Source organism: Marinomonas balearica (assembly GCF_004362145.1).
Taxonomy (GTDB): Bacteria; Pseudomonadota; Gammaproteobacteria; order Pseudomonadales; family Marinomonadaceae; genus Marinomonas; species Marinomonas balearica.
This window is the reverse complement of record NZ_SNXC01000017.1, coordinates 60,693-110,719: the sequence shown is the minus strand read 5'-3', so window position 1 is coordinate 110,719 and position 50,027 is coordinate 60,693. Positions and strand designations below refer to the sequence as shown.

Annotated in this window: 46 protein-coding genes and 2 pseudogenes (1 of these 48 only partly in view); 18 read left to right on the top strand and 30 right to left on the bottom strand. The window is 41.7% G+C overall.

The features are described from left to right. Window positions 1–471: transposase (locus DFP79_RS17840; RefSeq protein ID WP_133505295.1), on the top strand; the 471-nt coding region annotated here is incomplete at its 5' end. A gap of 283 nt (window positions 472–754) precedes the next feature. Here the strand turns inward: DFP79_RS17840 and DFP79_RS17835 are convergent. The 6 genes and pseudogenes from DFP79_RS17835 to DFP79_RS17810 all read right to left on the bottom strand — a co-directional run bounded on the left by DFP79_RS17835 (window position 755) and on the right by DFP79_RS17810 (window position 4,357). Continuing rightward, window positions 755–1,141: a DUF1842 domain-containing protein gene (locus tag DFP79_RS17835; RefSeq protein WP_133505294.1), complete on the bottom strand. Its 387-nt coding sequence runs from the start codon at window positions 1,139–1,141 to the stop codon at window positions 755–757. 248 nt (window positions 1,142–1,389) lie between these two features. Beyond that, window positions 1,390–1,554 (bottom strand): annotated as a pseudogene (locus tag DFP79_RS18130) (VOC family protein); the annotation flags it as partial. Between the two features lie 298 nt (window positions 1,555–1,852). Further along, on the bottom strand, window positions 1,853–2,491 hold the full coding sequence (locus DFP79_RS17825; protein ID WP_133505293.1) for a LysE family translocator: 639 nt from the start codon (window positions 2,489–2,491) through the stop codon (window positions 1,853–1,855). Window positions 2,492–2,780: 289 nt separating this feature from the next. Beyond that, window positions 2,781–3,206, bottom strand: coding sequence for an organic hydroperoxide resistance protein (locus DFP79_RS17820; RefSeq protein WP_133505292.1), 426 nt, complete (start codon window positions 3,204–3,206; stop codon window positions 2,781–2,783). A gap of 133 nt (window positions 3,207–3,339) precedes the next feature. After that, window positions 3,340–3,801: a MarR family winged helix-turn-helix transcriptional regulator gene (locus DFP79_RS17815; RefSeq protein ID WP_133505291.1), complete on the bottom strand. Its 462-nt coding sequence runs from the start codon at window positions 3,799–3,801 to the stop codon at window positions 3,340–3,342. A 157-nt stretch (window positions 3,802–3,958) separates the two neighbouring features. Then, entirely contained in the window at window positions 3,959–4,357 is a 399-nt protein-coding gene (locus DFP79_RS17810; RefSeq protein ID WP_243730312.1) for an NAD(P)-dependent oxidoreductase, read from the bottom strand. A 265-nt stretch (window positions 4,358–4,622) separates the two neighbouring features. On the opposite strand from DFP79_RS17810, the gene DFP79_RS17805 reads away from it, so the two are divergent. Both DFP79_RS17805 and DFP79_RS17800 read left to right on the top strand, forming a co-directional pair. Further along, on the top strand, window positions 4,623–5,018 hold the full coding sequence (locus DFP79_RS17805) for a hypothetical protein (RefSeq protein WP_133505290.1): 396 nt from the start codon (window positions 4,623–4,625) through the stop codon (window positions 5,016–5,018). Between the two features lie 23 nt (window positions 5,019–5,041). Continuing rightward, window positions 5,042–7,633 carry a DUF4132 domain-containing protein gene (locus DFP79_RS17800; RefSeq protein ID WP_133505289.1) on the top strand — a complete coding sequence of 864 codons (2,592 nt, stop codon included), beginning with the start codon at window positions 5,042–5,044 and terminating at the stop codon, window positions 7,631–7,633. Window positions 7,634–8,041: 408 nt separating this feature from the next. Here DFP79_RS17800 and DFP79_RS17795 read toward each other — a convergent pair whose 3' ends face one another. Together DFP79_RS17795 and DFP79_RS17790 are read right to left on the bottom strand one after the other, a co-directional pair. Beyond that, entirely contained in the window at window positions 8,042–8,542 is a 501-nt protein-coding gene (locus DFP79_RS17795; RefSeq protein ID WP_133505288.1) for a GNAT family N-acetyltransferase, read from the bottom strand. Window positions 8,543–8,638: 96 nt separating this feature from the next. After that, complete coding sequence (locus DFP79_RS17790) at window positions 8,639–8,995, bottom strand: winged helix-turn-helix transcriptional regulator (RefSeq protein ID WP_133505287.1); 357 nt, start codon at window positions 8,993–8,995, stop codon at window positions 8,639–8,641. Window positions 8,996–9,101: 106 nt separating this feature from the next. Between DFP79_RS17790 and DFP79_RS17785 the strand changes: the two genes are divergently transcribed. From DFP79_RS17785 to DFP79_RS17765, 5 genes and pseudogenes are all read left to right on the top strand, one after another. Further along, entirely contained in the window at window positions 9,102–9,875 is a 774-nt protein-coding gene (locus DFP79_RS17785) for an SDR family NAD(P)-dependent oxidoreductase (RefSeq protein ID WP_133505286.1), read from the top strand. A gap of 239 nt (window positions 9,876–10,114) precedes the next feature. Beyond that, window positions 10,115–10,777 (top strand): cupin domain-containing protein, encoded by a 663-nt coding sequence (locus tag DFP79_RS17780; protein WP_133505285.1) that lies wholly within the window; start codon window positions 10,115–10,117, stop codon window positions 10,775–10,777. A gap of 511 nt (window positions 10,778–11,288) precedes the next feature. Then, window positions 11,289–11,381, top strand: a pseudogene (locus DFP79_RS18270) (hypothetical protein); the annotation flags it as partial. Between the two features lie 109 nt (window positions 11,382–11,490). Then, the gene (locus tag DFP79_RS17770; protein ID WP_133505284.1) at window positions 11,491–11,754 is read left to right on the top strand and encodes an aldo-keto reductase family protein; all 264 of its coding nucleotides are present in this window, start codon (window positions 11,491–11,493) and stop codon (window positions 11,752–11,754) included. A gap of 120 nt (window positions 11,755–11,874) precedes the next feature. Continuing rightward, window positions 11,875–13,038, top strand: coding sequence for an NAD(P)-dependent oxidoreductase (locus tag DFP79_RS17765; RefSeq protein WP_133505283.1), 1,164 nt, complete (start codon window positions 11,875–11,877; stop codon window positions 13,036–13,038). Between the two features lie 160 nt (window positions 13,039–13,198). Here DFP79_RS17765 and DFP79_RS17760 read toward each other — a convergent pair whose 3' ends face one another. The 9 genes from DFP79_RS17760 to DFP79_RS17720 all read right to left on the bottom strand — a co-directional run bounded on the left by DFP79_RS17760 (window position 13,199) and on the right by DFP79_RS17720 (window position 19,178). Then, window positions 13,199–13,369: a hypothetical protein gene (locus tag DFP79_RS17760; protein ID WP_243730311.1), complete on the bottom strand. Its 171-nt coding sequence runs from the start codon at window positions 13,367–13,369 to the stop codon at window positions 13,199–13,201. 213 nt (window positions 13,370–13,582) lie between these two features. Then, the gene (locus DFP79_RS17755) at window positions 13,583–13,786 is read right to left on the bottom strand and encodes a hypothetical protein (protein ID WP_133505282.1); all 204 of its coding nucleotides are present in this window, start codon (window positions 13,784–13,786) and stop codon (window positions 13,583–13,585) included. A gap of 122 nt (window positions 13,787–13,908) precedes the next feature. Continuing rightward, window positions 13,909–14,274, bottom strand: a complete 366-nt coding sequence (locus DFP79_RS17750) for a hypothetical protein (RefSeq protein WP_133505281.1) — start codon at window positions 14,272–14,274, stop codon at window positions 13,909–13,911. Between the two features lie 677 nt (window positions 14,275–14,951). Beyond that, window positions 14,952–15,920 carry a transposase gene (locus DFP79_RS17745; RefSeq protein ID WP_133505280.1) on the bottom strand — a complete coding sequence of 323 codons (969 nt, stop codon included), beginning with the start codon at window positions 15,918–15,920 and terminating at the stop codon, window positions 14,952–14,954. Between the two features lie 98 nt (window positions 15,921–16,018). Then, entirely contained in the window at window positions 16,019–16,588 is a 570-nt protein-coding gene (locus tag DFP79_RS17740) for an SEL1-like repeat protein (RefSeq protein WP_133505279.1), read from the bottom strand. Window positions 16,589–16,669: 81 nt separating this feature from the next. Next, window positions 16,670–16,990 carry a hypothetical protein gene (locus DFP79_RS17735; RefSeq protein WP_133505278.1) on the bottom strand — a complete coding sequence of 107 codons (321 nt, stop codon included), beginning with the start codon at window positions 16,988–16,990 and terminating at the stop codon, window positions 16,670–16,672. 33 nt (window positions 16,991–17,023) lie between these two features. Continuing rightward, window positions 17,024–17,740, bottom strand: a complete 717-nt coding sequence (locus DFP79_RS17730; RefSeq protein ID WP_133505277.1) for a helix-turn-helix transcriptional regulator — start codon at window positions 17,738–17,740, stop codon at window positions 17,024–17,026. 121 nt (window positions 17,741–17,861) lie between these two features. After that, window positions 17,862–18,191, bottom strand: a complete 330-nt coding sequence (locus DFP79_RS17725) for a hypothetical protein (protein WP_133505276.1) — start codon at window positions 18,189–18,191, stop codon at window positions 17,862–17,864. Window positions 18,192–18,659: 468 nt separating this feature from the next. Next, the gene (locus DFP79_RS17720) at window positions 18,660–19,178 is read right to left on the bottom strand and encodes a hypothetical protein (RefSeq protein WP_133505275.1); all 519 of its coding nucleotides are present in this window, start codon (window positions 19,176–19,178) and stop codon (window positions 18,660–18,662) included. A 335-nt stretch (window positions 19,179–19,513) separates the two neighbouring features. Here DFP79_RS17720 and DFP79_RS17715 point away from each other — a divergent pair, with 335 nt between their 5' ends. Next, window positions 19,514–20,476 carry an integron integrase gene (locus DFP79_RS17715; protein ID WP_133505274.1) on the top strand — a complete coding sequence of 321 codons (963 nt, stop codon included), beginning with the start codon at window positions 19,514–19,516 and terminating at the stop codon, window positions 20,474–20,476. Between the two features lie 156 nt (window positions 20,477–20,632). Here the strand turns inward: DFP79_RS17715 and modF are convergent, their stop codons facing one another. Next, entirely contained in the window at window positions 20,633–22,093 is a 1,461-nt protein-coding gene (gene modF, locus DFP79_RS17710; RefSeq protein ID WP_133505273.1) for a molybdate ABC transporter ATP-binding protein ModF, read from the bottom strand. 99 nt (window positions 22,094–22,192) lie between these two features. Then, window positions 22,193–23,665: a ketol-acid reductoisomerase gene (gene ilvC, locus DFP79_RS17705; protein ID WP_133505272.1), complete on the bottom strand. Its 1,473-nt coding sequence runs from the start codon at window positions 23,663–23,665 to the stop codon at window positions 22,193–22,195. A 192-nt stretch (window positions 23,666–23,857) separates the two neighbouring features. On the opposite strand from ilvC, the gene ilvY reads away from it, so the two are divergent. Beyond that, a complete protein-coding gene (ilvY, locus tag DFP79_RS17700; RefSeq protein WP_133505271.1) occupies window positions 23,858–24,745 on the top strand; it encodes an HTH-type transcriptional activator IlvY in 888 nt (295 codons plus the stop codon). 133 nt (window positions 24,746–24,878) lie between these two features. On the opposite strand, the gene DFP79_RS17695 is transcribed toward ilvY, so the two are convergent. Both DFP79_RS17695 and DFP79_RS17690 read right to left on the bottom strand, forming a co-directional pair. Further along, window positions 24,879–26,492 carry a methyl-accepting chemotaxis protein gene (locus DFP79_RS17695; protein WP_133505270.1) on the bottom strand — a complete coding sequence of 538 codons (1,614 nt, stop codon included), beginning with the start codon at window positions 26,490–26,492 and terminating at the stop codon, window positions 24,879–24,881. Window positions 26,493–26,807: 315 nt separating this feature from the next. Next, entirely contained in the window at window positions 26,808–27,710 is a 903-nt protein-coding gene (locus DFP79_RS17690; protein ID WP_133505269.1) for a LysR family transcriptional regulator, read from the bottom strand. A gap of 146 nt (window positions 27,711–27,856) precedes the next feature. Here DFP79_RS17690 and speB point away from each other — a divergent pair, with 146 nt between their 5' ends. From speB to DFP79_RS17655, 7 genes are all read left to right on the top strand, one after another. Then, on the top strand, window positions 27,857–28,822 hold the full coding sequence (gene speB / locus DFP79_RS17685; RefSeq protein WP_243730310.1) for an agmatinase: 966 nt from the start codon (window positions 27,857–27,859) through the stop codon (window positions 28,820–28,822). A gap of 27 nt (window positions 28,823–28,849) precedes the next feature. After that, window positions 28,850–29,698, top strand: coding sequence for a sugar phosphate isomerase/epimerase family protein (locus DFP79_RS17680; protein WP_133505268.1), 849 nt, complete (start codon window positions 28,850–28,852; stop codon window positions 29,696–29,698). 57 nt (window positions 29,699–29,755) lie between these two features. Next, complete coding sequence (locus DFP79_RS17675; RefSeq protein ID WP_133505267.1) at window positions 29,756–30,802, top strand: isopenicillin N synthase family dioxygenase; 1,047 nt, start codon at window positions 29,756–29,758, stop codon at window positions 30,800–30,802. A 61-nt stretch (window positions 30,803–30,863) separates the two neighbouring features. Further along, the gene (locus DFP79_RS17670) at window positions 30,864–31,658 is read left to right on the top strand and encodes an ABC transporter substrate-binding protein (RefSeq protein ID WP_133505266.1); all 795 of its coding nucleotides are present in this window, start codon (window positions 30,864–30,866) and stop codon (window positions 31,656–31,658) included. Window positions 31,659–31,830: 172 nt separating this feature from the next. After that, complete coding sequence (locus tag DFP79_RS18190) at window positions 31,831–33,357, top strand: amino acid ABC transporter permease/ATP-binding protein (protein WP_133505265.1); 1,527 nt, start codon at window positions 31,831–31,833, stop codon at window positions 33,355–33,357. 31 nt (window positions 33,358–33,388) lie between these two features. Further along, entirely contained in the window at window positions 33,389–34,129 is a 741-nt protein-coding gene (locus DFP79_RS17660; RefSeq protein WP_133505264.1) for a class II aldolase/adducin family protein, read from the top strand. A 3-nt stretch (window positions 34,130–34,132) separates the two neighbouring features. Further along, window positions 34,133–35,074 (top strand): 2-hydroxyacid dehydrogenase, encoded by a 942-nt coding sequence (locus DFP79_RS17655; RefSeq protein WP_133505263.1) that lies wholly within the window; start codon window positions 34,133–34,135, stop codon window positions 35,072–35,074. A gap of 218 nt (window positions 35,075–35,292) precedes the next feature. Here the strand turns inward: DFP79_RS17655 and DFP79_RS17650 are convergent, their stop codons facing one another. Next, window positions 35,293–35,697: a DUF1801 domain-containing protein gene (locus DFP79_RS17650; RefSeq protein ID WP_133505262.1), complete on the bottom strand. Its 405-nt coding sequence runs from the start codon at window positions 35,695–35,697 to the stop codon at window positions 35,293–35,295. 111 nt (window positions 35,698–35,808) lie between these two features. On the opposite strand from DFP79_RS17650, the gene DFP79_RS17645 reads away from it, so the two are divergent. Further along, window positions 35,809–36,675, top strand: a complete 867-nt coding sequence (locus DFP79_RS17645) for a hypothetical protein (RefSeq protein ID WP_133505261.1) — start codon at window positions 35,809–35,811, stop codon at window positions 36,673–36,675. 446 nt (window positions 36,676–37,121) lie between these two features. Here the strand turns inward: DFP79_RS17645 and DFP79_RS17640 are convergent, their stop codons facing one another. The 8 genes from DFP79_RS17640 to DFP79_RS17605 all read right to left on the bottom strand — a co-directional run. After that, window positions 37,122–38,927, bottom strand: coding sequence for a diguanylate cyclase domain-containing protein (locus tag DFP79_RS17640; protein WP_133505260.1), 1,806 nt, complete (start codon window positions 38,925–38,927; stop codon window positions 37,122–37,124). A gap of 161 nt (window positions 38,928–39,088) precedes the next feature. After that, window positions 39,089–39,451 (bottom strand): FlxA-like family protein, encoded by a 363-nt coding sequence (locus DFP79_RS17635; protein ID WP_133505259.1) that lies wholly within the window; start codon window positions 39,449–39,451, stop codon window positions 39,089–39,091. Between the two features lie 336 nt (window positions 39,452–39,787). Beyond that, window positions 39,788–41,719: a methyl-accepting chemotaxis protein gene (locus DFP79_RS17630; protein ID WP_133505258.1), complete on the bottom strand. Its 1,932-nt coding sequence runs from the start codon at window positions 41,717–41,719 to the stop codon at window positions 39,788–39,790. Between the two features lie 560 nt (window positions 41,720–42,279). Further along, complete coding sequence (locus tag DFP79_RS17625) at window positions 42,280–44,202, bottom strand: methyl-accepting chemotaxis protein (protein WP_133505257.1); 1,923 nt, start codon at window positions 44,200–44,202, stop codon at window positions 42,280–42,282. Between the two features lie 677 nt (window positions 44,203–44,879). Continuing rightward, window positions 44,880–45,521 carry an aminomethyltransferase family protein gene (locus tag DFP79_RS17620; RefSeq protein WP_133505256.1) on the bottom strand — a complete coding sequence of 214 codons (642 nt, stop codon included), beginning with the start codon at window positions 45,519–45,521 and terminating at the stop codon, window positions 44,880–44,882. Between the two features lie 3 nt (window positions 45,522–45,524). Further along, complete coding sequence (locus DFP79_RS17615; protein ID WP_133505255.1) at window positions 45,525–48,470, bottom strand: 2Fe-2S iron-sulfur cluster-binding protein; 2,946 nt, start codon at window positions 48,468–48,470, stop codon at window positions 45,525–45,527. Beyond that, window positions 48,467–48,793: a sarcosine oxidase subunit delta gene (locus DFP79_RS17610; RefSeq protein ID WP_133505254.1), complete on the bottom strand. Its 327-nt coding sequence runs from the start codon at window positions 48,791–48,793 to the stop codon at window positions 48,467–48,469. Before DFP79_RS17610 ends, DFP79_RS17615 begins: the two co-directional genes overlap by 4 nt. 28 nt (window positions 48,794–48,821) lie before the next feature. Next, window positions 48,822–50,027, bottom strand: partial view of an FAD-dependent oxidoreductase gene (locus DFP79_RS17605; protein WP_133505253.1) — the 3' portion only. 42 nt of this gene lie beyond the right edge of the window; only the last 1,206 of its 1,248 coding nucleotides appear in the window; its start codon lies beyond the right edge, outside the window — the gene reads right to left on this strand; it ends in the stop codon at window positions 48,822–48,824.

Here is a 50,027-nt window from a genome sequence, read left to right as displayed (position 1 = left end):
GGAAATCAATGGTTCTTTGGACTAAAAGCACATATTGGTGTCGATGCAAAACGCGGCTTAGTGCATAGCTTTACTACTACACCCGCCAATGATCATGATCTAAACCAAATCCATGAACTCATACATGGCGACGAGTCATTTGTCTCAGCCGACTCAGGCTACCATGGTGTAGAAAAACGAGAGGAAACTAAAGGAAAGAAACTGGATTGGCTGATTGCTGAAATGCCCAGTAAGATACGGGCTTGGAAGAAACGTCCTCGTATAAATAAGAACCCCATCCGAACAGAGTATTTAAAGGCCAGTATCAGAGCCAAAGCCGAGAACCCGTTTAGAATACTAAAATGCCAGTTTGGCTTCCGAAAAGTCGTCTACAAAGGCTTGTCGAAGAATGACAAGAAGCTTACCGTCTTATTATTTGCGCTTGGAAACTTACTGCGAGCCGACCAAATGATACGATCTGCACGGGATTAGTCCGTCTAGCGCCCCAAAAAATGGGAGTAACAATCCCAAAATGGCGTTAAAAGCGCTCGAAATTTATGTTTATAGAGCGCAAATGCAAAACTTCAACGCTGAGCGACTAATAGACTGAGTTATTCGCAGGCTCCCTAGTAACTCTCTAATAACGACCTCATACTCTCGCGCTAAATTGCGCTAGCGAGAAAAGGCGATCAATAAAATAGCATTCACTCGATTGATCACGGTAAGAGCTATCACATGAACCCCGTATTTAGTGAAGACTTAATGCATTAATAGACTAGTTAACTTTCTTAACCACTGAATTATAAACCTGCTCACCAATACGAAATTGTCCCTCTCCCATCCAATCGGAATCAACCCCGAAACTAGCAGAAAAAGGCGCTAAATAAGTACCTATAGCTGGAGCGGCAACAGAAACAGCACCTTCACCAGTAACCGCACCGACTTTAACGATAGAGCCGAACCCAGTGCTATGCATCGAACCCGAGACAGCAGCAGTAAAGCTTTGAGGGTGCTGCGTTCCCTCCAAAATAGTCCCATGCGCCTGACCGTGCAATGCACCAGTTGAAGCATTGACTGTTAAAGCAAGCGACATTCTGCCTGCGCCAACAACGCCGTCTGCTGGAACAAAACTAAGTTCTAGTAGGTAAAGTCCTTCTTTCATTGTAATATCTCCAAGTTTTGAATGTTGAGTAAAAAACACCGTTTCAGTCGGTGCGCAATGAAGATTAGGCGCAAAAAAAGAACCTGTCGATTACACGGGATTACACTTAACAGGGAGAGCTAATGCTTAAAATGCTGGCTAAAGTTGATGGCCTAGCAACCACGTACTCATAAGGGATTTTGGCTATCGAGCTATCAAGTGCTCTCTGAATTTAGGGTAGTGCTGGCATCAAAGTAATTCAAAGCCAGTCACAACCACACCAACCCCGAATAACGCGCTTCTTTGAGGCTTTCTAAACGACTCATGAGGTTGCCGGAATGAATCTCTAGTTTGTGCCCATCGGGGTCAAGAAAGTATACGGAATCGCCTTCGCTCGAATTTACTTTCCACTCGAAGGTACCCGCCTCTCTTAATTAGACGAGTAGCATAACAACTTACACAAAATTAAACTCATACATCTGCCGATTTAGCTGCGAGCAAATTCAAAATGACGTAGACGGGGCAGTAGGCTTTGTTACTTCAATGATTGCCTATCATTTCTACTGCGTACTAATTCTAACTTGATCTGACGGTTACCCATAGCACCACCTTGACTTAATCGCTGTTGAGGTAGTGTTTTTTTGTTTGCCCTCTAATCGCAAAACCTAGATGCTTAACGCTACAAATCATCTAAACAATGCTCAACGGCGTGAGTTACTGTTACGAGAAGCGTTAGCTGTTTTTCATCAACGCGAGTTTCGAGCCAAAAGCAATAAAAATCACACCCGTGATTGAGTTCAACCATCTTTTGAATTTAGCATTGTTTGTGGCGCTTTTAACTCTTGATAGTATAACAACCATAACCGAAAACCATACGAGGTTAACCACAGAATGCGCTGAAACTAAAGCATACGCATTTATTGAACTATCGTGGGCAGGCAAAAACTGTGGAAAAGCCGCCAAATAGAACATCGACACTTTTGGATTCAGCACATTGGTAATAAAGCCTTCCATGAACGCTGAGCGCATTGAAACAGTTAGCTCGACTTTTTCTTTAACATTTTTACTGGCAGGTTTACTGCTTTTAAAAGCGCTGACTAACGCTTTAACACCAATCCAGATTAAATAGAACGCACCCAACATTTTAAAGACAAAAAACGCTTGAGAGGATTGAACTAGAAGAATGGATATGCCAAAAATAGACAATGTACCATGAACGTAAAAAGCAGCGACAAAGCCCCATACATTCGAGAAACCAGCTTTTTGGCCTGAAACAGGAACCGTTTTAGCAATAAGAAAACCATTCGGTCCTGGTGAAATCACCAGTAAAGTCGCTACTGCGATAAACGCCATAACGTTGCTGATGTCCATTTTATTCTCCTACTATAAAAATGAATCCGGTGAGACTGCGTGCTTAGTTGATAGCAAGATAGTCAACTAACTTAAACATTATACCTTAAACACAGCAATTGAAGAGAGAACTAAATCACCGTCTTACGCTCTGCATTTTTTGTATGCGAGTGGCTAGGTCGACCTTAGGGAATCATTTGGTTTTGAGGAGGGTTTGGTCTGGAGTTCAAGAAAAGAACGGACGCCTGCAACTGTGCCAAATATAACAATGGCACATGAAACAGGCGTTCAAAGCACTACGAGGTTAAAACTATACGATAGTCAACGTTACGTCGATGTTGCCGCGTGTTGCATTAGAGTATGGGCAAACTTCATGTGCTGTTTCTACAAGCTGCTCAACTAATGCCTTATCAAGACCGGGTACAGAGATCTTCAATTCAACTTCGATACCAAATGCTTGACCTACTGGGCCGATACCAACGAAACCTTCAATGCTTGTCTCAGCTGGGATTTTAACTTGTTGCTTTGAAGCAACCAATTTCAATGCACCCATGAAGCAAGCGGAATATCCAGCTGCAAAAAGTTGCTCAGGGTTTGTACCGTTACCACCAGCACCACCTAATTCTTTTGGTGTTGTTAATGTTAAATCGATCGCTGCGTCATTTGCTGTTGCTTGACCTTCACGTCCGCCTGTTACATTAGCTTGCGCTGTATATAGAACTGTATCTAAAGACATTTTCTTCTCCTAATATTTGAACAAAAATATAAACAATCGAACAATAATTAGATAACTATTAAATAGCGCACTACTTATTTGCCGTTAAAAAAGGGACGAATTCCCTTTTATTTACTCACCGCCATTTTGCACTCTACAATCGAGACAATATATTACTGCGCAATGATTCCAAATTTTCTTTCATCTCTAACAAGGTCTCTTTATCGCAATTCGTATGACAAAGAACATCGTAAGGAATTTCGTTAGCCTTCTCTTTAAGCGCTTTGCCTTCAAGGCTTAAAGAAATAATAACGTGTCGCTCGTCATGTTCGCTTCGACGGCGTTCAATCAAATTTGCGCTTTCCATTCGCTTAAGCAAAGGTGTTAACGTTGCCGAATCCAAAAATAGCTTTTCTCCGATATCGGTTACTGATAACTCATCTTGCTTCCACAATATAAGCAATACTAAATACTGCGAATATGTGATACCAAGCGGCTTTAAGATTTTCCGATAAAGCTTATTCATTGCTAACGAGGCAGAATACAAAGCAAAGCACAACTGATTATCCAAGTCGAGGAGCCCTTCTTTTATTGGCATGTCTACTAACTTGTCCATTTGGTCTGTCACTTTACTTAACCACGATGAGTCATTTCGATAAAGCAGATATTACATAGCGCGCTACTTAATAGCAAGATATATTTTCATATTTTTTCAGAGACCAAACCCATACACGAATATTTGGAGGCTCGGTGGTAACTTTTATTCGCGTTTTTTAAGGAGAGTTTTTCAGGATATTTTCGAACGCCACACTGAAATACAACTCGTAACTGTTGCGCTCAACATAACCAATATGAGGAGAACATAAGACATTTGGCAAACCAAGTAATGGCTCATTTGCTAGATTTGCAGGTTCGGTGTCATACAGATCGATAACGGCACGCTTGGTTGGGTTAGACGCCAATGCGGCATACAAGGCACCCTCTTCTATCAATTCTGCACGACTGATATTCACAAGTAGAGAGTCCGACTTCATCGCTTCTAAATCCGAGCACTTAACACACCCACGAGTCACGTCATTTAGCCTCAAGTTCAATGAAACGATATCGACTTTTTGGAAAAATGCTTGTTTCATTTCTGACGCTGTAAACCCCATTGGTAAACACAATGACATCGTGATCCTTCAACAACGCAAAATAGTCGAGGTTCGTTGCAATGTCTGTCTTGCCTAATCATGTTGGAAGATTTTGTGGGGGGCGTGATCAGTATAAACACCCATGCAGCATAGCATGAGCATTTTATGCCGACTTTTTCGTTGCAGAAATTTTTGATCGAGTTATGCTAGGGCGGACTGATTAGACGCTTTTTTAGTGATACTCATTGTAATCGATATCTTGTTTTACTGAGCTGTTTTAAGAAAATCTAAAGGAATAAACCTTATGGGATTCGCACTTAATATCCAAGATGAAACCACTTCTGGTGACGTCATCAATTCCACCATTATCCAATTCCCCGCCGAAATCGTTTCAGTCCGAACTTTGATAGAGACCCGAGTCGCTGCAGAAGTTGAAAAATATCGGGAACAAAAGCAAGAAGAATTTTTTGGCCTGGTTCGACCAAAAGATGCAGAGGAAGAATTGAATGGTTTCCGCCTCAAGAAAGTGAAAACTATCAACCTCGAAGAACAAAAAAAAGTAGCCCTTCAAGCATTTCAAACAAATGGTTTTTTTCTCTTGGTAAACGATAAGCAACTCATTGAGCTTGATGACGAAATCGTTATCACCCCCAAATCGAGAGTTGTATTTCTAAAACTAATTCCACTTGTCGGTGGGTAATCCCAAACAAGGACGTATTTTTAGTGAATCTTTTTAGTAATATTTTGAAGTTCGTTTCAAAAACTTCTACAGAGCCATCCATTCAACGTGTTTCTAAAACAGACATTGATTTATCACAGTTAATTGACAAAGTAATTTGTGAATTGAAATCTAAAAAACGCCTCTATGATATTTCTCTATCATATCTAGAGAGTGGTAAGGAAGTTATGGCTCTTACTCCAGAAGAATCCCTGGATATATTAATGGTTGCGCTAGTACGCTTAGGAAATAGAAGGCATAAACAAGCTGATAACTGGGGAATTGATAGATATGAGTTTGCAGGGGAAGAAGCCATTATTAGGGGGATGCTAAAACGTAGTTTACCTTACACTCGTGATCACATTCTATTGATGTTGAAAGTCTTGGCTGAAGCTAAAACTCTTAGTACCTATCAATTTCCAATAGCACCAATCGTAAAAGCTACAGAAATTTTTTATTCTGATAGCAATGAAGATATGGAAGCAAAAAAATTACTTGAAAAAATCGCCGAGAACATTCATAAAACGAGCGAAGGCAGAGCTGATGAAAGGCGCCTGGCAGACCGTGTGTTAAGAATACTGAGTTCAGATGGTAACGCTGTTATTCCCATAAGTATGGGAGAAGCGTGGGGTGACCAAGCTGTTAAGGATATTCAATCATTTGACGAAAGTATTCAGCTCGCGTGGAGTGATTTATTTAAGACTTGCCAAAATACCAAGCCATCTAAACCGTCAAAAAAATGGATTAAAGAAGCGCAGACTTCGCTTGATAAAATTGGGAGGGAGAACTTTGTCAAATACACAACCACATGGTTTAGCCTGTTGGATAAGCCTCGGACGATTACGCTGACGAGGCGAAACGAATTTAAGACGGACCTTAATTTAGTATTTAATGATAGCAATGCAGACCTGATAAAAGGTTTGGTTTGGTGTTGTTCGATTGAAGAGAGCAGTGAGATTGCGAGCGCTCTTACAAAAGTCGGTATTATTTCATTTAAAAAAATACCGGGGGTAGGAGCAAAATCCACGCGCATTGGTAACGCAGTTATTTACGCGTTATCTGTAATGCCTGGAAGGTCGGGCCTTTATCAGCTTGCTGTACTCAAAATTAAAGTAAAATATCGTCACGCTATTAGCCTTCTTGAAAAGTCTCTAGCAGCGGCGGCTGAGCGCGAGGGATTCTCAGTAGATGAGTTAGCTGAAATGGGAGTGCCTAGCTTTGGTTTAGATGATGTAGGCCTTGGTGAAGAGGTTTTAGGCGATTTCACTGCATTGCTGACTGTTAGTGGGTTTAATAGTGTTGATCTAACTTGGCGAAAAGAAGATGGAAAAATTCAAAAAACTGTCCCTTCTTTAGTGAAAGAGAATTTTGGAGCTGAGCTAAAAGAATTAAAGGGAAATATTAAAGATATCAAATCCATGCTTTCCATACAAAAAGAGCGTTTGGAGAGTCTGTTTCTAATCGCTAACAGCTGGGATTTTGATACGTGGAAAGATCGCTACATTAATCATCCACTCGTGGGGGTGTTTGCTAGAAAATTAATTTGGATGTTTGAGTATGGCGATAACAAATGCCTTGCGATATTCGAAGACGATTTATTTAAAAATGTTTCAGGTGATGATGTCTCCGAAATAGTAAAAGAGAGCAAGGTATCGCTTTGGCATCCCATCTCCTCCTCTGTTGAAGAAATTCGTGCTTGGCGGGAGCGACTGTATACACTGGAATTAACACAACCCTTCAAGCAAGCACACAGAGAAGTGTATTTACTCACAGATGCAGAGAGAACAACAAATACGTATAGTAACCGGTTTGCCTCACATGTTCTTAAGCAGCATCAATTTAACGCTTTAGCATCAACACGGGGCTGGCATTACACTCTTCAGGGAGCATGGGATGGCGGCTATGATGACATCTGTAGTATCCGGTTGGATCAATATAATTTATATGCCCAGTTTTGGGTGAATACCATTGGTGAATATGGAAATGATACGTCGGAGTCAGGCATCTTTTTATATGTCAGCTCAGATCAAGTACGTTTTTATGAAGTTAGACCAGATATGAATGGTTTAAATGACGCAAATATCAATCGCGATCAACCCATACCATTAGAACAAGTACCAGCTTTGGTATTTAGTGAGATATTTAGAGATGTCGATTTGTTTGTTGGTATCTGTTCTGTGGGTAATGACCCAGAGTGGTCTGATGGTGGACCGGATGGCCGATATAGCAACTACTGGCATGAATTCAGTTTTGGTGATTTATCTGCTAGCGCGCAAACAAGAAAAGAAATTTTTAAGTACCTTGTACCTAAATTAAAAATTGGGCCGCAATGTAAATTTATCGATAAGTTTTTGGTGGTAGAAGGTAAGCGTCGAATCTATAAAATTCACTTAGGTTCTGGAAATATTTTGATGGAACCGAATAACCAGTATTTATGTATTGTTACTGATTCGAAAAAACACACAATGGACAAAGGTGTATTCTTGCCGTTTGAAGGCGATAAAACACTTTCAATGATTTTATCTAAGGCCGTATTGCTAGCTGCAGATGACAAAATCAAGGATCCTATAATCAATGCACAAATTGATCATAGGTAAATTAGGAGATAGCCTAAGCAATGCTCCGACTACATGAACTAGAGTAGTACCGCCCAGCCCCAAGATCGAATCCATAGATTTAAAACCGGAAATTAGTATGTCAATCTTGGAAGCTCACAGCGAACTGGAAACTATTCTCTGTTTTCACACGATACACAGCCTCTTTACTGCGCACATTGTATGATCTTAGATCCGTGCACGAATAGCCTTGTACCGCTTCTGTTTGACCACTAGAGAGTGAATATTCTTTTTAACTCATTTCCGCTCCTACAACACTGTTTGAGTTTAATTCGAACCGCGTTGCACTCGTTATCCAGTTTTTGTGAAAAAACAACTCTCTGTTAAAGGGGCGAGAGTGATAAATCGATTTATCCCCTTTTATCTTCGCAAACAAGATGAGTTCTACGCCTACAAAAACTTCTCAATTAGGATTTCGTCTAAGTACTCCCCACGAACTTTTGCGTGCTTCTTCGCAGTACCCACGACTTCAAAACCTTGTCTAAGATAGGCTGCCAAAGCTCGCTCATTATCGCTGCGAACATACGCAAATAGTTTTTCATAGCCCTTTTGCTTTGCGACTTCGAATGTTGAGTTGAAAAGCTCTTTTGAAACACCTTTACCACGAGCATTTTCACTGACAAACGTACCAATGATGCCTACATGATCAAAAGCTTTTGTGTATTGTGCAAATGGCTCGATATTTTGAAAACCAATGACATTTGAGTCACTTTCGGACAAAGCAACGGTAAACACACCGCGCTCTGGAAAATGAGCAATAAACTCTTTTTCTTCTTCAGCCGTAAAAGTAGTGTCTAATACAGTGTATAAGCCTTCAACAATGATTGGGTTGAGGACATTTGTAATGTCTTCAGCATCATCTAAAGCTACCTGACGCACAACTAAATTCATGTAACTTAACTCCTTTTATAATGAGATTTACTTTGTATATGAGTTCAAGATTTTCGACAACAACACCCGCGAAGTGGACGCGGGCTTTCAAACGTCCTAATTGACATGTTTGTTATCTTGATTGTCAATTTCACTTTGTAGCTTCTCAAGCTCTTCAAGAATTTTCATAAATTTGGCACCAAAGTCACTGACCTTATACTCCACCCTTGGAGGCACCTCATTGTAAGAAATCCGTTCCAAGATCCCAAATTCGGTATTTTTACGCAGACACTGGTTCAGAACTTTAGTGGTTAAACCGTCGATACTGCGCACCATTTCACCCGGCCGATTGATACCGTCTGCCAATAGCTGATAAACCGTAAGAGACCATTTACAACCATAAATGGTCTCTACCATCTTTGCACTTTCGCTAGGCGCAGTTTTTCTCAAGTATTTTTTTTCTTTGTTTTTCATAAAGATATACCCAAAAGTACGTACCTTACCAATATGTACTTACTTTTTAACGCTACGGTGATTCGATAGATTACCTACGAATCTTAACATGTATCGGAGAAAACTTATGACAACTTCAAACATAGCTTTCATCATTGGTGGCTCTAGTGGTATGGGGCTGGCAACAGCAAAACAGCTCGTTACTCAAGGCACCAGTGTTATTATCTTAGGCAACAACACTACAAAACTGGAATCGGCTAAATCTGAGCTAACTGCAATTGCGACTGATGGTATTAAGGTTGAGACATTACAAGCAAATCTTTACGAGCAACAAGATGTCGACAGAGTAATTCAATTAGTGAATTCGGATAAAAGACATATCCAATACCTTGTTAATGCAGCCGGTTATTTTAACCCTAAGCCATATTTAGAACACGGTTTGGAGGATTATGATGCTCATGCTGCTCTCAATCGGGCTACTTTTTTTATTAGCCAAGCCGTATCCCAAAATATGAGTAACAATGGAGCAGGTTCGATTGTTCATATTGGCTCTATGTGGGCTAAGCAAGCAATCAAAGCGACTCCGTCTTCCGCATACTCCATGGCCAAAGCGGGTCTACACGCTTTAACGCAACATATGGCAATGGAATTAGCGGATCACCACATTAGGGTAAATGCAGTATCACCTGCAGTAGTTAAAACCCCGATATATGAAACCTTTATCGATCCGGCAGAAATGGACGAGACCCTCGCTGGTTTTGATGATTTTCATCCCATTGGTCGTATCGGCAGACCTGACGACATCGCTAATACGATCGTCTTTCTTCTCCAAGATAATTCAAGCTGGGTAACCGGTGCGATTTGGGACGTGGACGGCGGTGTTATTGCAGGTAGAAACTAGGGAAGGTACGAATAAATCTTATGAACTTCAGTCTTATCAGAGAAGCAAACTATTAAGGCGAGAGTGTGCGGGAATGTTAATACCTTTCAATCACTCTTAACGAAAATAGGCTGTTTCTCTGAAAGACCCAAAGGGCGTGAGCGAAACTTGCCGCGAATAAAGAAGAGTTATCCACGCCCTGAAGCCAGTGGACTTGTTCACTCCTTCCTTAGAGGAATAATTTTTATTGGAAGAACGATATGACAACTTTAATCAATACTAATTTCGAGCAGCGTGTAGTGATTCAACCCTCCGACTATCAGTGGGTTGAATCTCCGATGCCCGGCGTTGAGCGGATGATGCTTGATCGCGTTGGCGATGAGGTCGCAAGAGCGACCTCTATCGTTCGTTATGCGCCTCACAGTGAGTTCTCGCCACACACTCATAGTGGGGGGGAGGAATTCTTAGTACTAGAGGGCACTTTTGCAGACGAGCATCAAAACTATTCAAAGGGGAGTTATGCGCGCAATCCAATTGGTACTTCTCACACACCCAAAATAGGCAAAGAAGGTGCGACGATATTTGTAAAGCTCCATCAATTTAATCAAGACGATAGAGAGCAAAAAATAATAGACACACAAAACAGCCTCTGGAATCTAGGGCTTGTAGATGGGTTAACGGTGATGCCGCTCCATGAGTTTAAAGGGGAGCATGTAGCCTTAGTGAATTGGGCACCTCATACACAATTCCAACGGCACAACCATTGGGGCGGGGAGGAAATTCTTGTTTTGGAAGGCACGTTTTATGATGAGCATGGTCGATACCCCAAAGGCACTTGGATTCGTAGCCCTCACATGAGCCAACATGCACCTTTTACGAAAGAGGATGGAGCTCTGATTTATGTGAAGGTGGGGCATTTATAAATATAACGCCAGATATACGGCAAGCGTTGCAGGAGCGAGGCCAGTCCTTGTCTTTTTCGGCGATTTTAATGTGCTTGTTATAACTCATTGTGCTCCATAACCTCGGCAAAGGTCTCAGAGCCAGCACGTTTTAGCTGCTCAGTAACTTTCAAACGATTATGGGATGACCGATTTTGGCAGAATTTATACTTACATTGAATTTCATCGTTTGTAACTTCAACACCAAATGCCCTATTATCTTCGATTAATCCTCTGCCCTTGAAACCAGCTGACCGAAAGCACTTTCTTTAACAAAAGAAAATGCTTCATTTTTGTAAGTCACCACAAAACTTTTAGGTATAAACACGACTTTCCCTTGAGTGAAAACGTTAAGCGAAATGGACGGAAAAGCCGCTCGGTTTTTGTTCTCATTTTGAGCGCCTAGGAAACTACGGGCGCTTCCCCCTTGAATCGAGTTGCAGGGAACAACCTACAGTGTGAATCTGTATAGTCTGATCGAAGCGCCAAAACGAACAATGTAGAACCGTACAATTACATGAAGGGGGTATTTGAATTACTGCCCAGAGCGGAAAGGTTGGACAATGTTGAAGTGTTATTACCGTAAAGTGTAACAACGCGAGACGGGTATGCTTGAGCGCTCACAAAAAACTTGCGCCAATTTCTCTTAGGTATAGTATAGAGTGCCATTTTTTATATGGTAAGTAGAAATAAATATGCTCTCAATGAAGTTAAATAATGGTATAAATTCACCAAAAGTAAGCTTTTTAACCGCTACTATTGGTTCTTTCCAGCGTTGTGATGAATATGCAGTTGATACATTATCTAACGCTATTAAAATTGGTTACAGAAGTTCTTATAATTCATCTTTTTATAAAAATAAATCTTCTTCTCAAGCTATATCAAAGTGGAATTCACTTATAAACAGGTTAGCTACCCCTAAATCAAAACCTTATTTAACATATAAAATAACTTCTTGATAGAAGAATTGAAACTAAAAAAATGAACTGCAATCTATAGACATCCTACATAAAAGTTAGGTTTTATAGATACGGCAGATGATATGACAAAAAAGATTAACAATATAAGTAAGTTATCGAATGGATCATTACATACTTTCTCTTAAAAAACAATCAAGTTTCTTTAACAACTCCGCTAGACAAGTAAAAACTCAAAGAAAAGTAGCTTTTATATTAGTCTATCATTTAATACCTAACATGACTTTAATTATTGATGGTTTAAAAAATATAGGACGTGTTGCTGCCATAGTACCTAAGGGTGACAGAACTAAAGATTTAAGTTTTTTAGGAAAAGATCATAAACTTGTTTCATCCTTGGGAAAAGAAGACATACATAATAACCCAAAAATTGCCATAGAGTTTCTAAAGAAAAAAATTCTTCCCGATGAAGAAATTATTCTTATGGATCATGGAGGATATTTTGCTAAATGTCTTGATATTTTTCACGAAGACATTTTTATACAGAAAAAAATTATAGGAATTTTAGAAACTACCGAAAACGGGCACCAAAAATATGAAAGATCATTACAAGACCTAAACATACAGAATAAGTTTAATATTATTTCATTGGCGCGCAGCTATTTAAAATCAATGTGCGACGAATATATTGCTAAAAAGATCGTTAAAACTACAGACACTATATTAGCAGATAACCTTAGCATTCATATCGAGAGAAAAAAGGTTATAGGGATAATTGGTTTTGGAAAAATTGGTAAAGGAATTGCTCGAAGTCTTGACTCTCTGCCGGGGCCACAAAAAGTTTTGGTATACGATAAGGATGAGATAAGAAACATGGAAGCCTATATAAACTATGATATCGCTACAAGTCTTGAAGAGTTATTAGAAAAGAGTGATGTTATTTTTAGCTCTACAGGTTCCGGTGCTATTTCCAATTCTAATATCCATCTTCTTAAAGACTCAGTGTGTATCGTATCATGCACATCGTTTGATGATGAGTTTGGTAATTTAAGTCTTTTACGTAAAGAAAAAAACTCTCATGAGATAGCTGAATATAACGAACATGGTAAAAATATTTTCTTTGTATGTAATGGAAACTCTGTTAATTTTTCTAGAAATGTTGCTGGAGACCCATTCTTATATTGTTGGCTTGCGTCCAAATTTTTTGCTATTAAAGAGTTATTAGACAAAGAAGAGGATAGCCATAAAGAGATTTCTTGTATATCCGAATTTTCAGAAAGGGAGGTTTTGTCTCTATGGAAGACACATTTTAAGGCTGAAAATTAATCGCCAACTCCATTACATGCGTTAATAGATTCAAATCTGTAAGTGTAATTTTTAGACAGGTGATTAGCTCAAAATCAAGGAGTCAGACTCCTTGATTTTTCTAGTGCGTTGCCCAAAACATCATAGAGAGACTAAGGTTTTAATATCTTATTATCTGAGTTTAGCGGTCTACTCTTTGTAAAATCGGTGACAAAGATAGATCAATCGACCCTCTTTTTCCCTCTCGAACAACTCGTCCGCTGAGATCAACCAAATCAAGGTACTCTTTAAGCTTAAAAGCAATTTCAATAGGTCGATTTCCTCTTTCATTTCCTAAAAACGGAATCAACACTTTCGGTTGCTCCGCCCTCTTCGCTGACTTAACTCATTTAATTGCGTTGTCGCAAACGGCGTCGTCACTTTGGGCCACTAGACTAGTATCAATCTCTATAAACTCAAGACCGACTCCTAAACAGTATTAACTCATTGGAAAAAAACTCGTTATTTTAGAGCTCTCTTCGACGGAAAGGGCAGTTCCGCTATAGGAATCAATATTTTGAGCCACTCAAAACAACTCTACTCCAGCTTTAAATGTACCGGTATTTCCGTCAATAAAATAACCAACAGCAACATTTGGCGTAATGCTATTATTCACATCTAGATCATAAGAAATTCCGCCAGAGTTCAAACTTGAGTTCGACGAATAATTGGCATTTGCATGAACGGAAGCAAACCATCCATCCGCACTAGTAGACGTTGATATGCTCACCAAAAGACCCGCAAAAATTCTACTAAAATGCTTCGTCAATATACCCTCGCTCCAATATTTATCCCTCCCGCACACTGGCAGAAACTGCGGAGCGCGTTTGTTATGCGCGACTATGAGCAAATTTAATCTTGCTCACCAGTACCAACAAAACCTACCATACGGGACACTAGATCTCCGTCGTTTTCAATAAAATACTGACCGAGTTGGATTTGTTCAGAGCCATCAGGCCCCGCTCCTCCGAAAGCAACGGTGGCACGAGTGACACCAGCGACCGTATCAGTCTTAATAACTTTTGCTGACCAACCGGGAGCATTTGCGCTAAACATGCCTAAATAGTTATTTAATGCTGCGATACCATTTACTGTTTCTGGTGTACGTGGATCGTCGTACTGGATACTTTCTGTCAAAGAGCTATTTAATTTAGCAAGTCGAGCTTCAGCTTCCTGAATTTGCCACGCTTCGAAAAAGATAGTGATGCAATCGGCCATATTCCTCTCCCAATCTTAGTTTTTAAGTAACTTCGACGCTTAGCGCCTTATTCAGATGACGCGTTAACGGTCGGCTGGATTTTCTTGTTATAAGCCATTTTTACGGCTGTTGTAAATAAGTAAACCAACACTGCTGTTTGGAGTTATTTCAATATTTGGTAACACTTCATCATTTGTAGATGGCAAGCCGTCTGAGCAACTCCCCAATAATTCAATAATGATTATCATTTTTAAATAATGATAGTAGTAATGGGGTTCACAACCCACAGGAATATCCGTTGGATCACGGACCAGTACCATAGAATTTTCAGGTAATGATTTTTTTGGTATTTCTAGTGACTCTTTCTATTTCCCGTTTTGCGTTTTATAAAACTCAGAAAACACGCAAGAAGAAAACACGCAAGACACCCACTACATAGAATCGCGAAACACTTTCCAGCTCCACAATCAAATCTATCGATCTAAAACCAGCTGAAAACACGCAAGACACCCACTACATAGAATCGCGACACTCTTTCCAGCTCCACAATCAAATCTATCGATCTAAAACCAGCGGTTAAACCGCCCATCTTAGAAGTTCAAGATGAACAAGGGGATTAGTCTCAATTTTCACGCAAGAAATGACCTCATACCACTCAAATTACATGATCTTAGATCCGCTTAGGAATGGGGTTAAACTACGCGAGTAGCCTTGTGCACCTGCGGTTTGGTCTGGCTTTAGGATTAGAGTACGAATATTCCTTTAAGCTCGCTTCCGCTCCTACGATACTGCTTGAGTTTGATTCGAACTGAGTTGCAATCGTTATCCAGTTTTCGTGAGAAATGCCCACTCTTTGTAAAATAGGCGAAAGTGATAGATCAATTGACCCTCTTTTATCCTCCCGAACAACGCGTCCGGTGAGGTCAACAAGATCAAGGTAGTCTTTAAGCTTAAAGGCAATTCCAGTCGATTGATTTTCTCTTTCATTGCCTATAAATGGCATCAACTCTTTTGGTTGCTCTGCCCTCTTTGTTGATTTAACTCGTTTCTTTACGCTGGTAAATTGAGAGGTTTCAGGCCTATCTGCAATATTCGCTCTGAGTGGGTTGAGATCGACATAAGCCATGCAGGCAATTAACGCAGCTTCATCCAGCAGTGCCTGAGACTTGAAGCGCCCTTCCCAGAACCGGCCTGTACAATTATCTTCAAAATTTGCTTGTCTTGCTATTGGCTCACTTAGATCCCTCATGAACCAGCTAATATCCATAAGCCGTTGACGATAAGTCTCGGCCGTCACTTCCAACATCTCCATCACAGCCTTTGGCAACTCTTCACCCCGAATGTACTTCTGAGTGAGCAATGTCCCCTTATGGAGTTTATGCCAACGTTCGATCACTTCACGAGTTGTCCAGTCCTTGGCATCTTGCTCATTCACATGTAAAACAACATGAATGTGGTTACTCATCACAGCATAAGCACACACATCGATTGCAAATATTTGAGCTAGAAACAAGAGACGGTTTTCGATCCAACCACGACGATGTTCAAAGCTTTTGCCCGTGACGACATCTTCTCCACAAAGAAAAGCACGGCGAACACATCTCGAAATACAATGGTAGTAAGGGGTGTCAGACAAACTGACTTGTTGACTTCTCGGACGAGGCATACGGAAATTCCTTTTTCCAAACAAAACATACTGTTTATTTATACAGTTAAATGTATGTGCCGTCAAATCGAATGGGTGTCTTGCGTAACCATGCTGCACTATAAAGTTGACTTAGCAAAACTTATTGCAGCTTCTTTTTGTTTAGAAGACAAACTATTCCTTAACTTTTCAGCTCCATCAATTGCATCTTGGTACACACCTAAGTCAGACTCGTCGACTTCATCTTTGTTAGGATGTAATAGAAAAATAGATTCATACCAACCTAATGCTTTTATAGGATCTTTGTTCTTAAACTTTTCATCTGAATAAGCAAAGCCTAAATGCCTTCTTGCTTCAAGATCCCCTTTACTTACTGCATCTATCCAGTTTTTTACGGCTTTATTCCTATCTTGTTTTAAACCTAGCCCTTGATAGGTTAGAAAAGTCTTAGTGCTTAAAGCCATAGCTTTAATCACTTCTTCTCCTTCATATTTTAAAGGTGAATTGATAACGTAATTCCAATGAGCTGCAGCAACAGAATATACTTTATTTCTATATGCAGCAGTGCCCATATAAAACTGACATTCAATATCTGTGTAATCTAATTCTTCTAAGTATTTAACTTTACATTCTTCAGCAATTACTGAAGAACAAAAGATTAAGCTAAATATTAATATTATTCGTGACATCAACACCGAGTTCCCTTTGCTGCGTAACGCCGTGCTAAAAGGTGCGCGTAGCGCATCCTTTGCAGCACGTTGTGTGTGCTTTTAGTTGATTCGTTGCCAAAATGTCATATTTACAGATTCTTTTTCAATAACCTCTAAATATTCGAGTGCAACTTCATTATGTAGCCATTGCTGACAATATTCTTCAGCTTTCTCTTGCGAACTGGCGATAGCAACATCAGCATAAACGCCATCTGCGCCACGCACTAAAAAGTGAAGAACTAGCTCCTCTTGCTGACTAAGAAACCTTTCTTCAACCTTAATAGAAAGTTTTATCAAATCATCTTCTGTTACACAATTTTTTAGCCTGAACGTGGCGAACTCCAAGCCTCCAATATTTTCAATGTTGCCATTTTTTATCACGTTAATACCTCGAATGTTGGTTAAAACCCAACTTTAAGGCTCTGCTACTGACAACATTGTGTCAGTAGGCTTTCTACTTTTTAGTTCAATGTATGCTGAAAGGGTTACATGCTCAGGCAAGATACTTTTATGTTCGCTCGGCGTCAATTTTATTATGCGGTCAACTCTGAGGTCTCTGTAATCGCTGCGAAGCTCGCACCAACAACCTAGTGTCCATTTACCTCCCCAATAGAACAACCCTAATGGAAATACAGTTCTGACCGTCAAAACATCCGAAAGCGATTTGTAATCTATGCTCAGCCAACACTTCTCCACTATTGCCGAATGGATTTTACCCCAGAGAGAATACACCTCAGATTCACGGTGGTGCGCTGGAACTCTAACCACTCTATCTTTGCTTGAAATTATCTCTGATTCATTAGGTAATCCAGCTTCAATCTTAGACAACAGAGAATATGCTGAAGTGGCAAAATCTCTTCCTGTCAAAGACGCAGTGAAACTCACCCCTGCAATAAGTGCCTCCAGCTCACCCGAGGATAATTGCATAGGTGGTAATTCGAACCCTTCTGATAAGCGGTAGCCGATACCAGGCTCTCCATAGACAGGTATTCCAGAGACAGACAAATCATCAACATAGCGATAGATAGACCTCTCTGATACCATTAACCTTTCAGCTAACTGCTTTGCAGTAAGTGGCTGGTGCTTACGCAGAATATTAATTAACTGGAAAAGTCTGTCTGATTTACGCAAATTTTACCTACAAAATTTAAAAATAACGCCAATGTAAACGGCGAGCGGCGCAGGAGCGAGTCCAGCTACATGCCATAGGCATGTAGCGGTGTTTGACATTTTTGTTATGCATTTATTTCACTCAACCAAAACCAGCCTGGATAGCGAATGATGTTATAGAGGCAATTAATATGTACCCAGGCCATTTTCGTGCGATTTTGGCAATTTTTAGGTGATGCTTAATTTGCTCGAAATAGCTATTAATTAAAGTAATGTAGCCATAAGTTGCTACGATAAAAGACACAAATAAAAGAGCAATTGTTATCCAAAAGTAGAGATCCACTTCTGGACCCTTTAAGAACTTCTCCTTAAAAGTGACAACAACGCCTATAACTGCCAAATGCGCTGATGATATAAACTTGAAATAATCTACTAATTTGTCGGTTTTATACTTCTCGTACTCTAAATCCATTTGAGTTTCCCTGACAATGCATAACATTTATCAATGCGCATGCTCATTTATCCAATCAGGTTATTTCATTTTTCTATCTAACCTATTGAACTATAAGACCTTTCCAATCTTTCTGAAAAAGCGATCATTGAAGACGAGCATGCGCATATGTATTTGTTGGTATGGCACACTATTTCGGCCGACCGTTCGCTATAAACTTGATACTAATACACTTTGAGAAAGCGTAGAAGACGAAGCGAGAAGGTGAATATCGTTCACCTTAGAAATAGTGTGCCATTTTTGAGATGGAGCAAAAATAGACTGGATATATAACCCTGCTTTTCTAATAGCGAATGGGTGTCTTGCGTAACCTTGTGCGTAACCTTAAATTCAATATTCTATCTAACATGATGATCTCTAATTTACGTATAACGCCCAACTCAGCGGGTAATTGGAGCGCAGCGTAAATTGATCCGCTGCAGTTGTTTGTTATGACTGATTATCAAGCCACTTCTCCGCTTCTTCTTTGAGGTGCATTAGAAATTTTTGTTCTGCTTGATCTCTCGGTAAGTCGGTGTAGTACAGGATTCTGGAGCCGTCTCGACAATCCCAAACCTCTCTGAGCCAACAAAACATATGCTCGAAACCAAGGTTTGTGCCCAGATACTCACCGTCAGGCAGTTCATCTGTTACTTCATGGTGAATATCCCAATAAAGAAAATTAGCGCCTTTCATTAGATCAATATCACCAGATAGCATTTTTTTCACGATGTCTTTAGCCGCTATTTTTGCCGCACCTACCTTTGATGGAATTTCGCCTCCCAGCTCAGTAATTGCCGCTTCTAGCATTGGCCCTACAGCGGCCATTATCGGAGTCGTTTCCATAGCAAGGAAGTTAATGGAATCTGTAAATATTCCTTGCTCTAACCAAGAGTCAGCCAATTTGACGATCTCTTCGCTCGATAATTTTCCTAACTTGTAATGAGATATCGCAATTTCTGGTTTCATACTTCAAAAGTCATAACATTTTATTAATAGGCATGCTCATTTATCCAGTCGGGTTATTTCACACTTATCCCTAACCCTTTGAATAAAAATAACTTTTCAACCCTCCCGAAAAAGCGAGCATTGAAAACGAGCATGCGCATATGTATTTATCGGTATGGCACACTATTTCGGCCACCCATTCACTATACATTTGATATTAATACACTTTTAGTAGACGTAATAGTCAAAACGAGAAAGTGAATTTCATTCACATCATAAATACGAGCAAAAATTTTGATAAATCAAAAATAAACTGTATATTTGTACAGTTTATTAAGTTTCACAAGGAGAGTGAAATGTCATCTAGCCCTTTTATGAAATGGATAAAAGAGGAACTACGCCTTCGCGGCTACAGCATGAAAACCGAGAAGTCATATCTTTATTGGATACGGTTTTTTATTCGTTACCATAAATTAACTCACCCAAGAAATATGGGGGCGAGCGAAGTTCGTGATTTTCTATCCTTTCTCGCAACAGAGCGCCATGTTGCCATTAACACACAGAAATCGGCGTTGAACGCACTTGCTTTTCTGTACAACAAAGTCCTTGAGCAACCATTGGGGGAGTTAGGGTTTCAGCACGCAAAACAGGGAAGACGGCTCCCTACCGTTTTGTCTGCTAATGAGATTCGATTAATTCTTGACGAGATGTGCTCACGCAATAAGTTAATATTTTCAATACTATTCGGCAGTGGTTTACGAATCAGTGAATGTCTCAGAATCCGAATTCAGGATATTGACATAGAGCGTGGCAGTTTGAATGTTAGATGCAGCAAGGGCAATAAAGACAGAACGACTATTTTAAGCAGCAAACTTACCGAAAGCATTCAAGCTCAAAAGGAAACGGTACTAGAGATTCAAGCTAGAGACAATCAACAAGGCGTCGGCCCATCATTACCTTTTGCTCTTTCAAGGAAATACCCCAATGCCTATCAACAAGCGGGTTGGATGTTTCTATTTCCATCCACTGGTTTATGCCCTCACCCGTTAACAGGCGAACTTTGCAGACATCATCTACATGATTCCGTTGCTCGAAAAGCGTTAAAACAAGCTGTATCGAAATCCAAGATTGAAGGAAAACGAGTCAATTGCCATACGTTCCGACATTCATTTGCAACACAACTGCTATTATCTGGACGAGACATCCGCACCGTTCAAGAGCTATTAGGACATGAAGACGTTTCCACTACTCAAATATACACTCACGTAATCGGGCAGCATTTTGCAGGAACCAACAGCCCCTTAGACGACATTTTATAACACTGGCTTTCGCTTACAACACTTTGATAAACCTAAAATTTTGCAAACAAAGACCCCTCCCCTTGGCAAAGGGAGGGAATCTGACAATCCGTAGGTGCTATTAAGCCTCCCCCCTAGCTCAAGGCAAGGGAGCATTAGTTAAAGTGAACTTTTAGTTCATTCGTTATTTTTCGTCATGGCGAGGTAGTTTTCAATGCCTTTGATCTTGTCTTCGGCATGGTGGTTTACATAAAGGACGGTGGTTTCTGAGCCTGCGCAGATTTTTTCAATAAGCGCTAAAACCAGTTGGCGGTTCATGTCGTCGAGACCAAGGCAAGGTTCATCGAGGATGAGTAACGGTGGGTGTTTTACCATCGCACGGGCAATGAGAAGTAAACGCTGGTCGCCGTAAGAAAGTTTATTGAACGGTTGATCTGCTCGGTCGGTCATACCAAGCAACGCTAGCCATTCGTCTGCGATTTTTTTCTGTTTGTCTGACGGCCGTGAATACATGCCAATACTGTCAAAAAAGCCTGAAATGATTACGTTTCGACAACTGGTACTGACACGGTATTCCCATTGCAATGAGGTGGAAACATAGCCAATGTACTGCTTAATCTGCCAAATGCTTTCGCCGTTACCGCGCTGAAAGCCAAACACGAAGATGTCGTTTACATAACACTGTGGGTGATCGCCTGTAATTAGGGATAATATGCCTGTTTTACCACAGCCATTTGGGCCGCTAAGTTGCCAGTGTTTTCCGGGCTCAATCGTCCAATTTAACTTATCGACAATCACGGTATCGCTGTATTTGATGTTGATATCAGTGAGCTTTACTAAAGGCTGGCTTGGATCTAACGCGGGCGGTTTTTCGCTCTCATCCATCTCGGGGACATCAAGATCCGTCGTTTTAAGGTGCAATAACTGGTAAAGCTCATTATAAGCCACGTCATCTTGTCGATTGACGGTGTATTTCAGTTGTCCTGCGCTGTCGCCCTGTTTATCCATGTAGGCGATGTGGGTAATAAAGTCTGGCATTTCGTCAAAACGATTTAACACCATGATCATGGGCGTGGTTTCGATGATGGATGCCAAATGGGCTTGCAACATGGCGAGGGTGTCTGCATCTAGCCCATCAAATGGTTCGTCTAGCAGCAGTAGATCAGGTTTGTTCGATAATGCCCGAATAAGCATTACCTTGCGTGTTTCACCGGTTGATAATTTGCGAAACGCACGATCCATGAGCGAAGTCAGGCCAAATTTTTCCACCAGCTCAGTCGCCAGTTCTGGCTCTAAACAATCCGTGAAGATCATTTCATGAACGGGTGTTCCTAATGAGATAACATCCATGATGTCGGCATCGTCTTTCTTCAGCTCATTGGCAATCAATTCTGCCTGAGCTTCAAACGATACAAGCCCAATATTATTCGGTACTCCTTCGATCTTGCCGGACGTAATCTCCCCTACTCCTGCAAGTATCGCAGCAAGCGCCGATTTACCTGAGCCATTTGTTCCTGTGATCACCCAATGTTGGCTTGGTTCAATTGTCCAATCAATATTGCATAGCGTAAATTTTTCATCAAAGTTGACGGTTAGATTTTCTAGGCGAATGCCGTCTAAGCTATTTTGAGTATCCATATTTTACTTACCAAACAAAAAAGTGTGTGAACAGAAACTAAAAAGCCGAGTCATATTAGGACTCGGCTTTTTTATTGGTATGACTAATGAATCAACCGATTAAACGATTTTCTTCATGTCAGCCATGTGGCCACGAAGAACGCCACCAATAGCCTCTACTGGGTGGCTGCGAAGCGCTTCGTTTACTTCGATTAGACGAGCGTTGTCTACGCCAGCGTCTTCAAGATCTAGACCTTTACCGATTACGTCAGTCTTGATGTCTTTCATGAAGTCACCTAGCAACGGTAGGCAAGCGTGGTTGTATAGGTAACAACCGTACTCAGCTGTATCAGAGATTGTCGCGTTCATTTCGTAAAGTTTCTTACGAGCGATTGTGTTCGCGATAAGTGGTGTTTCGTGTAGAGATTCGTAGTATGCAGATTCAGCGATGATACCCGCTGCTGTCATTGTTTCGAATGCTAGTTCAACACCTGCTTTCACCATAGCAACCATCAAGATACCGTTGTCGAAGAACTCTTGCTCAGAAATTTCAACATCACCTGCTGGTGTTTTCTCGAAATTAGTCTCAGCCGTTTCTGCACGCCAGCCTAGAAGGTTCTTATCATCGTTCGCCCAGTCTTCCATCATAACGCGAGAGAAAGTACCGTTGATGATGTCATCTTGGTGCTTGTTGTATAGAGGGCGCATGATCACTTTAAGCTCTTCAGAAAGATCAAATGCTTTGATCTTAGCTGGGTTAGAAAGACGATCTAGCATGTTAGTCACGCCGCCGTATTTCAATGCTTCTGTTACTGTTTCCCAGCCGTACTGGATCAATTTAGATGCGTAACCTGCGTCGATACCTTCTTCAACCATTTTGTCGAAACAAAGGATAGAACCAGTTTGCAACATACCACAAAGGATAGTTTGCTCACCCATAAGGTCAGATTTAACTTCTGCGATGAAAGAAGACATTAGAACGCCTGCTTTGTGACCGCCAGTACCTACAGCGTAAGCTTTCGCTAGTGCAAGACCTTCGCCTTTAGGATCGTTGTCTTCGTGTACAGCGATAAGCGTTGGTACACCGAAACCACGAACGTATTCAGCACGTACTTCAGAACCTGGGCACTTAGGAGCAACCATGATTACTGTTAGGTCTTCACGGATTTGCATGCCTTCTTCCACGATGTTGAAACCGTGAGAGTAAGATAGGCAAGCGCCTTCTTTCATAAGAGGCATAACCGCTTTAACAACTGGAGTGTGTTGCTTATCAGGCGTTAGGTTCAATACAACGTCAGCTGTTGGGATTAGGTCTTCGTATGTACCAACAACGAAGCCGTTTTCCGTAGCATTTTTCCAAGACTGACGCTTTTCAGCGATAGCAGCTTCACGCAAAGCGTAAGATACATCTAGACCGCTGTCACGTAGGTTCAAACCTTGGTTAAGGCCTTGTGCACCACAACCGATAACAACCATTTTTTTGCCTTTAAGCGCTTCTACGCCGTCAGCAAATTCAGAGCTGTCCATGAAACGACATTTGCCTAGTTGTTCTAATTGCTCGCGAAGCGGCAAAGTATTGAAATAGTTAGCCATGATAAGCATTTCCTAATCTGTTTTAGTGGTATCAGTGATCAAGCCACACTGATATTAAATACGTGTTACAAAGACATTTAAGAGCCTAAGTAAACAATGGCCGTTACTTTAGTTAAATATCGTTCTTTCGTAAATTGATATATTTGCAATATAACGTCCCATTTTTTGCAATACTGATTTAGAATGGACAATATGAATATAAAATCGATAAAACACTTTTTAGCACTAGCAGAAACCTTGCATTTTGGTCGAGCAAGCGAGGAATGCAATATCAGCATTTCAGCCCTCTCCAGAAACATTCGCCAATTGGAAGACGAAGTAGGTGTTGAACTGTTTACGCGTGACAACCGAACTGTAACGCTCACACAAGAAGGGAAGAAATTTCTGACGTATGCGCGCGATGCCGTTAGTCAATGGCGACTCATTCGACACGAGCTGGCCGACAGCTCCGATCAATTGCACGGTGAAATCAGTATTTATTGTTCGGTTACGGCAAGTTACAGCTTTTTGTTTGAACTGCTAAATCAGTTTCGACAAGTGCATCCGGGCATTGAAATTAAGCTTCACACCGGCGACCCAGATGAAGCCATTGCCCGAATTTTAGACGGTAAAGAAGACATTACCATTGCAGCACACCCTACTTCCGTTGCGCGCAACTTGGCCTTCAAGCCTATAACGATATCGCCACTCGTTTTCATTGCGCCTGTGGAACAGCATTTGCCCAGTGTTCCGACCCAGCCGCCTGAGACAGCCGACCAATGGAGCAAAGTTCCGATGATCCTTTCGGAAGCGGGTGTATCAAGAAACAGCATTGATCAATGGTTTCGTAAACAAGACATCTCCCCGACTATTTATGCGCAGGTTGCCGGTAATGAGGCCATTGTTAGTATGGTGAGTTTGGGGTTTGGTGTAGGTGTTGTGCCCAGCATCGTACTGGACAACAGCCCCTTAAAAGAACGTGTACAAGTGTGGGATGTTCAGCCAGAGCTCGCTCCGTACGACATTGGCTTATTCACTCTTAACAAGAGCCTAAAGAACCCGATGGTCGAGGCGTTTTGGAGCCTAATGACCAGTAAATAGAGCCCAATTCAGGTAAATCGGGCTTTAGGAGAAAGAGAAAGAGAAAGGTATAACCGAAATCAGAAGCCGTATTCACACCTTCACTTGTTACTAACTACTTTAAGTGTGAATACGAGTATGGATAGCGCAACGATTAGAGCTTAAAGAAACTAAGCTGCTGCTGTACATCGACACTGCTTTCGGCCATGTCTACACCTGAGCTTTTTGCGATTTCTGCATTGTGCTGCGTTAGATCGCGAACAGAGTGCATTTTTCTATTGATGTTTTCTGACACAGAAATCTGTTCTGCTGCGGAAGAAGCAATTTGCTGAGTTTGATCAGAAATGCCTTCAATACGCTCCAGTATATTGCTCGTTAGTTCATTGCCTTGTGCGACTTGATCGTGAGAGGACTCAACGAGCACTAGGCTACTGTCCATTTGGCTAACCGCCCGATTGCTGGCGTCGTTTAGCTTCAGTAGCAGTGCTTCTATTTCATTTACACTGTCTTGGGAGCGTTGAGCCAACCCTCTTACCTCGTCAGCGACGACTGCGAAACCTCGCCCACTCTCACCTGCTCGTGCTGCTTCTATTGCGGCATTTAATGCAAGCAGATTCGTCTGCTCTGCAATTCCTCGTATGACACCAAGAATCGTCTCAATGTTATTAGTTTCATTACGAAGTTCACTGACAACGCCGTTGGTTTCTTTTAAAGCAGCAACTAAGTCATTAATGGCGTTTAGCGTGTTATGTGCGGCTGATAGACTGGTTTGTGCCACTTTGCGAATTTCATTGGCGGCTTCCGCAGACTGCTGTGTATTGTCAGAAATAGTGTGGTTATTGGCTGACATCTGATCAAGAGCAACAACAACTTGTTCAGTGTTCTCCATAATTTCCAGTGAGCACTCCGCAACATCGTTGTTGGCCTTAAGTACACCTTGGCTGTTTTCGTTAACAGTATTAACTGAACTCAATACGTTGTTGATCACAGTACGTAGATTTTGAGTTGTCACATTGATCGCGTTGCCCAAATCTGAAATTTCATCGTTGCCCGAGACTGCGATAGGTTTATTCAAATGCCCTTCAGCCATACTTTGTGCGGCACTTCGAACATTGCGGATTCCATTCACAATATTATTTGAAATAATGTAGCCCAGTGTTAACGAAACACTTAAGGCAATGAGAATTGCGCCCCAGAAATAAAATTCTATTTCAGATACAAGCGTTTCAGTTTCCTGCTTGGCTTTTAAAACCTCTAAGTGGTTTTGTTCAGTCAAATCAGAAAAATACGCCATCAGCGTCTTGTAAGACGTCATAAAAGCAGAAAACACTGGAAATGGCGCTTTGTGGTTATCCGAATTTTGCATCGCTTTGACGAAATTTTGTGTCTTGTATTCAAAATCTTCGGTCAAGTCCTGCAGTTTTTTCAAAACACTCGTATCGCCATTAAAGCCTTCGCTCAAGTTTGAAAATAATCCAGGGGTCTTGTTGTAAGCTTCTGAAATGGCTTCTAAATAGGGTGGGGTTTGTTTATCTAAAGACAGTAGATAGGCAATTTGTAAACCTCTTACATTAACCATAATGCTTACTTGAGCTTCTTTAATGCGCTCCAAATTTAATGAAGTGGCGTGGCTTTCACTATAAAAGCGGTCGAAGCTGTCTACCAAGTCAGTACTTTTCGACTTCATTACGCTCAATGCCACCAAAAACACGATAATGATGGAACTAACAAGCGCTATAAATTTTGCTCTCATTGATAGATTATTCATGTGATTCCTATTTTACTACATCCTAAAGGGACATTTTTATATCTAATTTAGGTGGGAATGATGACGTTTTAGAGGAAGTTTCAGGTCATATAAAGCCAGTTCGCTTTTCGCCTTATGCGATGTTAATCACCTTCTATTCTTACTTTTAAGTACATATTCTAGTTAACATTTTCCTAAATGAGAGCAATTGCACAGTTTCTCACATTTAGAAAAAAATGGGACTTTAAAGAACCCCCTCAACATTTGCAATCACTTTTGAGTCAATTGTGCGCTCGCTAAAAACCAAAAAGCCGACGTTACCGAGGGGGTATCTTCCTATTTTGCGCTCTTCGCCGTTTGTTGGCTGAGCAATTCACGCATCGTTTGTATAAAGAGCTCTCGGCTTCGACCACGGCGACAAATCATAGAAAACGGTGCCTGATAACCAAATTCGCTGGGCAATATGGGACGTAAGCGATCTTCTTTGACGAAGCTTTTAGCATAATGTTCAGGTAAATAACCAACATATTTTCCTGATAATATCAGTGTGAGCTGAGCCTCCATACTTTCTACAGTTGCAGTACTGTGTCCGAATCCTCTTTTCCTTAAATCTGATGTATTCCAGTAGCTTCTCGTGACCAGCCCGCACTTCGTCGCTTGTTCAACCGATATGTAATTTTCTTCAAATAATGGATGCAAGTGGCTGCAATACAGCCAATGCTGCTCTCGGTAGAGTTTTTCTTCGATAACATTGTTTACACTGGATGGATAATTGCCAATCGCGAGATCGATTTGATTATTTAGAATACCTTGAACCTGCTCATACGGACTTCGAATCTGAAGGTTAAGGTGGACAGCGGGAAATTTTTCACTGAATTTTCGAATGATCTCATGCAGGGATAAGGATTTATCCATAACCGTTGCATCCAGTACTGCTATGCAAAACGTACCACCAATATCACCTTTCAGCGCTTCTGCGTGCCGCTCTAGTTGATCCATCTCATCAAGCAATTTAATCGATTGATGGAAAAATTGTTGCCCTTTTTCCGTAAGAGAAAACCCCGAACGCCCACGCTGACATAAGACAAAGCCCACGTAGGCTTCTAATTCACTCATGTAATTACTGATGGCAGATGTCGTTAAATTAAGCTCTTGCTGCGCACCTGCGTACCCCTGATGCTGCACTACAGCAATAAATACATCCAAAAGCCTTACGTTAATTCGCTTGTCCTGCCTCATACACCCTTTTTCCTGTTTTATCTTACTTCAGTAATCTATGAAGTGATTATTTTGCATTTGCTATTTAACAGTCAAGAGCTCTTTTCTAGGATGAATGTCATTCAGCAAATAAGACCTGACCCTTTAGACTTATAAGGTATAGATTCATGATGCAAGATCCTAAAGAAAAGCCTTTTCACCAACCACAAAGTGGTAATGAGATGCCGCGCTTTGGTGGGCGTGCAACGATGATGCGTTTACCCTTCGTTGAGGAGCTTGAAGAATTGGATGCTGCATTCATAGGCATCCCTCTAGATGTAGGTACTTCACAACGCGCAGGAACTCGATACGGGCCGCGCCAAATTAGGGCAGAATCAGTCATGATCAGGCCCTATAATATGGCAACGGGTGCTGCACCTTTTGACTCCATGTCAGTTGGTGATATTGGTGATGTTCCAATCAACACTTACAACCTATTGAAATCTGTAGATATTATTGAAAAATACTACACTCATTTGAACCAATTCCCGTTGATTCCGCTAACACTTGGCGGAGATCACACCCTTACTTTACCCATCCTTCGCGCGATCAAAAAGAAGCACGGTCCAGTTGCATTGATCCATATTGATGCACACACAGATACCAACGACAACATGTTTGGTGAAAAAATCGCACACGGAACCACTTTCCGCCGCGCGGTTGAGGAAGAGTTACTGGATTGTGATCACGTTTTTCAAATAGGTCAGCGTGCTCAAGGTTACTCAGCAGAAGACTTCAAATGGGGCGAAAGCCAAGGCTTTGAGTTGGTTACAGCAGAGCAGTGTTGGCATAAATCGCTTGAAACCTTGATGAGCGAAATTAGGAATAAAATAGGAGATCGTCCTGTTTACATTTCTTTCGACATTGATGGCATTGATCCTGCTTGGGCACCGGGTACCGGAACACCAGAAGTAGGCGGCCTTACATCAATTCAAGGCCTAGAAATCATTCGAGGCTGTAAAGGACTAAATATAATTGGGGGAGATCTCGTCGAAGTGTCACCTCCATATGATATCAGTGGTAACACCTCTCAACTTGCAGCGAACTATTTATATGAAATGCTGTGTGTTTTACCAGGTGTTCAATATCGATAACACGTCATTACGGCGGGCAGGCCAATTATGAATTTAGAAATATACAGAACACTTTGGGGCGTCACTACTCCATTAGACGAGATCGCCCCAAAGCTTAAAGAAGTGGGATTTACCGGTGTTGAAGGTCGTATTCCCCTAACAGAGAAAGACCTAACTCAATTCAAAAACGGTCTTTCTCAAAACGATCTAGATTACATCGCAATCCTCTTCTCTGGCGGTGATGTTATACCGGATCAATCAGAGACGCCTAAACATCATCTAGATCGAATGGAAGTACTGATCGAATCCGCACAAAAGCTGGACGCTAAGTTCATCAACGTTCTTGCCGGAAACGATCGCTGGGGAATGAGCGAGCAAGTCGACTTTTTCGGTAAAGCTCAAGAGCTTTCGGAAAAAGCAGGCATTGTTTGCAGCTTTGAAACACACCGTGGCACATCGCTTTATAGCCCATGGATCACCTTGGACTTGATTAAGCAATTACCAAATCTCAAGTTCACAATGGATATCAGTCATTGGATATTAGTATGTGAACGTTTGCTGGATAAACCTGAAGACGATTTAAGCGAATATTTGGATCGTGTTTACCATGTTCAAGCACGAGTTGGCTACGATCAAGGGGCACAAGTGCCACATCCAGGCGCGCCAGAGTTTCAACCTTATTTAGCTTTCCATCAATCAGTGTGGGAATCCATTTGGAAAAGGCACCTAGCAGAAGGCAGAAACGTCACAACAATGACGACGGAATTTGGACCTGACGGTTACTTACATCATCTTCCATTTACCAATGTACCTGTTGCCGATTTATGGTCGCTAAACGATTGGATTGCTATAGAAGAACGCGCGCATTTTACTCGCTTCGCTAAAGCGCACCTTTAAACACTGTGTATTTTTTAATTAATAACGTTAAATCAGTCACCTATACCAGAGGCTAATATGAGCTCAAAAAACAAAACCTTTACTCGCATTCCTGTTGTAAACGTTGCAGGCCTATTTAGTGAATCTCTTGAAGAACGTCAAAAAGTCGCGACGGAAATGGGAAAAGCAGCCAATGAAGTCGGATTTTTATACGTTACTGGTCACGGCATTCCAAAAGAAAAAATCGCAGGCCTAAGAAGCGCAGCCAAAAACTTCTTTGGTCAGTCTATTGAAGACAAAATGAACTACTACATCGGTACTTCAAAAACGCATAAAGGCTTTGTACCTGAAGGCGAAGAAATTTACGGAACAGGCAAACCAGACAAAAAAGAAGCGTTCGACATTGGCTTTCCAGCTGCAGAAGACCACCCATTTGTTGTTAATAAAACACCATTAATCGGCTCTAACGATTGGCCAACTCTGGCGGGCTTTAAAGAACCTGCTTTAGATTATTATGAAACTGTTTTCGCACTAGGCAGAAAACTGTTTTCAGGCTTTGCTCTTGCGCTTGGTTTAGAAGAAGACTATTTCGAATCAATGGTAACGTGTCCGCCAGCTAAGCTGCGCATGATCCATTACCCGTTTGATGCGAACGCAGAAGACCGCCCAGGAATTGGCGCTCATACCGATTATGAATGCTTCACGATGCTGTTATCAGATCAACCAGGCCTAGAGGTCATGAACGACGACGGCGTTTGGGTTGACGCTCCACCGCTAAAAGAAAACGATGAAGAAGCACTTGTAATTAACATTGGCGACATGTTGGAAGTTCTAACTGCCGGACAATTTGTCGCAACGTCTCACCGTGTACGTAAAGTGGCACAAGAGCGTTACTCATTCCCGCTATTCTTTGCGTGCGACTACCACACATTGATTCGCCCATTGCCTCAATTCGACAAAGGTACAGAAGAATACCGAGAGCTTAGCATTGGCGATCACATGTACAGTCAAGCACTGCAAACCTATAGCTATTTAAGAGACAAAGTAGCTAAAGGTGAACTTTCCTTGCCTGAACGAGCAACCGATGTTGCGACCTTTGGGCATATGAAAAACCACAATAATTAAAATGAAACGCTAGAAGCAAAAACATAAAAGAGAACTAAAACGTATCACTGAGGAATCGAAAATGAAAAAAATTACATCTAAATTGGTATCAGGATTATCATTGTTAGCGGCAGGAGTAATGTGCCAAACAGCCGCTGCTGGCACGCTTACCGAAGGTAAGTTGGTGATTGGTATGGAAATCTCTTACCCTCCTTTTGGATCTTACGACGGTGACAAAATTGTTGGTTTCGATCCAGAGCTAACTGCATTACTGGCCGCGAAAATGGGTCTTGAAGAAAGCTACAGTGATAATAAGTTTTCAGGATTGATCCTTGGCTTAGGCGCAAACAAATTTGATGCGGTTATGTCTGCAATGTACATCAAGGAAGAGCGCCTTAAGATTGCCGATGCGGTTCCTTACGCAAGAACAGGGGCGGCCATTATGGTCACTAAAGACAGCCCAGTTTCTCCAGCGACTGACAAAGACCTTTGTGGTTTAACAGTAGGCCTTGCACAAGGCACCTCTTGGGTTAAAGAGCTAGGCGAGCTGTCTAAATCTTACTGCCTTGAAAACGGTAAAGGCGCAATCACTGTTCAAGAGTATCCATCTGCTCCAGAAGTAACTCAAGCCATGCTTTCAGGAAACGTTCAAGCTCAAGTTGAAGTAGCTGGCGCTGCGCTAATGTTCGTTGAACGAACCAAAGGTCGTGTAAAAATAAGCTCTACTGAACTTATGTACCCAAATACGCTGGGCATTTACTTTAAGAAAGGCAACATTGAGCTAAAATCCGCTTATGAAAAAGCAATGGCAGAAATCAAAGCAGACGGTTCATACGATGCTTTGATCAGAAAATACGAGTTGACTCCAGTTAACTAACGCCTCTCGCACCACCTTTATATAACGTTACCTCGTGATAAAAACGTTATGTAGCAAAAGAGTGTATGGCAATGGACTCCCATACACTCTTTTCTTTATTTTGCTTTCACCCACATTAATAAACGCAGCTCTAGGAAGAACATAGTCTTCTTTCTAATGCGAAGGAGTAAACATGAGCTTAGATTGGGAATACTTTTTCTCTCTATTTACAATGGCATCTTTTTATAAGGCGTGTGTCACAGTTGTGATCCTCAGCACCCTTTCATGGATATTAGGACTTGGTCTGGGCTTCGTTGTCGCATGTGCAAAAATGTCTACTTCCCGCTGGATGAACATCCCAGCAGGTGTCTTTATATGGTTTTTTAGAAGCGTGCCCTTGCTGGTTGTACTTGTCTTCGTCTACAACTTGCCCCAACTGTTTCCATCGACCGGCCCGTATCTAGGTGTTGCATTCATTTCAGGTCTCGTAAGTTTGGTAATTACCGAAGCCGCTTATATGGCAGAGATCCACAGATCCGGCCTTCTATCGGTCGCCAAAGGGCAACGTGAAGCGGGACACGCATTAAACATTGGTTTCTTGGGCATTCAGCGCTTGATCATAATTCCTCAAGCTATTCGTATCTCTATGCCCGCTCTGATTAACGAATACGTAACCGTCATCAAGTTAAGCTCTCTGGTTTCTACGATTTCTTTAGTAGAAATACTACAAGTCGGGCAACGATTGTATTCGCAAAACTTCCTTGTTATGGAAACACTATTAGCCGTAGCCGTTTACTACGTAGCAATCGTTACGATTTTTGGCTCTGTTCTGCAGTGGGTAGAGAAAAAACTCGACGTACCTTCACGCAAACCTGAAACACTTACTGATAGCAAGTGTGCTGAGCTAAGAAAACAAGCAACCGCTATTCCTATGAGGGAGAACGTTGATACTAAAGGCTTACCGCCAGCGCTTAATCTTAAGAAAATCCGCAAGCAGTTCGGCGATCACGAAGTGCTTAAACAAATTGATATGCAGATTAAGATCGGGGAAGTCGTGAGTATTATCGGTCCATCCGGTTCTGGTAAAACAACACTCATTCGTACTATCAACTTGCTTGAATCACTGAATGGCGGTGAAGTCGTTTTATTTGGAGAAGACTTTATCAAAGGGGGCCAAAAACCCAACTCTAAAACAGTGCGTCAAGGCTTACAGCGAATTGGCATGGTGTTCCAGAGTTTCAACCTGTTCCCTCATAAAACAGCACTTGAAAACATTATGTTAGCGCCTCGCTATCACGGCAAACCACAAGACAAAGAAGTAAACCGCAATCAAGCATTGTACCTTCTGGATCGTGTAGGCCTTTTAGCACATGCAGACAAATACCCACATCAACTGTCTGGCGGTCAGCAACAACGTGTTGCAATCGCAAGAACACTTGCTCTTTCTCCAGACATTATCTTGTTTGATGAACCAACATCAGCACTTGATCCAGAGATGGTTGGTGAAGTACTGAAAGTAATACAAGATTTGGCAAAAGAAGGTATGACACTGGTTATCGTAACGCACGAGATGGATTTTGCTCTATCAGTATCTGACCGTGTTGTAATGATGGAACACGGTGTCGTTCAGGCAGATGCTAGCCCTGCCGAGATCACAAATGCCAACAGTGAAACGCCTGATTTACTGCGTGCTAAACAATTCATGGGAATAGAATCCTAATAGAAGAAAACGTGCATAAGGAGAAACAAATATGCATCAAACAGAATTAGAACTTCGCCAAGACCTCGCTGCGGCCTACCGTTTGGCCTCGATGCTGGGTTGGGAAGACACTCTTTACACGCATTTTTCTGTAAGAATGCCCGACAACGACGAAAACGGCGAACCGCGCTTTTTGATTAATCCGTTTGGCTTTATGTTCGACGAAATCTGCGCCAGCGACCTCATCATCGTCGACTTGAATGGAAACGTGGTGGAAGGCAATGCGGACTACAATCCAGCAGGATTTACCATTCACAGTGCAGTACACATGGCACGTGAAGATGCACATTGTGTTATTCATACGCATACCCTTGCTGGTATGGCAGTTGCAGCTTGCGATAGCGGTTTATTAAACCTGAATCAAATCAGCGCTGAGTTCCACAATCGCTTGGGATATCACGAATACGAAGGCGTTGCGTTTAATCTAGAAGAACGTCAACGGATACAAGCATCACTTGGCGATAACATGGCTTTGATCTTAAAAAGCCATGGTTTGCTAAGTGTTGGTTCCTCTGTTGCTGATGCTTTCCAGATCATGTATTACCTAAACAAAGCATGCGAAATTCAACTTGCAGCGGGACAAATGGCCAGCCTTTCTCCTATTGCAACGATTCCGGACTCGCTTGCCGATTACGTTTCCAGTCAATTTAAGAAGGTCGAGCATGAGCGACACCTTGTATGGAAGGCTTGGAAAAGAAAACTTGATAGAATAGATCCGTCTTATAAGGATTAGTTTATGACGCATTATGTGCTCTTAGTTTCTTCGGATTCAGAGTTAAACGACGAGCTCTTATCTCTATCAACAACCCATGCAAATAAGAGCACATCAATGCTGAATGACGATGTTCAGTGGGTACTGCCTAACGACCCAAATGCTCATAAAGCAATTATGGCCGCATGTTGGTATCCCGATTCGACGATTTTGTCAGAGTTCCCTGCATTAGAGTGTTTACACTCTCTTGCTGCGGGAGCTGACCACCTTGGGGACGCTCTTCTTAATGCAGCCCTACCAGTTTGCAGAATCGTTGATAACGAACAGAAAAAAGGAATGCTTGAATACGTACTCTGGGCAGTTCTCTACTTTCAAAGAGACTTCGACAGAGCCATCCAAGGGCAAACTCAACGCCACTGGCAACGCTACCCGCAACAAAAAGCACAAGACATTCAAATCGGTGTTATGGGGCTAGGGGAAATTGGTCTTTACGTTGCTCAAGGGCTTGAAAAGCAAGGCTACACAGTAGCTGGATGGTCAAATTCTAAGAAAGACATCCCTAATGTTCAGTGTTTTGCAGGAAAAGATGAGCTCCATTCTTTTCTAAAGAATACCGATATATTGGTCAATTTGTTGCCATTAAATCACGCCACAAACCGTATTATTGATAGCAATTTTATCAAACAGCTCAAAAGCAGTGCGTCACTCATTAATTGCGGCCGAGGCGGCCATGTTGATTACAACGCTCTCCAAACAGCGCTTGAATCAGAAACGCTACGTGGCGCGATTCTTGACGTGTTTGATGAAGAACCATTAGCCCAAGACAGCCCTCTTTGGGAAGTCCAAAACCTGCTTATTACACCTCATATGGCTTCTGCGTCTTCAAGCGAAGTACTGATAGAGCAAGTTTCAGAGAACACGCGAAGGCTTGCAACAGGAAGCCCTCTGAACAATAGAATAAACTAACGTTAGTGGCGACTCCCTATTTATTTCAACGTATTGGTTTCGCCACTCCTCTCATTCCAACACATAAACTCCGCCACATTAGCGACCTACCTCTTAGATCTCCTCATACTTTATCCGAAGTGTAATGCCGTGTAATTTCACATAACAGGAGAATACTTTATTCTTTTGTTATATAGCGCAAAAACGAGCCTCATGGGATGGGCAAGGAAAGATCATAATTAACAACCAAGCAGTGGCAAATGTTTGATCGAATGGTAACGCATCGCTAATGACAAGCAATGTTTCAGTTGATCGAGCGGTATAGGAGCGTCAAGCCTTAGAGCTATAGCGCGTTTACCTTGATATTCAAACAGATCGCCATATACCTCACGAAAGGTTGAGACCAGTTTTGTTTGACAATGAAAAAAGACAAAGCAGCAATCTGGCTGATTCGGTTTCCAGTTCATACGCACAGCGCTTCCGCCTTTTACGAAGTAGCTTGGTTCTCCCCACTTAAGCGTCTCTTCTACGGCTCCGAGTTCATACTCCTGTGCGATGTCAAACACAGCCTGACGACATTGCATAAGAACAAAAGTCGCTTTCTCAGGGTATGCATCAAATATTTTCGCTATTCTAGGTTCCATTACTTTCAATCAATACGCTATTCATTCCAATTAGAATACAATACAAACTATAAATTAGGTGAGTTTTTTTCATGTTTTAACCTATAACTATCTACACAAAGGAGTTACGAAGTGAGTACTAAAACATATGATGAACTGGTAAGAGAGGTCAGACTTTTAACGGACAGCATTGCAAATGACCCGGAAGGACGATTAAAAATTAGAACAGCGTTCTACGATAAATATGGCTATGTTGAACAAGACGGTCACAGTTACGGTCGGTCTGAGCTGGCGTTTCTTAAATGGGAGATTAAGCGTGGCACTTTAAACCCGATCGACAATACAAAACACTCAGGCAGCGTATGGTGGCGTAATACCAATCTAAACTTCATCTTTCTTTCTGAGCTCGCTGGCATGATGAAAGAGAACAACGTTGTAAACCCCGATGCTCCGATGCCTGTGCAGAATTGGTTGAACTTTATAAACGACCCAACGCCTAAAAACTGGTACATCGCGCACAATTCAACCATTCTAGATGGATATAAACGTTACGAAGGCTGTGTTGCGCTTGAAAATGATGTTGAAAAGGAATTTCTCAACATTACGCTTTATCGACTCATGTTTGCTCAAGCGATGGTTGAGGAGGTTACAATATTTCCTGAACTCGCAGAATACATTGCCGACCCACGAGGCATTGGCGTTACTCTACTGACAAAACTGCCCGACTTTTACCCACCCAATTACCCTCTGACCAAAGAGGACCTTGAAGTCATCCTAGGAAAAGAAGGCGGCTGGCAGGATGATATGGTTTTCATTATGAACACCATAACACTCTCTCATTTAAGAAAACTGTATAAAGAGGCGTCAAAATGGAACGAATCTCCGTTCTTAATGGATTTTGTGAAAACAAAAAGCTTTTTAGGCATCAAGGTATCGAAGCCAGTTTATGGAAAAAGAGAAGGCATGCCCGACAGCTGCAGCAACGTCATTGGCGTGTAACAGCCAAACCCTCCTGAATTGGTGCCAGTAACATTGAGCCTGTCGAAGGGTTTTCACATTGGCTGTTCCCTGAGCTTGTCGAAGGGTGTTCACCTTCGTTAGATTAAGTGGCTCAGACAGGCTCAGCCAACGGGTGTACTTATTGGCTGTTCCCTGAGCTTGTCTAAGGGTGTCCACCTTCGTTAGATTAAGTGGCTTCGACAGGCTCAGCCGACGGATGTACTTATTAGCTGTTCCCTGAGCTTGTCGAAGGGTTTTCACTTTCTTAGATTAAGCAACTTCGACAGGCTCAGCCAACGGGTGTACTTATTGGCTGTTCCCTGAGAGTGTCGAACGAATGGGTATCTTACTTATGTGTTTCCCGACAGCTGCGGCAACATCATTGGCGTGTAACAGCCAAATCGATCTAAATTAGTGTCAGTAACATTTATCAAAATTGCCCTCCGCTAAACAAGGTGGGCATGATAAACAAAGCGGTTCTTTCCGGTACGTTTGGCGTGATACATCGCTGCATCGGCCGCTCTCAATAACTCGTCAATATTATTAGTGTGTGCAGGATAAGAGGCGGCTCCTATACTGACGCCAATATTCACGTCTTTTTCTTCAATTTGATAGGGTAATTTAACCGTTTCAAGCATCTTTAGAGCCACTTCTCTAGCGTCGCCCTCTTTCGCCACGCTCGGTAAAATAACCACAAACTCGTCACCACCAATTCGGCCGACCACATCCGCCTCTCCGACACTACCTAGAAGACGCTCGCTGACTTGTTTGAGTAACTCATCCCCTGCTTGGTGCCCCATATCATCGTTTACACCTTTAAAACCATCAAGATCTGCAAACATAATAGTGAAAATCGTTTCTTCTTCTTTTTGTAAAATTCCACCTAGATAGGACATCACAAATTCTCGGTTTGGCAGGCCCGTCAACGTATCGTGATTTGCCATGTAATTAAGGTGTTTTCGAAGAGCCTCACGCTCCATTGCAAAATTTTTAAACTCGATAAGCGCCAGCGCCATAGAGCCAACTTCATCTTTGCGTTTTTCAACTGAAATATTGACTGACAAATCATTCTTAGCAAGCTTTTTCATCGTCTCGGTCATGGATTTAATCGGTGCGGACAAATCTGAAGAAAGTAAATAACCAATTAATGCGATGGCCGCTGCAATGACTACTCCGGCCAATAAAAGTAATCTATTTAACGCATATATGGGTTCTAACACTTCGTCTTTATCTATTTCAGCCATAACACTCCAACGATGCCCCAAAATATCGAACGGTTTAAATGCAGAAAACACTAAGTGGTCACGATAATCCATAGAGACATTAACGCCCTCTTCACCTGTTAGCGCTCGTTTTACTGACTCTGTATCCGCCTTTATTTGTAAAATGCTCCGGCCATTATAAAAGCGAGAATTACTTCTCATCAGGTAATCATCACCAACAAGATACGTTTCTCCCGTTTTGCCCATCCCCGCTGTAACATGCATGACCTGATCTAACTTATCAATGGATAACTGTACGGCGAATACACCGAGAAAGTGTCCTTGTTCATCCATTACAGGTGTTGCTATAAAACTTGCAGGGGCATCATTACTGGGAGTGTGGATTGAAAAATCAGAAAAATACAAATCAGAATCTACTGGCTTCTTTACCGCTTTATTAAAAACGTCGGCCAGTCCCGTCTGTGACCAAGATCCATCAATCAAATTGGTCGCAAAATCATTTTCTTTTTTGGCCGAGTAAACAATATCGCCCTGTTTATTAATTAGGAACACATCATAAAACGAGCCCGCATCGATAAAAGCGGTAAAATCGACATGATACTCTTCGTGCATTTTTGAATATAGCGAGCCGTCTTTTGCATTCAACAAACTCGCCTTATGCCCCAAAGGAAAAGGGTTGAGCGTAATATAATGCTTTTGAAGATAAGCCGTTTTTTTACTCTGGGTAGCAGGCTTATTCCCTACTGCATTTTCTGGAAGTAACTTCCATGTACGGGAGAAATCTCTAAGGGCACGTTGAACCAAATGACTGTGAGCATGATAGACGATGTCTCGCTGGATCGAATCAAAATAGTGTTCCAACGATGACGTTCGCGATTCAAGCAACGAATACAATTTCGACTCAGCCTGATCCTCAATCGCATCCACAGCATGATAGTAGGCAACGACACCTGTCGTAAGCGCCGATATCAATGCAAAAGCAATCATAATCAACGGCAGTTTATGTGTAATTCGCATGTCTTTTAGCACAATCAGGTCTCTTCAAAATCGTTAATACAACACCCAATTTTCGCATTTAGCGCCTTGTATTACCGTTTCTTTTTGCTAACAACACATAGTTTTTTGTCAATATGCATCTATCAGCAAAATTAAAGACGTAATGAATATGCTCCGCTGAACTAGCCGTGTTGCTAGGCGTACGTATCGACCGCAGTTCCTAGCGTGGCATCAGGATCATCGTCGTCATCTTCACCTTCAAACTCTTCATTAGATGAATCCGTATTGTCTGTCTTTTCAGTAGATTTCGCTTTATCTGCCTGCTGCGATTCAAGGTTCGCAATTTGCGCTTGCAGCATCGTAATTTGTTGCTGAATCAGATCCGCTTGATCCTGATCCTCCTCTGATAATTCTGTTTCCTCATACAGCGCGGAAAGCTCTTCCTCCAATGTTTCTACTTTGGATTCTAATTGCTCTATTTTAGATTGACTGCTTGATGATGAACTGGACGAGGATTGTACTTTAATTGAACTAAGGTCCATTGAGATAGCGCTCATGCGTAGGCTCCATTTAGTAAGAAAATTTAGCGACAAATCAGGGCAATTATGCGCACCTCTATGACGCTCATTTTACATATCGAACCCCATTTCTTTATCTTAAGGCTCTTTTCAATAGACTTACACAAGAGCGACAAATAAGGAGGAAAGTAGGCTAAAAATCAGGGGTGGAAATATAAGATATCTCTTTATATTTCATACACATCTTACTCATTTTTGTTTCAAAAAATGGTTTTGTATAAGAGGTAAGCAATATAAGCCAACCCTGCTGACCCTCTCTGCAAAGTTGGCTTATGAATTACCGCTTTTGATTGCGGCTAAAGAGAATGATTTGGCTTAAATACCTTGGAATAAACTGACTTTTTCTTTGAGGTTGGTCATTTCGCTACCAATTGATCCAGTGCTTTGGCGACTTTCGTTAAACAGCTCTGATGTCTGTTCGCTTTGATCCGCCAACATTTCAAGAAGAGCGTTAATATCAGACACTGCAACATCTGCGACCCTTGCACGCTCAGCAACATGTTCATTAATATCAAATAATTGCTGTAAGAAAGCATCTAAAGATGACACTTTTTCAGCAACCATTTTCTGGCTCTGTAATGTTTCGACACTTTTCTCACACGCGACATCAACACGATTGGTCATTTGCGCCGACGCATTTTTTAACTGGGTAATAATGGTCTGTATTTCAGAAGTAGACTGACTAGTACGCTGTGAAAGCATTCGAACTTCGTCCGAAACCACTGCAAACCCTCGGCCGTGTTCGCCTGCTCGGGCGGCCTCAATCGCAGCATTTAACGCAAGTAAATTTGTTTGGTCTGAAATTGACGTAATAACATCTAGTACCGACATGATTTTCTCGATATTGTCGTTCAACTCATCCAAACTCAATTTACTTTGAGTCATATCATGTTCTAGTTCCTGCAAAAAACCGAGGCTGTGATGAACTTCTTGATTTGCCTCTTTAAGCTCTTTATTACTTTGCACAGAAAGTTCACCGGCCTTTGTCGCTACATGCATTACTTCTGTACTTTGCTCTGCGATGTTTTGCGTCAATGCAAAAATACGCTGAACAGACTGTTTATCATTCTCAGACGCTTCAGATAATTGATCTGCCTGCTGGTTCAGCCCATAGATAGCACCATCTGTAGTAGAAACCGTGTGGTTAACGCTGCTTAAAGAATCTTTAATTGTACCAATCAACTGATTGATTTCATTTGCTAACGCCCCAATTTCCGCTTCATCTGTACTGGTGATTTTATAACCTAGATTCAAGTTCTTCGATATTTCTCGAACATCCTTCGCAATACGAATAATTGGGCTCACGAGCGACCCAATGAGCCAGTACAAAATACCAAGCATAACCACAATAAAAATTAACGACGTAACAACATCAGTCTTAACTTGCTTATAAATAGGCTCCATTACTTGGCTTCGAGGAACATCAATGACGATAAAGCGACTTAAAAGCGGCATCCAAATTGAACCTAAATAATGCATATGATCGCCCACTTCTACTTCATCGATCACGATATTGTGTTTATCTGAAATAAGTTTCGAGAGGTGTTGAGGACCAAGCTCATGAATCGAAGAAGATACACCTTTGGCTTGAATTTCGCCATCTTCGGTGACCAACATAGCGCGCCCGCTATGTCCAATTTTGAGTTTCTTCACCATTTCAATTAGCTTGCTAGCCTCAAGCCCCAACCCAGCAACAATATACGGCTTATGAGTATTGGGGTTTACATCAAAGCTCTTGTAGTTGATGTAAAGCATTTCGCTTTCGTATTGTAGATTTAACTCGTAGTCTTTTTGTGTTGCCAAAAAGTTGGGGTAGAACTGCTTATAGGGATAACTCTCCAATGGAACCTTTTCAAACTTTCTTCCGTCATGACTCAAGAATTCAAGTCCATTATCAGAACTCACTGCAAAGAACGATGAATCGCTACCCACCATATTGATGATCGATTTCATACTTTCTTTGATTGTAGAAAGTTGATCATTCGGCATACCATTTATTAACCATTTCTTAATAAATTCATCGTTTGCCATCAACTCAGAGGTAATAATTAATGGTTTTACTTCAGCGTTTAGTTGAGAGTGAATACCCTCCAAATGACTAGGAAGGACTTCAGTTTCAAGCTGTTCCAATTCTAATGAAACCGTTGAAGATGCGCGAAGATAAGCAGAAGCAACAAAACACAGGACCAGCAGTAACGCCAAAACACTAAACATGCGACTTTTTATAGACAATTTGTTCCAGTTCATCATATACCTTTATATTTAAATCTGTATAACTTTTTCAATAATTATAAAAACTGTTCATTCCTTTGCCTATATCACGGGCAAATACTATTTCGCGCAGATACTACACACAATTAAAAAATCAAAATAGTGACTTGAATCAAATATATAGCAATCTAATGAAAAATATTATTTTCAGATCAGAAAGTAACGAAGATTAATATGCTATTTTTAAAAAATATTTATTAATAAGAAACGAAAATAAGGAAGAAATTTAAAAATCAGATAAATGGGAATGAGACGCATATTCCAGAATTTCGAATAGTTTCTTTTTATTATGTGTAAGACGAAAACGTATTAAACGCGAAAGATATTCCATATGAAACATAGAACACATAACATATAAAGATAAGAGAGATTTGAGCGACGATTGAAATCTATACTATTATTAAACGCCGGACTTGGAATTCGTTACAAGTGCAATCCAGTATAACCTACGGTAGAGAATTATCCCAAAGCGCCCTAGTGGAAGCGACACTATGGGTAAAATTCGAACTTGAATTCAGGAACTACAAGATATTCCACTAGCTTTTTTCGGCAAGTTTAAAGAAGTTAATCGCTGTCAGAAGATCGTTAGACTGGCGTTCCTGACTTTGAATTTCTTCTTCAATGCTCTGTAAATTGTCAACACTCCTACCCGAAAGGTCGCTAATTTTCTGAACGTTTACATTGATTTCGTTTGTTACGCTTACCTGCTGCTCTGAGGCTGCGGACACTTGGATGCTCATTTGTGTCACGTAATCAATAGAGCGTGCAATCGAGTTATAGACGGCTTCGGACTCTTCCATCAATTCCGCCACATTTTTGGCGCCTGCTTGAGAAGTGTTAACCGCATGCACTACGTTCTCGGAACCCGCTTGAATGGTCGTGATGATATTTGAAATTTGATCGACCGAGTCTTGAGTTTTTGATGCTAAGCTTCGAACCTCGTCTGCAACAACAGAAAAACCACGACCTTGTTCGCCAGCTCGCGCTGCCTCAATGGCTGCGTTCAACGCTAACAAATTTGTTTGATCTGCAATATTTCGTATAACGTCTATAATTTCTGCAATGTTAGCGCTGCTTTCTTCTAGCTTACCCGCCATATCCGCCGCTTTATTCATATCTTTGGATAGCATTCCCGCGGCTTCAAGCGTCTCATTTACTTTTAATATGCCTATTTCAACTTGTTCCTCGGCACTTTTCGCTTGCCCAGAGGCTTGCGTCGCATTGCTTGAGATTTCATGGGTCGCAGCGGCCATTTCATTCGCAGAAGCAGCAACCGCAGAGGTTTCCATTAGTTGATTGTCGGCGGATTTCTTTGAGTTTGCGACCGATTGAGTCATTGATGTACTAGACTGCTGGATGTCGCTTGTTAACAACTTCAAATTACTGATCATATTTGAGAGCGAATGCGCAGATTGATTAAGTGAGGCATTAAGTGATCCAAACTCGTCATTGGCGACAACGTCTATCGTATGTGTTAAATCACCTTCAGCAATATATTTAGAAAAGCGAATGGATTTTAATAATGGAGTCATGATCGATGTATATAGATAGTAGCCCATTATCAAGGCAACCAATAATGCAACAACAACGATCGCTTCCATGGAAAAAATCTGACGTGCTGACTTCACTTTTAGTTGAGCCGTTTCGGACTCAACTAAAAGGCGCATCGTTTTACTGATATCCGACGCCAACAAGAACATATTTGATGTTACTTTCGATAACTTGATATTTGTCTTATGCGTTTCACGAAAAAGGTGCTGGTAGACCAAGACGCTGTCGTTCAATTCTACCAATAGCTTTTTGGTATTTTCAGATAACATCGTCTTCTGTAATGTTTCCGCTTGTTCAGCCAGAATAGAAATTTCTTTTTCAATATAATCTGCTGATTTCTCTGTAGGCTTTGTATTGTACTTCCAAACCCAAACACGAATATCATTTAAGTGATCTTTTAAAAACTTTGCATTTTTATAGCGATTAAACTCTTCAAAATCATGTCTATTTTCAGCAAAGTGGTGAGCAATAGAAAGTAATACAGCGTTTATACTTTTGGAGATGTTTGCAGCTTCATTGTCAAACTTTTTACGTGCTAATATTGCACTTTTCTTATTGTCATAGAAATCATCAAACGAGTGTTCGAATTCTATAATATCATCTAGGATGGTTTTAATAGCAGAAAAATTAGAGTGCGTATCCATTTGCTTTTGGACATTTAAAATAATCCCCTTTGCATTGCGGACATGCTCATAAAATTCAATTTTGAACTGCTCTTTTTCTGCGATCATGTAATCTTCTTGAGCTAATCGAGCCAGCGACACTTCTCTATTTGCTGTATTTATCTCATGCAGAATATTATTTTCATTATTTACTGAATGTAAGGTGAAGTATGAAACTGAACCTATTAACAAAATAAGTACTGAAAGTATAAAAAGTGTTCCAAATAGTTTGTTTTTAATGGTCATAATACTGTTTTTATCTTAAGGATTTGATCTCTGATCAATAAAGAGAAGATGGGCGTTATATTTCGCGGCATCATAGCATATGGAAAACAGAATTATAGTAAGGCTCTGAAAAGATAAGTTTTGGTTGTAAAGTAAGGTTTTTATACATGAACGAACTGTTCAAATATAAGACAATAGCGCACTAAAAGTGCAAATGAAGTACATAATAAGAACATCAATCATAAGTGACGGCAACGACTTCCCTCCGTCGACTATACAAACTTCCCTTTGTCACTCAAATTTGAACAGGGCTCAACTTTAGACTTTGAGACATTAGACTGTCAATCCATGCTAAGAAGTAAATTAGTACACCACTAAAGCTGGATAGAACTGAGAAAATAAAGAAATTGCTAAGATAGAAATAAACTAAAAAAACGTTATATGCTATACGAGCTAACATTCACAGAACTATATATACCAAAAGTGATTTTGTTTTTGAGCTACCAGTAACTCCCTTTTATATTCTATGTGAGTTTTTACAAGGAGTTACTTATCTAGGGAAGGTGTGAACAAGTCCACTGGCTTCAGCGAAAATTTAACTCGATGTCCGGCACGCCCTTTGGGACTTTCAGTGAAAAACAACAAAATTTCGTTTATTTCTACCTCCCTTATATAGAAGGTAGAAATAACACTAGGATCTAAAATTCTCCTGCTGCATCGACTAACGCATCCCACAGATACTCTGAACTGGAAATATCAGAAAGAAGGTAATATCTTTCGGTTTTTTCTGATATTACCTGTTTAAACACAACAGCATTAACACGAGCAACCGAAGTTTGAGCAATGCTACCCGACGGAAAAACAGATTCTCGTAAATCAACACCGCAGATTTTAGCAAATAAGTTCGCTAGCGTTCCTTTATCTCGTTCGTTAAAGGAAAAGAGTGCATGGCTATGCTGACAGAAAAGTCGGTAAACGTCGGGGCTATTTTTTGCCGCACTCTCCAAGGCTGCAATATATTCACTTTTGCTTTTTTGCTTAGGCTCAAATGTTTCATTCGAATCCGACTCAATATCCAATAGCCAAATTTCCGTAAAGCTCAATCGCAATACGGCAAAACCACCACTGAAAGTAGCTTGGTTTGGCTTTTCTGGGATAGTGACACCTTGCTCCCGCAAAAACGCAATGGCGCCTTTGCCACGAAATCCAATTCGCGCTTTTACAGTATGGTTCGATATCGTGACACCCGCGTTAGGCGAGACCTGTTGCTCTACTTCAACAACACTACGTCGTAGATGAGAGGCTGCACTTAGGTTGAAATCATTATTTAAAGCAGTCATATTTTATACCTCTTGACGGTCGTTGTTTGCATCGTAAAAAGGCAGCTTAACGACTTCAGCCATGACCACGGCGCCATTGTCTACCCGAATAGGAAACGTATTACCAACATCTTGCTGATCAATCCCCACAAAAGCCATGCCAATATTGGCGCCGATTGTACTGGAATATTCACTTGACGTTATATTCCCTGTGATGGCACACGTTGGATCGCGATCGTTTTCGAGCACGATATGCCCTTCCTTCGGTTTGATAGCGGAAGGTGGAAGCTTAAAGCCAACTAATTTACGAGTCTGCTTTCTTGCCATAACTATGTCGACTGATTTACGCCCCACAAAGAACGGCTTTTTACGGCTAATAGCCCAATCAAGTGACAACTCTCCTGGATGAGACATACCGTCAGTATCCTGACTCACAATGATATGGCCTTTTTCTAAACGTAAAAGGCGTTGTGTTTCAACCCCAAAAGGCTGCATCCCAAACTCTTCACCAGCAACCATAAGTAGATCCCAAAGAAACTCGCCAAACAAAGCCGGCATATGGATCTCGTAACCTAGCTCTCCTACAAACCCTACTCGCATCAATCTAACCGGAATGCCTTCTATTGTTCCTTCTCGGTACGCCAGATAAGGGAACGACTCATTACTGAAGTCAACGTCATTACACACTTTGTTCATCACGTTTCGAGCGATTGGCCCCGCGACATTTACAGCTGCAAAGGCTGAGGTTACGTTAGTAATATCGACGTCTAAACGCCACTGTGCATTCCACTTTGTCATTTCACGATACACAGCATCGACACCACTGGTGGTAGCAGTAACGTAATAATGATCGTCTGCTATTCGACAAGAGACGCCATCGTCAATAACCACCCCTTGCTCATTGGTTAATACTGCATAACGTGTTTTTCCAACAGGCTGTTTTAAAAATGCGAAGGTGTATATTCGGTTCATGAATTCCGCAGCGTCGGTTCCGCGAATTTCAAGACCTCCCAATGTACTAACATCAATCATCCCTACGCCGTTACGAACCTGTTGAGATTCTTGCTGAATAATCTTATCCCTATTTTTAGGGTCGCCATAGAATGCTGGGCGACGCCAAATACCAGCGGGAATCATGTGTGCACCAAGTTCAAGGTGTCGCTTATGCATCGGCGTGCGTTTTTGAGGGCTAAATATTCGCCCTGCAATGTTGGCCAGCTTCTCCGGAACAAAGGGAGGACGCGCAGTAGTCACCCCCGTTTCAGTAACCGTTCGATTAGTGGCATCGGCCACCAATCGAGCAGTAGGTAGTGCAGAATGACGCCCTTGGGACGGCCCCATTCCTACGGTAGAAAATCGTTTCACAAGCTGAACATCACGATATCCAAGTCGCGTGGCATTAACGATGTCTTTTGCTTGTAAATCTTCATCGAAATCAACGAAGTCTTTACCTTTAGGGTGTTTAAAAATAGGCCAATCAAAATTCGTTTGCTTAGTGCAAAGCACTTGAGTCGCTGTGTTGTGATTATTGTCTTCAAGCCCCAATGCAATCAGTGCTTTAGATGCCGCGTATTCGCCGTCTTTGACAACAAGCTCCAGCTCATGCACACCATTAACAGAACCGGCAATATGCAAACCATCAACAAGATTCGTTAAGGAGAACCGGGAACTCATATCATCGTAGCTAAGCTTCGCACCTGCCTGACACAACAACTGATATACAGGCATATAGCCCGCAGACATACACAACATATCGCATGGAATAGTAACGCCGCCCTCCGCAACTGCGCCTTTTCCAACGATCCCGCGCACGTCAACGGCAGCCAAATGACGTTTATCGGATGAAGGAATCGCTTCATAGACCGTCGCGTTATTTTGAATCGCGATACCTTTGGATTTCACCGCTTCTATCAATATCAGGTCATCTGCCTGTGCGCGCATGTCAATCAGCATAGGAACGGTAACACCATTTTCCGCTAACTCTAACGCGCACAAATACCCATCGTCATTTCCTGTTAAGACGACCGCTCGTTGCGCGGGCTTTATTGCATACTGAGACATTAAGCGCATCGCTGCGCTGGACATGACAACACCGGGGACATCGTTATTACGAAACACCACATGTTGCTCAAACGCTCCTGACGCAACCACACATTGTTTGGCGCGAACCTTATACATTCGAGTGCCTTGAATTACGGGCAGGTAATTATCAGTAAACCATCCGTTACACGTCGCATTCGTTAAGATTTGAACGTTTTCATGTTCCTCAATACGAGACACAAGTTTGTTACGAAGCGTGGCCGCTTTAACGCCCTCTACATCAAATCGATGATAGCTCAATGCACCACCAAGGATTGGGTTTTCGTCCACCAGCAAAACACTTGCGCCCGCATCCGCAGCTTTTAGTGCAGCGGCTAACCCAGCAGGTCCCGCGCCAATGACGGCGACATCGTGAAATAGATAGGCTTTGTCGTAATATTGATCTGTATCTTTATGAATCGGATCAAACGTTAAATCAGCAGTACCTAAACCTGCTTTTTTACGAATGAAGGGTTCCCATTTGTCCCATACACCTTTCGGTTTATAGAACGATCGATAATAGAAACCAACAGGCATAAAACGCCCCGCCAAACCCAATTTTTCGTCTTTGTCGTTTTCTAACGAACCGTTGTAGTTCTGCCCTTGGACTTTAAGCTGGTTAGACAAAGGCGTTCTGTCTGCAAGCACATTCGGCTCTGATGGAAGTTGCACCAGTGTATTGGCATCCTGCCCTGCCATGGTCAATGGACCACGAGGACGATGATACTTGAATGATCTAGACATAAGCCATTGATCATTTGCGATTAAAGCGCTGGCGATCGTATCGCCTTCAAACCCTTCATGTTCTATGCCTTCGAATTCAAACTTAACCGTTTTATCCCGGTTAATAAAAAGACCTTTTGGTGCGGATAAGCGGTTATTTATGCTCATTTTAGCCCCTCCGTTTGCAAAACTGGTGCAGGTTGATCATCAGGAGCGTTGAATTCAACACGTTCACTAAAAAGCTCGGATGAGTCATAGGTTTTAACAATTTCGTCACTCGCGGTGTGACGCTCAGCAATAAACCAATAACCTGATGGAGAATGAAACCACCATTCTTTGACGATGCGGATGTTGTTATCAGAGTAAAACACATAGTCTGCCCATTCTTTGTCTGAACAGGTCGCTTGGTTTGGCATAGGGCGGACTTCCCCACCGTAGACAAACTCACTGATGTTACGTGGTCCGTTTAGCGGACAATTCATTAATTTCATGAGTCACTGCTCCTCACATCTCATTTAATTAGTGGCTCGCAGCCGTTGCACCCATTTCGTTAACCTGACGGAACTCATCAAATCGATCCATTGAAAATGGTGCGATAAGATCGGGCACCTTGCCTCCTGAAGCGACCAGTTCCGCCATCGTTTTTCCGCATATTGGCGTTGATTTAAAGCCCCATGTACCCCAACCGGCATCAAGATAATAATTTTCAACAGGACTTAACCCCATAATCGGGCTGTAGTCCGACGTCATGTCGGTGATACCTGCCCATTGACGCATGAGCTTTAGATTTGCCATAAACGGAAACATTTCAACCGCATGAGCCAGCAGACTTTCTTTAAGGTCGAGCGTAGAACGAGTGTTATACAACGGATAAGGATCTGAGCCCCCACCAAAAACGATCTCTCCACGGCCCGTTTGCTGTACGTAACAATGCAATGCAGACGAACTTACCAAAGGATCAAGAAACGGTTTTACCGGTTGAGTGACCATCGCTTGCAATGGATAGGTCGTGATCGGCATTTTAATTCCAGCCATTGCCGCAACAAGCGAACTGTGTCCCGCCACCGCTTGTATCACGCAATCACAATGAACAGTTCCGCGATTCGTTTTAACTCCGGTTGCTCGACCCTTTTCAACAATGACATCAACGACTTCTGTTAGTTGGTGTAGTTCAACACCTCGTTGGGTCGCACCTTTAGCGTAACCCCATGCAACGGCGTCATGGCGTGCTGTTGCGCCATCAATATGCCAAAGCCCCGCCAACACAGGCATGTCTGCAGGGTTCATATTCAATGTAGGAACCAGTTCTTTAATCTGTTGAGGGTCAATCAGTTCCGTTCGTCCACCGAAGTGCTTATTGACTTCAGTACGTTGTCGAAATGAGCGCACGGTGGCATCAGTATGCGCCAGCGTCAGTTGCCCACGAGATGAATACATGATGTTGAAATCAAACTCATTCGAAAGCCCCTGAAATAGATCCACGGATTCTTTGTAGAATTTAACGCCTTCTGAAGTGAGGTAGTTCGAGCGAATAACCGCGGTGTTTCTAGCAGTATTCCCGCCACCGAGATAACCTTTTTCTAATATCGCAATGTTAGTAATGCCGTGATACTTCGCTAAATAGTACGCCGTGGCGACGCCGTGTCCGCCACCACCAATGATCACAACATCGTAGTGTTTTTTAAGCTCAGACGGCGATGGCAGGTCTGCGTCTTGCTCGAAAGG

Excerpts from the sequence above, each read along its gene's own strand:
- DFP79_RS17835 (WP_133505294.1), bottom strand. The coding sequence starts at position 1,141 with ATGAAAGAAGGACTTTACCTACTAGAACTTAGTTTTGTTCCAGCAGAC.
- DFP79_RS17825 (WP_133505293.1), bottom strand. The coding sequence starts at position 2,491 with ATGGACATCAGCAACGTTATGGCGTTTATCGCAGTAGCGACTTTACTG.
- DFP79_RS17820 (WP_133505292.1), bottom strand. The coding sequence starts at position 3,206 with ATGTCTTTAGATACAGTTCTATATACAGCGCAAGCTAATGTAACAGGC.
- DFP79_RS17815 (WP_133505291.1), bottom strand. The coding sequence starts at position 3,801 with ATGGACAAGTTAGTAGACATGCCAATAAAAGAAGGGCTCCTCGACTTG.
- DFP79_RS17810 (WP_243730312.1), bottom strand. The coding sequence starts at position 4,357 with ATGTCATTGTGTTTACCAATGGGGTTTACAGCGTCAGAAATGAAACAA.
- DFP79_RS17805 (WP_133505290.1), top strand. The coding sequence starts at position 4,623 with ATGGGATTCGCACTTAATATCCAAGATGAAACCACTTCTGGTGACGTC.
- DFP79_RS17795 (WP_133505288.1), bottom strand. The coding sequence starts at position 8,542 with ATGAATTTAGTTGTGCGTCAGGTAGCTTTAGATGATGCTGAAGACATT.
- DFP79_RS17790 (WP_133505287.1), bottom strand. The coding sequence starts at position 8,995 with ATGAAAAACAAAGAAAAAAAATACTTGAGAAAAACTGCGCCTAGCGAA.
- DFP79_RS17785 (WP_133505286.1), top strand. The coding sequence starts at position 9,102 with ATGACAACTTCAAACATAGCTTTCATCATTGGTGGCTCTAGTGGTATG.
- DFP79_RS17780 (WP_133505285.1), top strand. The coding sequence starts at position 10,115 with ATGACAACTTTAATCAATACTAATTTCGAGCAGCGTGTAGTGATTCAA.
- DFP79_RS17770 (WP_133505284.1), top strand. The coding sequence starts at position 11,491 with ATGCTCTCAATGAAGTTAAATAATGGTATAAATTCACCAAAAGTAAGC.
- DFP79_RS17765 (WP_133505283.1), top strand. The coding sequence starts at position 11,875 with ATGGATCATTACATACTTTCTCTTAAAAAACAATCAAGTTTCTTTAAC.
- DFP79_RS17750 (WP_133505281.1), bottom strand. The coding sequence starts at position 14,274 with ATGGCCGATTGCATCACTATCTTTTTCGAAGCGTGGCAAATTCAGGAA.
- DFP79_RS17745 (WP_133505280.1), bottom strand. The coding sequence starts at position 15,920 with ATGCCTCGTCCGAGAAGTCAACAAGTCAGTTTGTCTGACACCCCTTAC.
- DFP79_RS17740 (WP_133505279.1), bottom strand. The coding sequence starts at position 16,588 with ATGTCACGAATAATATTAATATTTAGCTTAATCTTTTGTTCTTCAGTA.
- DFP79_RS17725 (WP_133505276.1), bottom strand. The coding sequence starts at position 18,191 with ATGGATTTAGAGTACGAGAAGTATAAAACCGACAAATTAGTAGATTAT.
- DFP79_RS17720 (WP_133505275.1), bottom strand. The coding sequence starts at position 19,178 with ATGAAACCAGAAATTGCGATATCTCATTACAAGTTAGGAAAATTATCG.
- DFP79_RS17715 (WP_133505274.1), top strand. The coding sequence starts at position 19,514 with ATGTCATCTAGCCCTTTTATGAAATGGATAAAAGAGGAACTACGCCTT.
- modF (WP_133505273.1), bottom strand. The coding sequence starts at position 22,093 with ATGGATACTCAAAATAGCTTAGACGGCATTCGCCTAGAAAATCTAACC.
- ilvC (WP_133505272.1), bottom strand. The coding sequence starts at position 23,665 with ATGGCTAACTATTTCAATACTTTGCCGCTTCGCGAGCAATTAGAACAA.
- ilvY (WP_133505271.1), top strand. The coding sequence starts at position 23,858 with ATGAATATAAAATCGATAAAACACTTTTTAGCACTAGCAGAAACCTTG.
- DFP79_RS17695 (WP_133505270.1), bottom strand. The coding sequence starts at position 26,492 with ATGAATAATCTATCAATGAGAGCAAAATTTATAGCGCTTGTTAGTTCC.
- DFP79_RS17690 (WP_133505269.1), bottom strand. The coding sequence starts at position 27,710 with ATGAGGCAGGACAAGCGAATTAACGTAAGGCTTTTGGATGTATTTATT.
- speB (WP_243730310.1), top strand. The coding sequence starts at position 27,857 with ATGATGCAAGATCCTAAAGAAAAGCCTTTTCACCAACCACAAAGTGGT.
- DFP79_RS17680 (WP_133505268.1), top strand. The coding sequence starts at position 28,850 with ATGAATTTAGAAATATACAGAACACTTTGGGGCGTCACTACTCCATTA.
- DFP79_RS17675 (WP_133505267.1), top strand. The coding sequence starts at position 29,756 with ATGAGCTCAAAAAACAAAACCTTTACTCGCATTCCTGTTGTAAACGTT.
- DFP79_RS17670 (WP_133505266.1), top strand. The coding sequence starts at position 30,864 with ATGAAAAAAATTACATCTAAATTGGTATCAGGATTATCATTGTTAGCG.
- DFP79_RS18190 (WP_133505265.1), top strand. The coding sequence starts at position 31,831 with ATGAGCTTAGATTGGGAATACTTTTTCTCTCTATTTACAATGGCATCT.
- DFP79_RS17660 (WP_133505264.1), top strand. The coding sequence starts at position 33,389 with ATGCATCAAACAGAATTAGAACTTCGCCAAGACCTCGCTGCGGCCTAC.
- DFP79_RS17655 (WP_133505263.1), top strand. The coding sequence starts at position 34,133 with ATGACGCATTATGTGCTCTTAGTTTCTTCGGATTCAGAGTTAAACGAC.
- DFP79_RS17650 (WP_133505262.1), bottom strand. The coding sequence starts at position 35,697 with ATGGAACCTAGAATAGCGAAAATATTTGATGCATACCCTGAGAAAGCG.
- DFP79_RS17635 (WP_133505259.1), bottom strand. The coding sequence starts at position 39,451 with ATGAGCGCTATCTCAATGGACCTTAGTTCAATTAAAGTACAATCCTCG.
- DFP79_RS17630 (WP_133505258.1), bottom strand. The coding sequence starts at position 41,719 with ATGAACTGGAACAAATTGTCTATAAAAAGTCGCATGTTTAGTGTTTTG.
- DFP79_RS17625 (WP_133505257.1), bottom strand. The coding sequence starts at position 44,202 with ATGACCATTAAAAACAAACTATTTGGAACACTTTTTATACTTTCAGTA.
- DFP79_RS17620 (WP_133505256.1), bottom strand. The coding sequence starts at position 45,521 with ATGACTGCTTTAAATAATGATTTCAACCTAAGTGCAGCCTCTCATCTA.
- DFP79_RS17615 (WP_133505255.1), bottom strand. The coding sequence starts at position 48,470 with ATGAGCATAAATAACCGCTTATCCGCACCAAAAGGTCTTTTTATTAAC.
- DFP79_RS17610 (WP_133505254.1), bottom strand. The coding sequence starts at position 48,793 with ATGAAATTAATGAATTGTCCGCTAAACGGACCACGTAACATCAGTGAG.